The organism is Mycobacterium sp. TH-M11 (assembly GCF_057473725.1).
The window spans coordinates 1-41,866 of the sequence record NZ_JBYCLD010000291.1 but is presented as its reverse complement, the minus strand read 5'-3'; the positions used below and the strand labels follow the sequence as shown (position 1 = coordinate 41,866).

Genomic DNA, 41,866 nt, shown 5'->3' with positions numbered 1-41,866 from the left:
CATCGCATCGGTGATGGCTTGTGAGCCGCCTTCGGCGACCGGCCAGCCGTGCCGGTGGCCGGCGGTGATGATGCCCATCCCGATCGCCGATGTCATTGGATAGTGCAGGGGCCGAAACGCGTGCGCTGCAACGCCGCCGAACAAGGCCCGGCCCTGCGGGGTACCGAACAGCCGCGCGAATGTCGACGCCGGAAGCACGGTCGGAGCCCCGAACCGGGCCAGCATCAGCGGGTGGTGGGGAATCCGCAGCAGCGGCCCCATGATGTCCGCACTGAGCGCGTCGAATCGAGCCGCGGCGTAGCCGAACGCACGCCGCCATCGTGCGCCATCGCGACCGAGACCGGCAGCGGTCCGCTCCACCGAGCGGTGCAGCACGCCCGCACTGCCGTCCTCGAGTGGGTGAACGCAGTCGATTTCGGGCCAGCGCCAGGTCAGCCCGTAGCGGTCCAGGTTGAACCTGCTCACGAACTGCGAGCCGACGGCCATCGGGTGGATTGCCGAGCAGTGGTCGTGCAGCAGGCCGGGCAGGATCGCCGCGCTGCTGCGGGCGCCGCCGCCGACCTCATCGGCGGCTTCGAGGACGGTGACCGCGACCCCCTCGGCCGCCAGGGTCACAGCGGCGGCCAGGCCGTTGGGCCCACCGCCCACCACCACCGCGGTCGTCATGTCATGCCACGGTAGTCGGGATCCGGCGGGCGGGAAGCCCCGGTTGTTCGGCGACCCGAAAGACGCAACGCCGCATCAGGATGAGCAGCTCTCAGGCCTGAATCTGCGCGGTCACTGCGCCGGTAAGCCGGATCAGGTCGTCGGGCGCCACCGCGACGTCCCAGCCGCGCCGACCCGCGCTGACGTACATTCGCTCCCATCGGAGCGCACCCGCGTCGACGACCGTCGGTAACGCCGTGCGCTGCCCGAGGGGAGAGATCGCGCCGAGCACGTAGCCCGTCGCCCGCTCTGCGGCCTTCTGGTCGGCCATGGTGGCCTTCGCCGCCCGCAATGCCGCGGCGGCGGCCTTGAACGACAGCTTCGCCAGCGCCGGCACGATCGCCACCGCCAACCCGTCGGGAAGCGCGATGACCAGCGTTTTGTAGATCTGGCCAGGTTCGACGGAGTCGCTCAGCGCACGAACCGCCTCGCCGCCGAACGAGCGTTCGCGCGGGTCGTGGTCGAACTTCACCACCTCGTGGGGCACGCCGGCGTCGCTCAGTACCGCCAGCGCCCGCGTCGCCGCTTTAGGGACCGGAGTACCCCGGCGGGTTCACGCCGTCGACCCAGAAGTCGACGCCGAGGGTGCCGCCCGGCACGCAGTTGTAGACCGACAGGTCTGTGACGCCGGAGTCCAGCAGCACGTCTTCGCAGAGCAGGGTGTTGCCGGTGTACTCCTTCGACGGCTTGTTGAGGATGACGTAGGCAGCGTCGGAGTAGATCTCGGGCTTACGTGCGCGGCCCATCGCCTCGTCGCCGCCCAGCAGGTTCTGTACCGCGGCGGTGGCCACCAACGTGCGCGGCCACAAGGTGTTCGAGGCGATGCCCTGGTCGCGCAGCTCCTCGGCAATCCCCAACGCGCACAGCGTCATACCGAACTTGGCCATCATGTACGCCGTCGGCTTCAGCCATTCTTTCCCGAGCAGCACCGGCGGGGACAGGGTCAGGATGTGCGGGTTCTCCCGACCCTTCATGTGCGGGATGCAGGCCTGGGACACGGCGTAGGTGCCGCGTACCTGGATGCCGTTCATCAGGTCGAAACGCTTCATCGGCACCTCGGTGATGGAGCCCAGGTTGATCGCCGACGCGTTGTTCACCACGATGTCGATCCCACCGAACTGTTCGACGGCCTTGGCCACGGCGGACTGCACCGACTCCGGGTCGCGGACGTCGCCGACGATCGGCAGCGCCTGCCCGCCCGCCTCCTCGAGCTCCTTGGCCGCGGTGTACACCGTGCCCTCGAGCTTGGGGTGCGGCTCGGCCGTCTTGGCGATCAGCGCGATGTTGGCGCCGTCCTGCGCGGCCCGCTTCGCGATCGCCAGCCCGATTCCGCGGCTGGCACCCGAGATGAACATGGTCTTTGCTTTCAGCGACATGAGCGTCACAGTAACGCCGCTCACAAGTGCCCCGCGTCAGTGGTGCGGAAATACCGGGGCGATCCTGGCTGTTACGCCAGGCGAAGCAGACAGTGTCAGGGGCAGGCTCTAGATTGGGAAAGGGGTAATCGCGTGTCAACGGCGACAAGCCTCACGGGCGAACAGCAGTTGGCCGGGTACCAGACGGGTCCGGTGTTGATGGACCTGTTCACCGGTATCGCGACAGAAGGGACTGCGTTACTCACTATGGCTGATACCGATGGCGCGACTGAGCCGGAGATCGCGGTCGATGCCGACGATTCCGGCGGCCGGGCGCGCACCCGATCCGACGAAACCGATGCCGAGCTCACCGCGCGATTCGAGCGCGACGCGATCCCGCTGCTGGACCAGCTCTACGGCGGCGCAATGCGGATGACCCGTAATCCGGCCGACGCCGAAGACTTGCTGCAAGAGACGATGATCAAGGCCTATGCGGGCTTTCGGTCGTTCACAGAGGGCACCAACCTCAAGGCTTGGCTCTACCGCATTCTGACCAACACCTATATCAACGGCTATCGCAAGAAGCAGCGTCAGCCCGCGCAGTATCCGACCGACGAGATCACCGACTGGCAGTTGGCGGCGACGGCCCAGCACACCTCCACCGGGCTGCGATCGGCGGAGGTCGAGGCGCTCGAGGCGCTGCCCGACACCGAGATCAAAGAAGCCCTCCAGGCCTTGCCAGAGGAGTTTCGGATGGCGGTCTACTACGCCGACGTCGAAGGTTTTCCCTACAAAGAGATCGCGGAGATCATGGACACTCCGATCGGGACAGTGATGTCGCGACTGCATCGCGGTCGGCGTCAGCTGCGGGAACTGCTCGCCGACGTCGCCAAGGACCGGGGTTTCATCCGCGGCGACCACGCACCCGAGCAGGTGTCGTCATGAGCGGGCACTCGCCCGAGCCGCCCATCAAGGACGAATGCGCAGAGGTCCTCGCCGAGGTGTGGACGTTGCTCGACGGCGAGTGCAGTCCCGAGGCGCAGGCCAAACTCAGACAACATCTCGAGGACTGCCCGCCCTGTTTCCAGTACTACGGCCTCGAGGAGCGGCTGAAGTTGCTGATCTCGACCAAGTGCCGGGGCGATCGGGCCCCGGACGGCCTGCGCGAGCGGTTGCGGTTGGAAATCAGCCGGACCACGATCATCCGCGGTAGCTGACACACAACCACGCCGAAACAAAGGCGCGGGCCGCCTGTCGGACGGTCCGCGCCTTTGTTGATTCGATCGGTTGGTTAAGCGTTGGGCCGCTTGCCGTGGTTGGCCTTGCTGTGCTTGCGGTCGCGCTTCTTCCGGCCTCGCTTGGCCATGATTGATCCTCCTCGCAGTTCTTGCTCGTCGATCAGTCTGTCATGCCGCCACCGGTCTGGACTAATTGCTAGACGACCGGCACGTGCGCCAGCGTGCTGCCAGTTGCGCTCGCCGAGGAGACCGGGCCCTGCTGGCCGGCAAGCGGGGCTTGGCCCGGCATTGCGGGACTCTGCCCAGGCATGAGCGGGGCGGGGCCGCCGGGCAGTCCGCCGGGGTAACCCGGTCCTTGACCAGGCAGGCCGCCGAGGCCGGGGGTCTGGCCGGGCAGCGTCTGGCCCGGAAGGCCGCCGAGGCCGGGGGTCTGGCCGGGCAGCGTCTGGCCCGGAAGGCCGCCGAGGCTGGGGGTCTGGCCGGGCAGCGTCTGGCCCGGAAGGCCGCCGGGCAGTCCGCCGGGAAGGCCGGCACCGCCGCCGAGACCGCCGAGGCCGCCGGGCAGGCCGCCCGGAAGGCCGCCGCCGCCGCCGAGCGCTCCGGTGGCGGGCATCAGCAGGTCGCCGGCGCCGGGAATGACGTTGTTCATCAGCCCGCTCAGTGAGCCGAACAGCGAGTTGGCGATGTTCACCGCGCTGCCGGCCCCCGACATCCCAGGGAACGGGTCATCGGCGGCGAATGGCTGCTGGGGAGCGGCTGCGGCCGCCCCGGCACCGAGCCCGACCAAGGCGTATGCCGCCATTGCCATCCCGAAACCGGTGGCCACTCGTCGTAGTAGTGATCCGCGGGTGGTCGTACACGCAAACATGTTGTCGGACAACGGAATACTCCTCAATTCGACTGTTTAACTCCAGGAGCTTCAGGCACTCCCATCACTTTGGACACTCTGCTTGCCCCATGTCACAGTTCGAGCACGACACTGTCACAGAAGCGGCTCTATAGGTTCTCTTAGTGATCTTGGAGTTTGCTTATCGATATATCCCCGGCACGAATCGTGACCTTTTGGCCGCACATATCGGCCGCTACCAGGCCCCGACGCCGCAGTCGGACGCTCGGAGTGCGACTGAGGAAATCGACTGTGGTTCGATAAAGTAGCGCAATTGCCGAAAACGGCGGGCTGACGAACGGGGTGCTGATGGCCGAGGACGTGCGGGCAGAGATCGTGGCCAGCGTGCTCGAGGTCGTGGTCCACGAAGGCGACCAGATCCGCGAGGGCGATACCCTGGTACTGCTGGAATCGATGAAGATGGAGATCCCGGTGCTGGCCGAGGTCGCCGGCACGATCAGCAAGGTGAGTGTGTCGGTCGGCGACGTGATCCAGGCCGGCGACCTCATCGCCGTGATCAGCTAGCCGCCTGAACATCACAACGGAGATCGCCGATGTCCACCCTCGGTGACTTGCTCGCCGAGCACACCGTCTTACCGGGCAGTGCTGTCGATCATCTGCATGCGGTGGTCGGAGAGTGGCAGCTGCTCGCCGACCTGTCGTTCGCCGACTATCTGATGTGGGTTCGCCGCGAAGACGATTCGCTGGTGTCCGTTGCGCAGTGCCGACCAAACACCGCGCCCACCGTTCTGCTGCGCGATGCGGTCGGGACCGTCGTCGACGCCGACCGGATGCCGCTGATCTCGGCGGCTTTTGATTCCGGTGCCATTCGCCTGGAAAGCAATGCAGGACAACAGTATTCGTGGCAGCAAACCGGAGTCAACATCGAGGCGGTGCCGGTTCGCTATGGCGACGCGGTGGTTGCGGTGCTGACGCACCAGACCGCCGTTGCCGGCACTCCCAAGTCAAGTCAGCTCGAGACCGCCTATCTCGATTGCGCCGCCGACCTGGTCCACATGCTCTCGCAGGGCACCTTTCCCAACGTGGGCGACCTGGCGATGTCGCGGTCCAGCCCACGGGTGGGTGACGGATTCATCCGCCTCGACGTCGACGGTGTGGTGTCCTACGCCAGCCCTAACGCGCTATCGGCCTATCACCGGATGGGTCTGACGTCAGAGTTGGAGGGGCACAACCTGATAGCTATCACCCGCCCGCTGATCTCGGACCCGTTCGAGGCCCACGAGCTCGCCGAGCACGTGCTGAATTCGCTGCGGGGCGGGGCGAGTATGCGCATCGAGGTCGACGCCGGCGGCGCCGCGGTGTTGCTACGGACGCTGCCGCTGGTGCTCAACTCCTCGCCGGCCGGTGCCGCGGTGCTGATCCGCGACGTCACCGAGATCAAACGTCGTGACCGCGCGCTGATGTCCAAGGACGCCACGATCCGTGAGATCCACCACCGGGTGAAGAACAACCTTCAGACCGTCGCGGCGCTACTGCGCCTGCAGGCTCGGCGGACCACCAACCCCGAGGGGCGCGAGGCGTTGATCGAATCGGTGCGACGGGTTTCGTCGATCGCACTGGTGCACGACGCGTTGTCGATGTCGGTCGACGAGGAGGTCAACCTCGATCAGGTGATCGACCGAATTCTGCCCATCATGAACGACGTGGCGACGGTTGATACGCCGATCCGGATCAACCGGGCCGGCATGCTCGGCGTCTTGGACTCCGACCGGGCGACGGCGCTGATCATGGTGATGACCGAACTCGTCCAGAACGCCATAGAGCACGCCTTCGATCCGGCCACCTGCGAGTCCGCCGTGGGCGGTGGGTCGGTGACGATCCGTGCCGAGCGCTCCGCGCGCTGGCTTGACGTCGTCGTGCACGACAACGGCCGCGGGCTCCCCGAGGGATTCACCATCGAGCAGTCCGATCGGCTCGGTCTCCAGATCGTTCGGACACTCGTATCGGCCGAACTCGACGGCTCCTTGACCATGCAGGACGCCCCTGAGGGCGGTACGGACGTCGTGTTGCGGGTCCCGATCGGGCGCCGCGCGCGAGCCGCGCACTAGGTGCACACACAACTGTGCGGCCCCGGACATCTTCGGGGCCGCACCGTTGGAAGGTGACCTGGGTCAGACTCCGGTACGGGTCTTCGTCCGAGCGTTGCGACGCTTGAGCGCACGTCGTTCGTCTTCGCTCATCCCACCCCATACGCCCGAGTCTTGCCCGGTGTTGAGCGCCCAGGACAGGCACTCGGTGATCACCGGGCAGCGGTTACACACCAGTTTCGCGTCGGCAATCTGCGCGAGAGCCGGACCACTGTTCCCGACAGGGAAGAACAGTTCCGGGTCTTCGTCGCGACAGACCGCTGTGTGGCGCCAATCCATTAGTCGTTACTCCTCACTATGTGCGCAGCAATGCGCACGAATGATTTTCTTCGGCTGTTAACGCAGGCACAAGAAATGTTTCCGTACCGTTGCATGCGGTTGTTCGATCGTTTCACAGGCTCAACAGATGTCAATAGCGGCTCGTTGGTCCGTGGGCTATCTCACTTCAAGGAGGTGTTTCCAAATCCCTTAACCGTTTGTACTACACTACGCCGGAATCTGGCCAGAGCGTTTGCTCACATTTCGCCAGGATGCAGTTCAAGGCATCTTTTTGGCCGGTGGGGCGACCACATCCAGGGCGTCGGGCACCGCGCGAAATGTCATGGTCTCGCGCAGTCCCAAGTAATCGCCGTCGATCTGGCTCGCCATCGGCGGATCGGCACAGGTAACTCGCACGCAACCCGCGTTGTCGTCGCGAACAACCTGATCACCGGCAACGTTGGGCTCTTTGGCGAACATTTGTGCGACCAGCTTGAGGCTCGGAACGATCTTCAGCCGGGTTACGCCGAAGACGCCGAGTCCGGATTCGAAGCTGGTGGTGGGGTTGGTACACATTGCGCGGCTGTCGGCATAGGTCCATGGGCTCGAGTTGGACACGAAGACGAAGTAGGTGCCCGTCACCGGCTCGCGGCCGGGCATCTCCACGGTCAGCCGCGGCGCCTTGCGAGAGTAGGCGAGCGTGGCCCGCGTCGCAGCAAGGATGTAGCGGGTTGGGGTGACCTTGCGGCCCTTTTCCCGCTGCGCCTCTACCTTGGCGACCGCCTCGGCGTCGACTCCCATTCCCGCGTTCAGAACGGCCCACTGCTCACCGCAGTCGATCAGCCCGATCCGGCGCCACTGTTTTTCCGTGCCGTATTTGTCGAGCAGCCAGATCAGCTGGTTAGTGGCGTCGATGGGGCCGGGCAGAATGCCCAGCGAGCGTGCCATCACATTGGCTGACCCGCCAGGGACGATAGCCAGCGCCGGGACGGGTCCGGTCGGCAGCCCGCGTCCCGGTTTCCCGAGCAGGCCGTTGACGACGTTGCTCACTGTGCCGTCGCCGCCGTGGACGACGACCAGATCGACCCCGTCCCGGGCTGCGGCCTGGGCAAGTTCGCGGCCGTGGCCGCGGTGGCGGGTGTGCTCGACGGTCAAGTCAAGCCGACTTTTGAGAGCGTGCGTGAGCAGATCGCGGCCGCCCGTTGTCGTCGAGGTCGCGGTCGGGTTGACGATCAGCACGGCGCGCATGAGGTCAGAGCCTACGTGAGCGGCGACGATGGGGGCCGCGGTGCGGCCCGTGGAGGAGCGCGACGTTGGGGTGAGCGGCGACGATGGGGGCCGCGGTGCTGCCCGCGGAGGAGCGCGACGTTGGGATGAGCGGCGGTGGCTACGCTGAGGCGGTGATCAGGCGTCCTCCGGCCAGCGTGCGCGCCGCGGGTTTCGTCGTCGCTGCTCAAGGTGGCGCGGGGGTGGTCGCCGCCGCTGTCCTGCTCATCCGGGCGATCGGTGGTGCGGGTCAGCGCGGGAACAACGTTTTCGGGACGTCGGCATGGTTCGCCATGACCGGGGCTGCTGTGTTGGCGGCCGGCTGGGCGCTGCTCACCGGACGGCGCTGGGGCCGCGGGCTGGCGGTGTTCGCCGAGTTATTGCTGCTGGGCGTGGCGTACTACCTGACGACGGGGTCGCAGCGGGCGCTGGTCGGGATCCCGCTCGCCGCGCTGTCTGTGACCGTCTTGGTGCTGTTGTTCAGCCCCGCCGCGTTGCGCTGGGTCGCGAACGAGTCGTGACGCAGTTGACCGCCGCCGACGGACGGTCACGATCCGGCCAGCGCGGCCAATTCCCGACCCGACACCCGATAGGTCGTCCATTCGCTCTGCGGCTGACCGCCGACAGCGTCGTAGAGCGTGATCGCGTCGGTGTTCCAGTTCAACACCGACCAGGCCAGTCGCGTGTAGTCGTTGTCCACGCATTCCTTGGCCAGCGCAGCCAACAGGGCGCGCGCCAGCCCGCGGCGGCGAAATTGGGCCCGTACGAACAGGTCTTCCAGATAGATTCCCTCGGCGCCATCCCAGGTCGAGAAATTCAGGAACCACAGCGCCATCGCCGCGACTTCGCCATCGACCTCGGCGACGTGTGCCTTCAGCGTCGTGTATTGGCCGAATAGCGCTGAGCTGATTTGAGATTCGATCACCGTGCACTGCTCAGAGGCGCGCTCGAAATGAGCGAGGTCGTGGATCATCGCGGTGATTGCCGCGGCGTCGGCGGGTTGGGCGCGGCGGACACGCTTCATGGTTCAATCCCCAGCGCTGTCAGAATTGTCTTGAATTTCGTTGTAGTTTCTGCGACTTCGCCATCGGGATCGGATTCGGCGACGATGCCGCCGCCGGCGTGAGCCAGCGCGGACAGGCGATCGGCGGCCAGTTGCGCGCCGCGAATGCTCACCACCCAGCGCCCGTCGCCACTCGCATCGCACCAGCCCACCGCGCCGGCGTAGAACCCGCGCTCGCCCTCCAATTCGCCGATCAGCCGAGTGGCGGCATCGGTGGGTACTCCGCCGCCGCCGGAGTGGGATGCAGAGCAAGCGCCAAATCGATTGCAGTTGTTGAGGTATCGCGCAGCAATCCGGTGATCGGTGTGCGTAGATGCCACAGTGCTGTGGTACCGCTCAGGGTTGGCTCGGCCGGGAACGTCAACTCGCGGCACAGTGGGCTCAATGCCTCAGTCATGGTTTCGATCACCAACTGATGCTCGTGGCGATCCTTGGCCGACTCGGCGAGCGCCGCGCCGGCGGCAGCATCGAGGTCGGCATCGGCGACCCGTGGCGCTGAGCCGGCGAACGGCTGGCAGGTCACTCGATCACCGTCACGGGCCACCAGCAGTTCGGGGCTGGCGCCGATCAGCACCGTGCCGTTGTAACCGCCGCCGGCCGCTGACAGGTCGACGAGGTAGCCGTAGGCGGCCGGGTCGCTCTCGACCAAGCGGCGCAGGAGGATTCGGGCGTCCAGTGGTGCGTCGGCCACCATGCGCAGCGCGCGGGCCAGCACTACTTTTTGCAGCGCGCCGCCGGCCGCGGTGAGTTCGTCGCAGGCCCGCCGGATTCGGGCACGGTGCTCGTCGAGCGTCGGAATCGCGTCGACCACGCGGACGTGAGGCATCGGCCCGGTCGGCCAATCGGGTAGCCCCGCCACGCGTTGAACCGAACGGGGTGCCATTAACGCCGCCGGCGCGTCGACATCAAATGCCAAAGCTCCCAGAACTATTGGTGTCGAACCTGAGCCCAATGCCGCCTGCGCGCTGGCCACGTCGTGATAGCAGGCCTGCACGCCGTCGGCGATCACCGCTGCGGACGGCGCGCACAGCACAAACGGCGGCTCAGCCGTCATTGGGATGGGGCAGGCCCAGTGCACTCACTTGCCGGATGCCGTGTTCGAAGCCGCCGAGCGCGATCGAGCCGGTGGACATACCGAATCGGCTCCCCTCGGCCAGCGGTAATTGCACCCATCGGGTGATGATGGCGCGACAGAAGTGGCCGTGGCTGACGAAGATGACGTCATTGGCAGCCATCAGATCCAGCGCCAGCGCAACGACCCGGTCGGCCCGTTCGGAGACCTCTGCAACGGATTCACCGCCCGGGCAGCCGTGCGTCCAGATCAGCCAGTCCGGGTCGATCTCGTGGATCTCCTCGCTCGTCACGCCTTCGTAAGATCCGTAGTCCCACTCGGAGAGCAGTTCAGATTCCTTGTCGACAGTCAGGCCGGCCAACTCGGCGGTCTGCATGGTGCGCCGGCGGGGACTGCTGATCACCTTTGGGTCGTTGAGGCGCAGGTCGGCCAGCGCCTGTCCGGCGGTGCCCGCTTGGGCTCGCCCGTTGTCGGTGAGGTCGATTTCAGTGTGCCCGGTGTGCTGACCGGACAGCGACCACTCGGTCTCGCCATGCCGAAGCAGCACTAGCCGATGACTTTGGACGCTCATGTTTACCGATTGTGCCTGACACATAAGGCCGTCGGTGCGCGGGCATGATGGTGTCAATGCCAGGATGGCAGGTGTTGACCGCCGGTGACGATGCAGAGCGTAGCGATGCTGAGGAGCGGCGTGAGATGACCGCCGGTGACGATGCAGAGCGTAGCGATGCTGAGGAGCGGCGTGAGATGACCGCCGGCAAGAAACAAAGGGGAGCGTCGTTGCGATGAAGGGGACCCGAGTACTGGCGGTGGCCAACCAAAAAGGTGGGGTGGCCAAGACGACCACGGTGGCGTCGCTGGGTGCGGCGATGGCCGACGCAGGCCGGCGGGTGCTGCTGATTGATCTGGATCCGCAGGGCTGTCTCACCTTTTCGCTCGGCCAGGATCCGGACAAGTTGGCGGTGTCGGTGCACGAGGTGCTGCTCGGCGACGTCGAGCCCAGTGCCGCGTTGGTGGAGACGGCCGAGGGGATGACGCTGCTGCCGGCGAACATCGACCTGGCCGGCGCCGAGGCGATGCTGTTGATGCGGGCGGGCCGTGAGTACGCGCTCAAAAGGGCGCTGGACAAACTCGACGGCGCGTTCGACGTCGTGATCATCGACTGTCCGCCGTCGCTCGGCGTGCTGACCCTGAACGGGCTTACCGCTGCCGACGAGGTCATCGTGCCGCTGCAATGCGAGACGCTGGCCCACCGCGGCGTCGGGCAGTTCCTGCGGACCGTCGATGACGTCCAGCAGATCACCAACCCGGGCCTGAAGTTACTGGGTGCGTTGCCGACGCTGTACGACCCGCGCACCACCCACACCCGCGACGTGCTGCAAGATGTCGCCGACCGCTACGACCTGCCGGTGCTGGCGCCGCCCATCCCGCGCACTGTGCGATTCGCCGAAGCCAGTGCGTCCGGCTCGTCGGTGTTGGCCGCGCGCAAGAACAAGGGCGCTTCTGCCTACCAGGAGCTGGCGCAGGCACTGCTCAAACACTGGAAATCCGGCAAGGCGCTGCCCACGTTCGCAGTCGACGGCTGACTAACCCAGCGCGACCAAAGTGTTAGCGCGTTGTTCCAGCAGTTGGGAGCCCGACGCGAGCGGGATCACCGGCGCCTCCGACGGTTCGCGGCGTAGCGGCAGGAAGTCCTCGCCGACTCCAGTGACCGGATCGCAGACGGCAATGCCCTCGGTGACCGGGACCAGCAGCTTGCCGGCCATCAGCGTGGCCGGACCCACCGGAGCCGACGAGCCCGCCGGCCCCACGGAATACCGGTAGGTCAGGTTCGCCGCGTCGAACACCATCACCCGGTGGCCGGTCCACCAGCTGATCAGGTTGCTGGACCGGGTCACCACATTGGATGTCAGCGACGGCTCAGGCAGCAGCGTGCTTGCGATGGTGGTGCCCGTTTCGTCGATGACGTCCACCCTGGGTTGGGGCGCGGGCAGGTAGATCGCGGTCCTGGTCTCCGACACGGTCAGCACTTTGGCGCCGGAGTCGGCGCCGATGCCCGGTTCGGCGACATTGTGCTGATCGGGTTCGTCTTCTTCCTTGGCCGGCCGCAGCAGTGCAAGTCGCAGATCGGCCTGTTGGCCGCACGCCTCGAACACCGACACCGCCGACGAGCTGGCGGCGGCCGACGTCAGGCGGCAGCCGGTGTGCAGCCCCTTCGACCCGACCGCTGAAGGCTTTACCGGCGCGTCGATCTCGCCGTACGACAGCATCCGAACCATGTCCGAGCGCCACAGCTCGAGCCGGGTATCGCCGGCGGACAACACCGTCGTTCCGTCCGAGGACAGCTCCACCCGGCGGTTGCTGTAACTGCTGCGGGCCGGGCCGCGCTGCCCGGTGGACGCGTCGATGGTGCTGACCTGGCCGCAGCCCCGGTCGTCGCGATACACCGCGACCGCGTAGCGGTACACCCAGGACACTCCGCACAAGTCGGCGTCGCGCGAATAGCTCCATCGCACGGCGCCGGTGGCGGGGTCACGGCCCTCGACGAGCCGACCGTCGCCGGTGACGACGGATCCGCCGACGGCGACCGGTTGCCCGGTGGCCGGGCTGTTGGCCCTCCAGAGCTCGCGCAGCGACGACGGCACCGCGTGCGCGGGCGTCGGATTGGGCGCGGGCACAGCCGCCGGGCGGCTGATAGTGGCCCGGGCGTCGCTGGTCCACCACATCAACGCCGCAGCCAAGGCCACCACCGTGACGATCGCTGCCGCCGCCAACAGATCGGCCTTGGTGCGGCGTTCCGGCTTGACCATCGGGCGACAGCGTCGCCGAATCAGGTGGCGGTGGCGGTGGCGCCGGCTGACTTGCGGGGGCGGCGACGGCGACGACGAGCGCGGGTGCCGTCGCCGGATTCGGAGTCGGAATTGCCTGCGGCCGTTACCGATCCGTCTGACTCGCCTGCACCGGGGTGTCCGGTCGCGGCCTGCCCGCCGCGGGTGCGGCGGCGCTGGCGGGTGCTGTTGCGCGGCGCCGCGGGCGCGTCCCCGCTGCGTGCACCAGTCGATGCGCTCCGTTTGACCGGTGATTTCTTCGGCGCGCCGACAGCGCCCTTGGTCTCGGTCGGAATGTCCAGCTCGACGTAGATGTGCGGCGAGTTCGAGTACGTCTCGGCCGGATCGGGGCAGTTCAGGCTGAGCGCCTTGTCGATCAGCGTCCAGCGGGGTAGCTCGTCCCAGTCGACCAGCGTGACCGCGATACCGGTCTTGCCGGCCCTTCCGGTGCGGCCGATGCGGTGCACGTAGGTGTTCTCGTCGTCCGGGCACTGGTAGTTGATGACGTGCGTGATGTCGTCGATGTCGATGCCGCGGGCGGCCACGTCGGTGGCTACCAGCACGTCGATGTCGCCGTTGCGGAACTGCTTGAGTGCTTTCTCGCGGGCGATCTGACCCAGGTCGCCGTGTACGGCGCCGACGGCGAAGCCGCGCTCGGCGAGTTCGTCGGCGACTTTCTGGGCGGTGCGCTTGGTACGGGTGAAGATCATCGTGGCGCCGCGTCCGCGTGCCTGCAGCATCCGGCTGACCAATTCCACCTTGTCCATCGCATGCGCACGGTAGGCGTACTGCTTGGTGAGGTCGTGCACCGCCGAGGAGTGCGGCGCCTCGGCCCGGATGTGGGTGGGCTGGTTCATGAAGGTGCGGGCCAGCGTGATGATCGGGTCCGGCATGGTCGCCGAGAACAACATCGACTGCCGCTCGTCGGGGATCTGCCGCAGGATCCGCTCGATGTCGGGCAGGAAGCCCAAATCGAGCATCTCGTCGGCCTCGTCGAGCACCAACACCGCCAGGCCGCCGAGTTGCAGGTGACCCTGCTGGGCCAGGTCGAGCAGCCGGCCGGGCGTGCCGACCACCACGTCTGCGCCGGCGCGCAGCGCCTCGATCTGCGGCTCGTAGGGTCGACCGCCGTAGATGGACACCACCGACAGTTTGCGGTCGCCATCGTCGGTATTCAGGTACTTCGCCGCGGCGGACAGGTCACCGTAGACCTGCAAACAGAGTTCGCGGGTGGGCACCACGATCAGGGCCCGCGGGATGCCGGACAGCGGCCGATCGGCGCCCAGGGTGGTGATCCGCTGTAACAGCGGGACGCCGAAAGCAAAGGTCTTCCCCATGCCGGTGCGGGCTTGCCCGATCAGGTCGTCGCCGGTGAGTGCCAGCGGAAGCGTGAGCTCCTGGATGGCAAACGGATGCTCGATGCCTTGCTCTTTGAGTGCCTGCACGATTTCGTCGCGAACACCAAGGTCGGCAAAGGTCATTTCGGGTGCGGCTTGGCTGGGTGTGATGAGTGGAGTCATGCGTGAAGAGGTGCCTTTCGGGCTCGTATTCGATTGGTCAATCGTTGCGGTCACGCGCGCACCAGTTGACGGTCGAATACGTTGCCGATTCGCGGGCCCTGCACTGATGAGAGGCGGGCCAACTGCATGCACGCACATTGCATAGGCAGAGGTGGCACTGTGATCTGCCACCGTTACCTGTGCCCATTGTAGCTGGTGGGGCCGTCCGACCCCGCTTTGCATCAACGGCGAGCGTGGCGGGCGGTCTGATGCGGCGCACGGCGGGCCCACGTCGACGGCACATAGAGTGGTGTTTATGACTTCGCTTCCGCAGGGTGGCCAGCTGGCCGATTCGCCTCCGTCACGGCTGCCCGCGGACCATCCGGGGATCGACGAACTCTTCGCGCTGCTGGCCTACGGCGAGGTCGCGGCGTTCTACCGGCTCACTGACGAAGCCCGGATGGCGCCAGATCTGCGCGGCCGAATCTCGATGGCCAGTATGGCCGCGGCGGAGATGGCGCACTATGAGCTGCTGTGCGATGCATTGGAGAAGCGTGGCGTCGACGTGCTTCCAGCGATCTCGAAGTACGCCTCCGCGCTTGAGGGCTACCACCGCCTGACCACCCCGAGTACCTGGCTGGAGGCCTTGGTCAAGACGTACATCGGTGATGCGTTGGCGGCCGACTTCTACCTCCAGATTGCCGATGCGCTACCCGAAGAGGTGGCCGACGTAGTGCGCTCGACGATGTCGCAGACCGAGCACTCGCAGTTCGTGGTGGCAGAGGTGCGCGCCGCGGTGACCAAGAGCAACAAGCAGCGCAGCCGATTGGCGTTGTGGTCCCGCCGTCTGCTCGGCGAGGCGATCACCCAGGCACAGTATGTGCTGGCCGAGCATGACGAGCTGGTCGAGTTGGTGGTGACGAGGGCCGAAGGACTGGCGCAGCTCAGCGGGTTCTTCGATCGACTGCAGCGCACCCACGACGAGCGGACCCGCGAGCTGGGCCTGACCTAGCGCCGGGCCTAGCGCGACGACGATGCGCGTCGCGCAGCGGCGCGAGGAGGAGTCGGCCAGGCAGGCTTAGCGGCTGCAGGCCGCGATCATCGTGCTGCTGGTCGAGATCGCGACATTTTGACCCACACCGTCGGCGATCGAGCAGTTCAGCCGAGCCGTCAGGCTGGTCGCCACGACCGATCGCGTACTCACCCCGGGGTCGAGCACGACGGTCCGAGACCATGGCAGTGACACGTTGAAGTCGGTTTGCGGCGCCCCCGACGCGTCGGTGTAGACCACGGTCACCAGATCGAGTAGGCCTTTGGTGCCGGTCACCCGGTAGACGAACGTGCGGGCGGCCACATCCGGCGCCACCGTCGGCGCGGCCGCCGGCGGCGGGATCACCGTCGGCGCGGTGCTGGTGGCGGTCGGGCTGGGCGGACGCGACGTCGGCGTCACGGTGGTCACCGTTTCCGGCGGCAGGGCCGGCACCAGCCGCGGCGTCGTGGTGTGACTCGGCGGCACCACGACGGTGGCCGAGGTCGAGGCGTCATCGCCGCCGTTGACGATGACGAGGGTGGCGATGACGGCGAGTACGAAGACGATCGCGGCGATGGCTGCGATCGGGCGCCAGCGCTCAGTGCCAGACGAGTAGTCGCCGTCGGCGTAGATATCGTCGACGGTCCCGTCGTCTGAGTCGTCCTGGAGCTCGTAGTCCAGGTAGTCCGTGGTACTGATGGTGCCGATGGTAGTGATGTGGCGAGTTGGCGCCCGGGTGGAAGCGGGGCGTGTCAGGTCACGATTTGCCAACGAGGCCCGTCATCGCGGGTGCCGAGGAATTCCCGGTGCGGGACCGGCTTTCGGCACTCCGCACCGGCGTCCACTAGCCTTCAAGACGCAAGCACGTTTACGTCAGGAACGGGAAGGGGCCGCGTGGAGGTCAAGATCGGTATCACGGACAGCCCGCGTGAGTTGGTCTTCACCAGCACGCAAACGCCGAGCGAAGTCGAGGCATTGGTCTCCGCAGCACTGGCAAAGGACGCGGACGTCCTGGGCCTCACCGACGAAAAAGGCCGTCGCTTCCTCGTCAACTCCACCAAGATCGCCTACGTCGAGATCGGCGCCGCGGACTCGCGCCGCGTCGGCTTCGGGATCGGTAGCGGCGCCGCTAAGAGCGGGTGAGCGGCACGTGGGACAGCCCGCCCCAGGCGAACAGCACAGTGCCGTCGACGGCGTCGTCCTTGCTGATCGGGCGATCGGAGTCCAGCCAGTAGCGGGCGCAGTCGACGCTCAGCGCGACCAAGGCCACCGCGATCATTCGGGCGCGGTGCGGGTCTAAGCCGGAGTCGGCGCTGATCAGGTCGAATACCGCGTCGATACACGATTCGGTGGCCACCCGAACCTGCACGGCGACCTGGGGTTCGGTGATGTAATCGTTGTCGAAGATCAACCGGTAGCCCTGGCTGTCGTGCTCGATGAAATCGAAGAAAGCCTGCACGGCGGAGCGCAGCCGTTGTCGGTTGTCGGTGGTGGTGCGCAGCGCCTGGCGCACGCCCGACACCAAATTGTCGACATGGCGCTGCAGCACCGCCAGGTATAACTCCAGCTTGCTGGAAAAATGTTGGTAGAGAACGGGTTTGCTGACCCCTGCGCGCTCGGCGATCTCGTCCATGCCGGCAGCGTGATAGCCGCGGTCGACGAAAATATCGCTTGCCGCGATGAGTAACTGACCTCGACGCTCGTCCCGAGGCAGCCGGTTTCCGCGCCGGGCGGAGCTGCCGGGTTTCACCCCGCTCCGACCGGCGGCGTTGGCGAGATCGCTCATCCATTCCTCAATCTGTCTTCGCGCTGGTATGACGAGTGCGCGGTCAATCGCACCGACACTACTACTCAGCGGGTTGTTCAACTGTTCCCCAAGCTCTGTACGCCGGCCTGACGACGTGTTGCAGGCGGCTTTTGGCGCGCCAAGAGTCCCAGCTAGCAGGTGTTGTGTCATTCTGGGAAAGTGACCTTCGACCCCGAGTGGCGTGGGGCCAACCGGGCGCCGGTCCTTCGCGACGATTGGCGTGAGCCGCTGCGAGCCCAGCGTGACCCGCTGGCGTGGGGCGGCGCCGGGCGGGTCCGGTCGAACCGTGACAGCGGCCGCTGGCGCAAACAGAGCTGGCTGGGGCGTTTCGTGTCCACCTACGGCTGGCGGGCCTACGCGCTGCCGGCGCTGGTGGCCGTCACCGGCGTCGTGCTCTACCAAACCGTCACCGGCACGAGTGCCTCTGCGCCGGCATCCGATCACCCGTCGCAGGGCCCGCCGAAGATCGGCGCGGTGGGCACGGTGATCGTCGACGCCCCGCCGCGTGGTCTGACCCAGTTCGACGCCAGCCTGCCTACTGGCATGCTGCCCAACGGCGGGCCGTTCACCGAGGCCGGTGCCAAGTCCTGGCGCATTGTCCCGGGGATCACGCCGCAGGTCGGCCAGGGCACGGTCAAGGTATTCAAATACACCGTCGAGACGGAAAACGGCATGGACCCCACGGCTTTCGGCGGCGACGATGCCTTTGCCTCGATGGTCGATCAAACGCTGGGCAACCCCAAAAGCTGGACTCACGACGCGCAGTTCGCGTTCGTCCGGCTCGATGCCAATAGCCGGGCCAAGCCCGACATCCGGATCTCGCTGAGCACGCCGTTGACCGTCCGCGAGGGCTGCGGATACGAGTTCCCGCTCGAAACGTCCTGCTATAACCCGTCTTACGGGTCTGGCGTGGAACCTCGTGTCTTCATCAACGAGGCCCGCTGGGTGCGCGGCGCGCTGTCCTTCGAGGGCGACATCGGTTCCTACCGGCAATACCTGATCAACCACGAGGTCGGCCACGCTATCGGCTACCTGCGCCACGAGTCCTGCGACAAGCAGGGCGGTCTTGCGCCGATCATGATGCAGCAGACGTTCTCCACGTCCGACGACGAAGACTCCAAGTTCGATCCGGAATACGTCAGGCCCGACGGCAAGACCTGCCGGTTCAATCCCTGGCCATACCCGATCGCCTAGCCGGGCGTGTTCATCTAGCCTCGGTGTGATGTTGCCGCCGCTAGTCGAACCGGCCGCCGAGTTGACCCGCGACGAGGTGGCCCGCTACTCCCGTCATCTCGTCATCCCCGATCTGGGCGTCGACGGACAGAAGCGGCTCAAGAACGCCCGGGTGCTGGTGATCGGGGCGGGAGGTCTCGGCGCGCCGGCTCTGCTCTACCTTGCGGCAGCCGGTGTCGGCACGATCGGCATCGTCGACGACGATGTTGTCGAGGAGTCGAATCTGCAGCGCCAGATCATCCACGGCGTCGCCGATGTCGGCCGCTCCAAGGCGCAGTCCGCACGCGACTCGATCGCCGCGATCAACCCGCTGGTGCAGGTGCGTCTGCACGAAGCACGGCTCGATCGGCGCAACGCCGTCGACCTGTTCACGCAGTACGACCTGATCCTGGACGGCACGGACAATTTCGCCACCCGCTATCTGATCAACGACGCGGCGGTGCTGGCGCACAAGCCCTACGTGTGGGGATCGATCTACCGGTTCGAGGGCCAGGTGTCGGTGTTCTGGGCGGACGCGCCGGCTGATGAGGCCGGCAACGAGCGGGGTCTGAACTACCGCGACCTGTACCCGGACGCCCCGCCGCCAGGCCTGGTGCCGTCCTGCGCCGAAGGCGGCGTGTTGGGCGTGCTGTGCGGGTCGATCGCGTCGGTGATGGGTACCGAGGCGATCAAGCTGATCACCGGTCTCGGCGAGCCGCTGCTGGGCCGGCTGATGATCTACGACGCGCTGGCGATGAGCTTTCGGACGATCGCGATCGGCAAGGATCCGGCCGCGCCCCCGATCACCGAACTGGTCGACTACGACGCGTTGTGCGGCGTCGTCCCCGATGCGCGCCCAGAATCCGCCATCACCCCCCGTGAGCTGCGTGATCTGCTCGATACCGGTGACCGGATCACGCTGATCGACGTTCGCGAGCCGGCCGAGTGGGAGATCAATCACATCGATGGGGCGCGACTCATCCCAAGTTCGTCGATCGCTTCTGGTGAAGGCCTGGCCGGGCTGCCCCGCGATTGCCGGCCGGTGCTGTATTGCAAGACCGGAATGCGCTCAGCCGAGGCGTTGACGGTCGTCCGCAGTGCCGGGTTTGCCAACGCCGTGCATTTGCAGGGCGGCATTGTGGCCTGGGCGCAGCAGATGCAGCCCGACATGCCGATGTATTGACGCGAACTTGAAATTGCGAGTTCGTGTCTAGTTCCGGGACCTCGCTGAGCGACGTTTAGGCTGTTCGGGTGAGTGTCGAGCCGCCGCCTGAGCATGTGCTGTCGGCCTTCGGTTTGACCGGCGTCCAGCCGGTAGCACTGGGGGCCGGCTGGGAGGGCGGCTGGCGATGCGGCGAAGTGGTGCTGTCGATGGTCGCCGAGAACGCCCGGGCCGCGTGGTCGGCGCGGGTGCGCGAAACGTTGTTCATCGACGGTGTGCGGCTGGCCCGGCCGGTCCGCTCGACCGACGGGCGCTATGTGGTTTCCGGTTGGCGCGCGGACACCTTTGTCGCCGGCCAACCCGAGCCCCGGCACGACGAGGTGGTGTCGGCGGCGGTGCGGCTACACGAGGCCACCGGCAAGCTCGAACGACCACGTTTTCTCACCCAGGGGCCGACGGCCCCGTGGGCCGATGTCGACGTATTCATCGCCGCCGACCGGGCCGCGTGGGAAGAACGCCCGCTGCAATCGGTGCCGGCGGCAGCCCGCGCGGCGTCTCCCACCGCGGACGCACAGCGCTCGGTCGAGCTGATCAATCAGCTTGCCGGACTGCGCCGCCCGACCAAGAGTCCCAACCAGCTGGTCGACGGCGACCTGTACGGCACGGTGCTGTTCGCGGGTGCCGCCGCCCCGGGGATCACCGACATCACGCCCTATTGGCGGCCCGCGTCGTGGGCGGCCGGTGTAGTCGTCGTCGATGCGTTGTCCTGGGGTGAGGCCGACGAGGGTCTCATCGACCGCTGGAACGCGCTACCGGAATGGCCGCAGATGTTGTTGCGCGCGTTGATGTTCCGGCTTGCAGTGCACGCGTTGCATCCAAGGTCGACGGCCGAGGCGTTCCCGGGCCTGGCTCGGACCGCTGCGCTGGTGCGATTGATGCTCTAACCGGGGCTCATGATCTAGCTGGGAAAGGCGTAGCGCACCTCGTCGAGCGGGATCTTGCCGTCGCTCGACAGAACCCCTTCTGCCCGAAGCAATTCCAATTGTCGTGTGGTCAGCTGCTTTGCGGGGCGGCCCGATGCGGTGATCACCCGGTGCCAGGGTAGGTCCAGTGAGTCGATGCGCATGATGTATCCGACGATGCGAGGGCTGGAAAGCCCAGCGATAGCAGCGATATCGCCATAGGTCGCGACACGGCCCACGGGTATCGCGGCCACCAGCGCGCGCACCCGCTCGACCTGGTCGTCGGTGATGGGCGCCATGGTCAGGTCATCCGTTCGCGGATAAGGGCGGCAACCTCAGCTGGTTTGGTCTCGGCCACCATGTGATCGCACTCGAACGTCAGATGGCGGAAATCGGAGCCCAACCGCGCACGCAGCTCGTTGACGAGCCGGTCGGTGACATATGCCGGTGAGGTCCAGGCCGCCTGCACCAATGTTGTGTCAATCCCTTGAGCAGGCAACACGATATCGCGGGCCAGCTCGCTCCAGTAGGACATCATCGCCGGTAGGCTGAGCCGCCAGGTGCATCGTCCGTTCGGCAGCATCACGAGGTGCTCGCGGAGTTCGGCGTCCACCACCGCCGCGTCCACGCCCGCCCAGGATCCGTTGGTTTTCGCCGCGCGGGCTTCGGCGGCATTGCGGTAGTCGGGGGAGGCCAGCATGGCATCGGCGATCTCGCGCATCCAGCCGCCGTCCAGTCCGACGGCAGGGTCGAGCAGCACGAGCCCGCAGACCCGGTCCGGATGCGCGGCCGCCAGGTTCATCGCGACCGCGCCGCCGAAGGAATGCGCCAGGACGATCACCGGTCCATCGGTCTCGTTGTCGAGGAGTTCGGCCAGCGCTGCCACATTTGCCTCGATAGTCCACGGCGCGTCCCACGACGAGTGGCCGTGTCCGATCAGATCCGGTCCGGCAACAGCGATCTCGGGCAGATGCCGGTTGGCCAGATGTCCCCAACGCCGGCCGTGACCGGTCAGACCGTGCAGCGCCAGCAGCCGAACCGGACCGGCCGGCCCGAAGCGGTGCACGTGCAATCCGGTCACGCGTCGATCGTGCCAGTAGGGCGAGCGGCCCAACTTGTCGGACCCCTGTGGTGTCATTCCTGCCATGTCCTACCGCTGGGGCCCGCAGGCCCGCATGTTGTTCGATCCCGGTCTGCGCGGGACGGTGCGGGTGCTCGGTGGGCCGGGCACCGGAAAGAGCTCCCTGCTGATCGACGTGGCGGCCACTCGCATCGGCGCGGGCACCGACCCGGAATCGGTTCTACTGCTGACGGGTTCGGGCGTACTCGGAGCGCAGGTGCGAAGCGCGCTGACGATGCGTTTGCTGAGCGCCCGAGACGTCGGTACCCGGCCCGCGGTCATCCGGGAACCGCTGGTGCGCAGCGTGCACAGCTACGCGTTCGCGGTGTTGCGGCTGGCGGCCCAGCGTGCCGGCGGCCCACCGCCCAGGCTCGTCACCAGCGCAGAACAGGACGCGATCATTGCCGAGTTGCTCGCCGGCGAGATCGCCGATGGTGCCGTTGCGTGGCCGGCAGAATTGCGCGGGGCGCTGGGCACCGCGGGTTTCGCCGCTGAGCTGCGTGAGCTGCTGACCCGCTGTGCCGAGCGAGGAGTCGACCCGCAGCAACTCGAGCGGGTGGGCCGGATCTCGGCGCACCCGGAATGGTCGGCCGCGGGCCGCTTTGCGCGCGGCTACGAGCAGGTGATGCTGCTGCGTGCTGCGGTGGGAACGGCCGCCCCGCAGGCGACCACGCCGGCGGTCGGGGCGGCCGAGCTGGTCGGTGCCGCTTTGGAAGCATTCGCTGTCGATCCCGAGCTACTGGCCGGCCAGCGGGCCAAGATCAGCGTGCTGCTCGTCGACGACGCTCAGCAACTGGACCCGCAGGCCGCCCTGCTGGTGAGGGTGCTGGCCAGCGGCGCCGACGTAACGCTGCTGGCCGGCGATCCGGACCAGGCGGTGTTCGGCTTCCGCGGTGCCGAGCCGGCAGAGCTCCTGGGCGACGAGTCGCCGTCGGTCACGCTGACCATGTCACATCGCTGTGCGCCGGCGGTGGCGCGGGCTGTCTCGGGCATCGCGGGCCGACTCGCGGGTGGCGGCGAAATGACCGGCAGCGGCGACGATGCCGGGTCGGTGCTGGTCAGGCTGGCCGGCTCCACCGGCGCGGAGGCCACGATGATCGCCGACTATTTACGGCGGGCGCACCTGGTGGACGGGGTGCCGTGGTCGCAGATGGCTGTCGTCGTCAGGTCGGTGCGGCGGGCGGCCGGGTTGCCACACGCGCTGGCGCGCGCCGGCGTGCCGGTGGCGCCGGCCGCACTCACCGGGCCGCTAGCCGCCCAGCCGGCCGCGCAGGCGCTGCTGACGGTGCTGGCCGCGACCGCCGACGGGTTGACGGGCGCGCAGGCGCTGACGCTGCTGACCGGCCCCATTGGTCGGGTCGACCCGGTGTCGCTTCGCCAATTGCGGCGCACGCTTCGGCGGGCCGACATTGGCTGTCCGGCAAGGGAATTCTTCGACGTGCTGGTCGAGGCGCTGGGCGACGCATCGTCGGTTCGGCTGAATGCGGCCCAGGCCAGGCCGCTGCAACGGGTGCGCGCGGTGCTGGAAGCGGCGGCCGGCTCGCACCGTCGGGGGGAGGATCCGCGTGCCACGCTGTGGGCGGCGTGGCAACGATCCGGTCTGCAACGTCGCTGGCTGACGGCGTGTGAGCGGGGTGGCCCCGTCGGGGTTCAGGCCGGCCGCGATCTCGACGCAGTGACGGCATTGTTCGACGCTTGCGACACGTACCTGTCGCGGACCGCCGGGGCATCCCTGGGTGGCCTGATCGATCATCTGATGACCGAGCAACTGTGGACGGCCGGTGCCCAACCGCCCGCGGCTGAGCAGGTCGCGGTGCTCAGCGCACACGCGGCACTGGGCCGCGAGTGGGACCTGGTCGTGATCGCGGGCCTGCAGGAAGGATTGTGGCCCAACACGATTCCGCGTGGCGGGGTGCTGGGCACCCAGAAGCTGCTCGATGTGCTCGACGGGATTGCCGAGAATGCGTCGATGCGGGCGCCGCTGCTGGCCGAGGAACGGCGACTGCTGGTTGCCGCGATGGGCCGGGCGCGAACGCGGTTGCTGGTGACAGCGGTCGACGGAGAAACCAGTGGCGTCGACGAGGCCAGCATGCCCTCGCCGTTCTTCGGCGAGATCGCTCAGTGGTCCACCGGGGACGCCGACGCCGCTTCACCCGATGGCGGCGACCCGCTGCAGCCGGTCGTCGCGCCCCGCGTGTTGTCGGCCAGTGCGGTGGTGGGCCGGCTGCGCGGCGTGGTGTGCGCGCCCCAGGGAGCGGTCAGCGACACGATGCGCGACTGTGCCGCAGCGCAATTGGCGCGCCTGGCTGCGGTGGGGGTGCCGGGCGCGGATCCGGCCGACTGGTACGGTTTAGCGCCGGTCAGCACCACCGAACCGATGTGGGCTGGGGACGACCATCCAGATCACGTGGTCGTCCTGACGCCGTCGAGCCTGCAGATGTTGATCGACTGTCCGCTGCGCTGGATGGCCGAACGCCACGGCGGGACGGATCCGCGGGATCTCACCTCGACGGTCGGTTCGGTGCTGCACGCGTTGATTGCCGGGCCGGGCAGCGGCGAGACCGAACTACTCGCCGCGCTGGAGCGGGCTTGGCAACATCTGCCGTTCGAATCACGTTGGTACGCAGACAACGAACTCGCCCGACACCGGGCCATGGTCCAGACGTTTCTCACCTGGCGGGCGCAGACCCGCGGCGAGCTGACCGAGGTCGGCGTCGAAGTCGAGGTCGACGGCGTTCTGGACGACGGTAATGTCCGGCTACGTGGCCGGGTCGATCGCGTCGAACGCGATGCGGCCGGGCGGTTGGTGATCGTCGACGTCAAGACCGGCAAGACGCCGGTCACCAAGGACGCCGCGCAGCGACACGCTCAGCTGGCGGCCTACCAGCTCGCGGTGGCCGACGGTCTGGTCGATCACGGCGACGAGCCCGGTGGCGGTCGGCTGGTCTACCTCGGTAAGACGGGATCGGGTGGTGCCACCGAGCGTGCCCAGGATCCGCTGACCCCCGACGCTCTTGACCAGTGGCACAGGCGGGTCCGCGACGCGGCTGGGGCCACCGCCGGTCCGCAGTTCATCGCCCGGGTCAACGACGGCTGTGCACACTGCCCGCTACGGCCCAGCTGTCCGGCGCACACCGGGCTCGACGGAACGGAGTCGGAATGACGGTCCTGGCGGCACCGCGCTATAGCCCGGCCGAATTGGCCAGCGCATTAGGACTTTTCGAGCCGACCGAGGAACAGGCGGCGGTGATCGCCGCTCCACCTGGGCCGCTGGTCGTGATCGCGGGAGCCGGTGCCGGCAAGACCGAGACGATGGCGGCCCGGGTGGTCTGGCTGGTCGCCAACGGCTACGCCGACCCTGGCCAGGTGCTGGGACTGACCTTCACTCGCAAGGCGGCCGGGCAGCTGCTGCGGCGGGTCCGGTCGCGGCTGGCCCGGCTCGGCGGCACCGGGTTGGCCTTCGGCGAGCAGCCCCGCGCGCCGATCGGTGAGCCCGCCGGGACGCCGGTGGTCAGCACCTATCACGCCTTCGCCGGCCAACTGCTGCGCGAATACGGCCTGCTGTCGACTCCGGCGTACGCGCATCCCGTCGAACCCGACACCCGGCTGCTCAGTGAGACCGAGCTCTGGCAGCTGGCCTTCGACGTCGTCAACACCTACCCGGGTGCGCTGCAGACCGAGAAGAATCCGGCCGCGGTCACCGCGATGGTGCTGAAGTTGTCGGGCCAGCTTGCCGAGCACCTGGTCGAGACGAGCCAGGTCTGTGACACTCACGTCGAGCTCGAACGACTGGTACACACCCTGCCCGCGGGCCGATATCAGCGCGACCGCGGACCCAGCCAGTGGCTGCTGCGGATGCTGGCCACTCAAGCCGAACGGACCGAGCTGGTGCCACTGATCGACGCCTTGCACCGGCGGATGCGCGCGGAGAAATCGATCGATTTCGGCAGCCAAATGGCTTGTGCGGCAAGGCTGGCCATGGCTGTCCCACGGGTTGGCGAGCAGCTGCGCGGCCGCTACCGGGTTGTCCTGCTCGATGAATACCAGGACACCGGCTACGCGCAGCGCATGTTGTTGTCGGCGCTGTTCGGCGGCGGGGCCGACGAGCGACTGGCGTTGACGGCCGTTGGTGACCCGATCCAGTCCATCTACGGCTGGCGCGGCGCGTCGGCAACCAACCTGCCGCGCTTCACCACCGACTTTCCGATGTCCGACGGCAGCCCGGCGCCGGTGCTGGAATTGAGCACCAGCTGGCGTAACCCGCCGACCACCCTGCACGTCGCCAATGCCGTGTCGGCCGATGCGCGAGGGCGCTCGGTCGCGGTGCACGCGCTGCGCTCGCGACCTGATGCCGCGCCCGGCACGGTGCGCTGCGCGCTGCTGCCCGACGTCCTCGCCGAACGCGACTGGCTAGCAGACCATCTGCAGCAGAGCTATCAGCGGGCCGCCGCCGACGGTGTCGCGCCGCCGACCGCTGCAGTTCTCGTGCGCCGCAACGTCGACGCCGCACCGATCGCCGCCGCGCTGCGTGCCCGCGGAGTCCCCGTCGAAGTGGTGGGGCTGGCCGGTCTGCTCTCGGTTCCCGAGGTTGCCGACGTGGTCGCGATGCTTCGCCTGGTCGCCGACCCCACCGCCGGCGCAGCCGCGATGCGAGTGCTGACCGGTCCCCGGTGGCGACTCGGGGCCCGCGACGTCGCGGCGCTGTGGCAGCGCGCGCTCGCCCTCGACGGCCCCCGGGCGGTGCCGTCGGATGTAACGGCGGAGCAGATCGCCGAGTCGGCCGGCTCGCAGGCCGACGCCGCGGGCTTGGCCGACGCGATCGCCGATCCCGGTCCGGCCCAGAGCTATTCAGCCGAGGGGTTTCGTCGCATCGTAAAGCTCGCCGGCGAGCTGAGCACGCTGCGCAGTCACCTGGGCCATCCGCTGCCCGATCTGGTCGCAGAGGTCCGACGGCTGCTCGGCGTCGACTGCGAGGTGCGCGCGGCAGCGCCCGGCTCCGGCTGGGCCGGCACCGAACAGCTTGACGCCTTCGCCGACGTGGTCAACGGCTATGCCGACCGCAGCGCCGGCGACGACTCCTTCGCCTCAGTCGTTGGGCTGCTGGCCTACCTGGACGCGGCCGAGGTCGTCGAGAACGGTCTGGCACCGGCCCAGGTGGTCGTCGCCCAGAACCGGGTGCAGGTGTTGACTGTGCACGCCGCAAAGGGTTTGGAATGGCAGGTGGTCGCCGTACCGCATCTGTCGGGCGGGTTGTTCCCGTCGACTGCGCAAACCCGCACCTGGCTCACCGACGCCGCTGACCTTCCGCCGCTGCTGCGCGGTGACCGCTCCGCGAAGGGTGTGCACGGCATACCGGTCCTGGACACCTCGGACGTAACCGATCGAAAGCAGTTGTCGGACAAGATTTCTAGCCATCGCGCTCAGCTCGAGCAGCGCCGCGTCGACGAGGAACGCCGGCTGCTCTACGTCGCCATCACCCGGTCAGAGGACACGCTGCTGCTGTCCGGTCATCACTGGGCGGCCACCGGCGTCAAACCGCGCGGGCCATCAGCTTTCCTGTCCGAGCTCAAGGACATCATCGAGCGGTCCGCCGACGCCGGCCAGCCCTGCGGCATTGTCGAGCACTGGGCGCCCGCACCGGCCGATGGCGAACCAAACCCGTTGTGCAACGGTATTGTCGAGGCGATCTGGCCGGTAGACCCGCTGGCCGGCCGCCGCGCCGACGTGCAGCGCGGCGCCGAACGGGTCGCCGCAGCGATGGCGGCAGACACATCCACCCCGACACACGACGTCGAGGGCTGGACCGCCGACGTCGACGCGCTGCTGCGGGAGCGGGTCCAGGTCGCGGAACCGCCCGCATTCGCGCTGCCCAACGGACTGTCCGTCAGCAGCCTCGTCGACCTGGCCCGCGACCCGGATCACGCCGCGCAGCGCTTGGCCCGTCGACTACCGACACGGCCGGAGCCGCACGCATTGCTGGGCAATGCCTTTCACGACTGGGTGGAGCGGTTCTACGGTGCCGAGCGATTGTTCGATCTCGCAGACCTGCCCGGCGCGGCCGACGGTGACGCGGCCCAGCGTGACGCCGACGAACTCGCCGTGCTGCAGGAGGCATTCCTGGCCTCGCCGTGGGCCGCGCGCACACCAATCGCCGTCGAGGTGCCGTTCGAGATGGCCATTGGCGGCAGTGTGGTTCGCGGCCGCATCGACGCGGTCTTCGCCGACGCCGACGGCGGCGCGACCGTCGTCGACTGGAAGACCGGCGAGCCACCGCACGGCTCCGCTGCGGCCCGGCATGCCGCCCTCCAGCTCGGCGTCTACCGGATCGCCTGGGCCGCACTCAGCGATTGCCAGGAATCGTTGGTGCGTACTGCTTTTCACTATGTTCGGACCGGGCGCACCGTGGTGCCGGATGCGCTGCCGGAATCCGCTGAGCTGGCCGACCTGCTCGCCCGTTAGGAGTTGCGGGCGACCTTGAGTGCGGTGGTGATCATCGGAATCTGCAGCGGCAGCCGGGCCAGGGCGAAGATCCGCATCGGCAACGGCTTATCCCACCACAACCGGACCATGTTCAGGTTGCCCGGGAACACGGCGAGAAACAACGCGGCGGCGGACAGCGCAGCCAACCTGCGGGTACGCAGCGGCAGCAGCAGAGCTCCGATGACGATCTCGGCGACGCCGGATGCATAGGTGTAGAACCGTGGGCTGCCGGGCAGTTCAACGGGGATGATGCCGTCGAACGGCTTCGGGGCCACAAAGTGAAGGGTGCCGACGCCGAGCAACAGCGTCGCGATGCGGTAGGCGGACGTGCGGTCGGCGTCCCGGTGAGCACTCGTTGTGATGGCAGTCATGGTTACATTGTGTCGTGCGTCCGGACGAGCCGATGAGCTGTGGTCAAAATTAGCCGTCGGCGACGCGATCTCGACGAGACGTTGACCGGGAAACCCAGCTATGCGCTGGTCGACGTTGTGCGTGTCCCGGAGCGGCATGTCAGTCCAATCCGGGCTATCGGGCGCCGAGTCGTGATAGCGCTTCTCGGGTTGTTTGTCGCTGTAATCATCGTTTATGCCGATCGTGACGGTTACGCCGACGTGCGGCACACTCGGTTGTCGTTCCTTGACTGCGCCTACTACGCAACGGTGTCGTTGACGACCACGGGGTACGGCGATATCACGCCGTACACCGAATCGGCGCGCTTGGTCAACATCCTGATCGTCATGCCGCTCCGGATCATGTTCCTGATTGTTCTGGTGGGTACGACGTTTCAAGTCCTCACCGAGCGGTCTCGACAAGCCTGGAAAATCCAGCATTGGAGGACCAAAATGCGCGGCCATACTGTCGTCATCGGGTACGGCACCAAAGGTAAGACTGCGACCGCTTCGATGATCGAGGACGGAGTGAAGGCGGGCGCGATCGTCGTGGTCGACACCGATCAGGTGCCGCTTCACCACGCCACGGCCGCCGGCTTGGTCACGGTCCACGGCGACGCCACGAAGTCCGACGTGCTTCGTCTGGCCAGGGCTGAGCATGCTGCGGCGATTGTGGTCGCCACCAACCGCGATGACGCGGCAGTACTGGTGACTCTTACGGCTCGAGAGATCGCCCCCAACGCCAAGATCATCGCCGCGATTCGAGAGGCGGAAAACCAACACCTTCTGCAGCAGTCGGGCGCGGATACGGTAGTGGTCTCGTCGGCGACAGCCGGCCGATTGCTGGGCATTGCCACCACGACCCCCAGCGTCGTCGAGATGATCGACGACCTGCTGACGCCCTCGCATGGATTCGCCATCGCTGAGCGTGAGGTTGAGCAGATCGAGATCGGGGGCTCGCCGCGGCATCTTTCCGACATCGTGCTCGGCGTGGTCCGCGACGGTCAGCTACTTCGGATCGATGCTCCCGAGGTCGACGCTATCGAGACCGGCGACCGGCTGCTCTATGTCCGTAGTGCGGGGAAGCGGGGTTGAATATGGAATTTCACTTGAACAGCGTGCCGCTGCTGTCGCGCATCGGCGCCGATCGGGCCGACCAGGTGCGCACCGACACCGAGGCCGCAGTTGCCGGATGGTCCGACGCGGCCCTGCTCCGGCTCGATTCGCGCAACCAGGTGATGGTCGCCGAAGGCAAGGTTCTGCTCGGTAAGGCCACTGACCTGGCCGATAGGCCGCCGGCGGACGCGGTGTTCCTGGGCCGCTTCGACGACGGCCGACATGTGTGGGCGGTGCACGGCCCGCTGGAAGCACCCGAGGATCCGGCTGTGAGAGCAGAAGTTGCCGACCTGAGACGGGCCGGTCAACTGTTCGATCATGTTGGCGCACAGCTTGTTTCGACTGCGGCGGCACTGTTGAACTGGCATGCGAGCTCGCGATTCAGCTCCATCGACGGCTCGCCCACCAAACCGATTCGGGCCGGATGGGCGCGGGTCAACCCTGTCACCGGTCAGGAGGAATTTCCGCGCATCGACCCCGCGATCATCTGCTTGGTGCACGACGGCGGCGACCGTGCAGTGCTGGCCCGCCAGACGCTGTGGCCCGATCGGATGTTCTCGCTGCTGGCCGGTTTCGTCGAGGCGGGGGAGTCCTTTGAAACCTGTGTGGCGCGCGAGATTCGCGAAGAGATCGGGCTGACCGTCGATGGCATCCGCTATCTGGGCAGCCAGCCGTGGCCGTTTCCCCGGTCGTTGATGATCGGCTTCCACGCGGTCGCCGATCCCGCTGAGCCGTTCGCCTTCAACGACGGCGAGATCGCCGAGGCCGACTGGTTCACCCGCGACGAGATTCGCGCGGCGCTCGAGCTCGGCGACTGGAGCAGCGATTCGGAATCCAGGCTGCTGCTGCCCGGTTCGGTGTCGATCGCGCGGGTGATCGTGGAGTCCTGGGCTTACGCCCGGTGACGATGCCGGCCGGGGCGGACGGGGAGGAGCCGGGCAGTTCGGTCGGGCCCGGTGACGATGCCGGCCGGGGCGGACGGGGGGCTATCGGGCAGCCAGCTCGGCCAGCTTCGCCTTGACCTCGTTGGTGCTGGGGTTGGTCAGCGTCGAGTCGTCGGCGAACTTCAGCGTCGGCACGACGTGATTGCCGCCGTTGACCGAGCCGACGAAATCGGCGGCTGCCAAATCCTGCTCGATGTCGACTTCGTCGTAGGCGATTCCCGCGGACTTGAGCGCGGTCTTCAGTCGATGGCAGAAGCCGCACCAGCTCGTGCTGTACATGGTGATGGAAGCGTTGCTCATAGTCTCGCCAGGATAGTTGTCCTTGGCGGTGTGCCGCTGCCAGACGCTTGTCGGCGATCACTGCCAAGATGGACACCATGCCGGCGATCGCGGATTCCCTGACTGTCGATCTCGACGACGAGCAACGCGAGGCCGTGCTGGCTCCCCGCGGCCCGGTCTGCGTGCTGGCTGGGGCGGGAACAGGCAAGACTCGCACAATCACGCATCGCATCGCCCAACTCGTCGCGGCCGGACACGTCGCGCCAAGTCAGGTGCTGGCGGTGACGTTCACTCAGCGCGCTGCCGGCGAGATGCGGACGCGACTGCGCGCACTGGGGGCCGCAGCGCAGACCGGCGTCGGGGGAGTGCAGGCGATGACGTTTCACGCCGCCGCGCACCGGCAGTTGCGATACTTCTGGCCGCGGGTGATCGGCGACACCGGCTGGCAATTGCTCGACACCAAGTTCGCGGTCGTTGCGCGCGGGGCGACCAGCGCCGGTCTCAAGCTGAGCACTGACGACGTCCGGGACGTGGCCGGCGAGATCGAGTGGGCCAAGGCGTCGCTGATCTCTCCGGAGCAGTACCCCGAAGCGGTGGCCGCGGCATCCCGCGATGTTCCGCTGGACGCCGCCAAGGTCGCTGCGGTCTACACCGCCTACGAATCGCTCAAAGCCCGCGGGGACGGCGTCACGCTGCTCGACTTCGACGACCTGTTGTTGCACACTGCCGCGGCCATCGAGAACGACGCCGCGGTCGCCGAGGAGTTTCGAAACCGCTACCGATGCTTTGTCGTTGACGAATATCAGGACGTCACACCGCTGCAGCAGCGGGTGCTGTCGGCGTGGCTCGGCGACCGCGACGACCTCACTGTCGTCGGTGATGCCAACCAGACCATCTACTCGTTCACCGGGGCCTCGCCTCGCTACCTGCTGGACTTCTCCCGGCGTTTCCCGGACGCGACGGTGGTGCGCCTGGAGCGTGACTACCGATCCACACCCCAGGTGGTGTCGCTGGCCAACCGGGTCATCGCCGCCGCTCGCGGCCGGGTGGCCGGCAGCAAGCTGCACCTGGTGGGTCAGCGCGATCCGGGGCCCGAGCCCACGTTTGGCGACTATCCCGACGAGGTCGCCGAGGCGGCCGCGGTGGCCAAGTCGATCTCGCGGTTGGTCGACGCCGGCACGCCGCCCTCGGAGATTGCCGTGCTCTATCGCATCAACGCACAGTCCGAGGTCTACGAGGAGGCGCTGACCGAAGCGGGCATCGCCTATCAGGTGCGCGGCGGCGAGGGCTTTTTCAGCCGTCAGGAAGTCCGGCAGGCCCTGCTGGCGCTGCAACGGGCGGCCAACCGCGATACCGGCGATGTAGAGTTGCCCGACCTGGTCCGAGGCCTGCTCGAACCACTGGGCCTGACCACCGAACCGCCGTCCGGCACCCGCGCCCGGGAGCGCTGGGAAGCGCTGGCGGCACTGGCCGAACTGGTCGACGAAGAAGTCGCACTCCGCCCGTCGCTGGATCTGGCTGGGCTGGTGACTGAGTTGCGGAACCGCGCCGACTCACGCCACCCACCCGTCGTGCAGGGTGTCACGCTGGCCTCGCTGCACGCCGCCAAAGGCCTCGAGTGGGACGCGGTGTTCCTGGTCGGACTGACCGACGGCACGCTGCCCATCTCACACGCGTTGGCGCACGGTGGCGAGAGCGAAGCCGTCGAAGAGGAGCGTCGGCTGTTCTATGTCGGAATCACCCGGGCCCGAGTGCATTTGGCGATAAGCTGGGCGCTGTCGCGCAACCCGGGCGGACGTCAGAGCCGTAAGTCGTCCCGCTTCCTCAACGGTCTGTTGCCCCAGACGCAAGTCGAGCCCACGCAGAGCCGTTCGCGACGGAAAAGTGGACCCGCGTCGCGCTGCCGGATCTGCAACAACCAGTTGACCACCCCGGCAGCGATCATGCTTCGCCGCTGCGAGACGTGCGCCGCCGACATCGACGACGAGCTGCTGCTCGCGCTCAAGGACTGGCGGCTGCGCACCGCCAAGGAGATGAATGTGCCGGCCTACGTCGTGTTCACCGACAACACGTTGATCGCGATCGCCGAGCTGCTCCCTATCGACGCCGCCGCACTGGTCGCCATCCCCGGAATCGGTGCCCGCAAGCTAGAGCAGTTCGGACCCGACGTCTTGGAATTGGTTCGCAGCCGATGCTAAACCCGCAGGTCAGAAAATCGCTTGCGGCTCCACGCTGATAGCATTTAGCCTCAAACCGCGGTTCTCGTATGCCTAGACGAAAGGGGGGAGCCCTCATGATCCTGATCAATGCGTTCGACGTACGCCCAGCCGGCGCCGGCTCCCGCCATGCCGCCGCCGCCTTGGCGGCTGCGCACAAGCGTATTGCCGCCGCCAAGACCCCGCGTCCGTGGATCGGGGCTCCACCCAGGTAGGAAGCCCACAATCTCGCCAGAAGGCCACGGACCCGAAGTCACCAGGATCCGTGGCCAATTTTTTTCCGCACTACCCGCCACTGGTCCGTAACCCCCGACATGCCCGCCAGACCAGGAAGCAGGTAGCACGACATGACCACGGAACGTGATCCCGATGATCAACAGACCGAGTTGCCTTGTCACGCTAGCGATCCCGATCTTTGGTTCGCTGACAGCCCGTCCGATTTGGAACGCGCCAAGCAGTTGTGCGCCGAATGCCCGGTTCGGCGGGCCTGCCTGGCTGCCGCGCTGGACCGCGCCGAACCGTGGGGAGTGTGGGGCGGCGAGATCCTCGATGGGGGTTGTGTGGTGAGCCGGAAACGTCCGCGGGGCCGCCCCCGTAAGGTCGCTGCGTAGCAGCAAAAGACGTTATACCGCAGCGGCATCCGGCTCAGCGAAGCCGGGGACCAGCTCCGCGGACAGCTGCTGGGTTGGCACATGCGCGTCCAACTGGCACAGAATCGCCATCGACGTCGCGAGCACCCGCATCGGGATCGCCAGCTTGGGCGGTAAATTCATCTGTCGTGCCGTTTTGATTTGCGAGACGCCCTGATTAAGTTGACGATTGGCCATGCGCTGCAACCATTTACGGGTGTAATGGAAGACCTCGACCTCGACCGGTTCGACGTACTGGCGCAGCATCTCGTCGATGTCGCGGACCGACACCTGCTCGCCCTTCTGAATGAAGCCGACCTTCTCCATCGTCGGCAGCACCATCTCGTAGTTCTTGTCGCGGGCATAGCGGATCGTCGCCCCCAGCTCAACCGGGAAACCGCCGGGAAGCGGTGCGACAGCACCGAAGTCGATCACGCCCATTTTTCCATCGGGCATCAGCATGAAGTTGCCCGGATGGGCGTCACCGTGAATCATCTCGATGCGGCGTGGTGAGTCGAAGATGAACGCGGCCAACCGAGTTCCCAGCAGGTCACGCTGCTCGACGGTGCCGTCGCGGATGATGTCGGCCATCGGAATGCCTTCGATCCACTCCTGGATCACGACTTTGGGGGCGCTGGCCACCACATGCGGGATCAGGTAGTGCGGATCGCCCTCGTAGGCCTTGGCGAAGGCGCGCTGATGCTCCGCTTCGAGCCGGTAGTCGAGCTCCATCTCGGTACGCTCGATCAGCTCGTCGACGACGCCTTCGACGTCCACCCCCGGGGCAAGCTGCTTGACCACACTGATCATGCGACGAAGCGTCTTCAGGTCGGCTCGTAGCGCTTCGTCGGCGCCGGGGTATTGGATCTTGACGGCGACTTCACGGCCGTCGGCCCATACGCCTTTGTGCACCTGTCCGATGCTGGCTGATGCCACGGCGGTGTCGTTGAACTCGGAGAACCGTTGACGCCATTTGGTGCCCAGCTGGGCGTCCAGTACCCGGTGCACTTTGTCGGCGGGCAGCGGCGGCGCATCTTTCTGCAGCTTGGTCAGCGCTTCGCGGTAGGGCTCGCCGAACTCCTCGGGGATCGCGGCCTCCATCACCGACAAGGCCTGTCCGACCTTCATCGCCCCACCCTTGAGCTCGCCCAGCACGGTGAAGAGTTGCTTGGCGGCTTTCTCCATCAGCTCGGCGTTGACCTCGTCCTGCGATTTGCCGGCCAGCCGCTTGCCGAACCCGAGAGCCGTACGACCGGCGATGCCGCCCGCCAAACCCGCCAGCTTCGCGTTGCGCGCCGCACCACCGCGTTTGATGTCTGCCACGTCGTACCTCACATTTCCCGAAACACATTAAAGTGCCCGATACGCTCAAGTGTGCCTCACAATGCGTACTCGCCTTCATCCGTCTCAGCCAGGCGACCGAGGAATCGACCTTGCTCGAACGCCAGCGCGACGTGATCAAGCAGTGGTCAGCAGCCAGCGGCAACGAGGTTGTGGCTTGGGCTGAGGATCGATACGTACGACCCGTGCGATGCTCCTGCCCTTGGGCCCTGGCGCGCTCCTGAGCGAGTGGGGGTTGTCCAGGCGTCGTCAGCACGAACACAGCGGATGCTTCGGCCATTGCCGCGCCACTATCCCGCCGGCATGAACGTCGAACTCGAGCGTGGCGCCCAACGATGCGGGTGGTTCGGGGTCGGTCCCGCGGATCGCCCCGATCACCCGGTTGACCTGGGTGAGCGCCAGTGCCGCGGTGGCCAGCAGCGTTGCGCGATCGGCCACGCCGACGGTGTCGCGTAACTGCGCCGCGACCGCCGGCCACGCCGCATCGCGATCCCGGCGGTGTAGGTCGGCGCAGTCCAGGCAGCTGGTCTCCCCGGGCACGACCAGGGGGCCGACCAGTCCGGTGCCGTCACGCACCCGCACCGCGAGGTGCGCGACGCGGTGGGCGTGCAGTTCGCGCAGCATGCGCGGGTCGGCACCGAGGTTGTCGGATAACACCACCAGGTCGGTCTCGGCGGAGGTCACCGCGGCATGTGGCTGGTTGCTCTGCGTGATCCGAGCTCCCGAGCACCGCAGTCCCTCGGCCAGCAGCTCGGACAGCGGGCCGCGGCCGTGTACCCGTATCGACGCAGAGCGCGTCGGCCGCTGGGGGGTCCCGCGGGTGGCGACGCCGGCCGTCACCAATTGCGCAACCAGATCGCCCAACTCGCGGTCGCTCAGCCCGCTGGATTGGCGTTGCAGCTCGTCGATCGGCACCGGCGAGTGCATCGCCCGCAGCACAGCGGCCAACCCGGTCGTGCTCACGCCGCGCGGAGGCCGGATCAGCAAGGCGCGGCGCGGGCTCCAGCCGACTTGTACGGCACCGTCGGGGCGAAGCAGCACCGGCAGCGCCGGGTCCAGTGCATACAGCTCCCCAACTTGAGCCATCGTGGCACTGTGCCACCGACGAGCGGGCAGCGGAATTCAGCTATCCCCAGAGCCGTCGTCGTCGCGTGAGCGCCGCTCGAATTCGGCGATGGCTTCGTCGATACCACTAGTGTCGCCACCGAGCGCGCGGTCGATGAAACCGGCCGGGTCATCGAGATCATCGGAACCGGGCAACAGGTCGGGGTGCTGCCACACCGCATCGCGAGCGTCGACGCCGACGGCCTGAGTCAGCCGCTCCCACAGCGCCGCGGCCTCCCGCAGCTTGCGCGGCCGCAATTCGAGTCCCACCAGCGTGGCGAAGGTCTGCTCGGCCGGCCCGCCAGTCGCGCGGCGGCGGCGCAGCGTCTCGCCGAGCGCGGCCGCGCCGGGGATGCGGTCACCCAACGCGGCGTTCACCACCGTCTGCACCCAGCCCTCGATCAACGCCAGCAGCGTCTCGAGCCGTTCCAGCGCATGGGTCTGCTCCGGCGTGGCCTTGGGTTCGAACACTCCTTGTTCCAGCAGTTGCTCCATGGCAGCGGGGTCGCTCAGCGAGGCTGGGTTGAAATCGCGTGCCAGCTCCTCGAGCCCGTGCATGTCGACCTTCATGCCCTTGGCGTACGCCTCGACCGCGCCGAGCAACTGGCTCGACAGCCACGGCACGTGACTGAACAAACGATGATGGGCGGCCTCGCGGGCCGCGAGGAACGTGACGATCTCGCTGCGTGGCTGCTCGAGCCCGTCGGCAAACGACTCGACCGCGTCGGGCAGTAGCGCCGCAATTCCCTTGGGGCCCAGCGGCAATCCGATGTCGGTGGATGTCAGTACTTCTTTGGACAATCGGGCCAACGCCTGGCCCAGCTGAGAGCCGAATGCCATCCCGCCCATTTGCGACATCATCGAGATCAGCGGGCCGGCCATGGCCTTGGCTTCCTCGGGCAACGCCGATGCCCATACCGTCGCGATCTGCTGGGCCATCGGATCGCAGAGCCGCTTCCAGGTTTCCAGAGTGTTGTCCACCCAATCGTTGGGCGTCCAGGCAATCGCCTTGGTGGTGCCGGCGGGCAGGACGGTCACGCCATCGAGCCAGGTCTCGGCGAGGTGCACGGCGTCGCCGATCGCCTCGCGGGTCGCAACCGGGATGGGTGCCACGAACCCGATCGAGCTGGCCGCCAGCTGGCGGGCCAGCTCGTAATTCACCGGGCCGGAGGACTGCCCGCCCATCGACCCGGCGCCACTGAACATCTGACCCAGTCGGGTGAACATCTGGCCGAGGTCGGCGACGTTGAATTGGCCACCGAGACCGCCCAATCCGAATGGGTCAGCAGACCCCGAGCCGGACTCGGGATCGTTTTCGCGGCGCTTGTCGCGGTCCGGGTCGTCTCCCGCGGAAAACCCGAAAGGCAGGTCAGCCATGTCCACAACGGTACTCACCGGCTGCCCGCGACGTGCACACTGGCGTCACGCTCTGAGTGAACCCGCCACCCGATGCAGACCGGGACGGTCTGGAAAAAGGAGCCGGGCCGGTGAACCGGGCAGGTCCTGGCTCTGCGTCTAGTGTTAGCGACGTGAACAGGCGGATTCTGACGCTGATGGTGGCTCTGGTCCCGATCGTGGTCTTCGGTGTGCTGCTCGCCGCGGTGACGGTGCCTTACGTGTCGCTGGGGCCGGGTCCGGCGTTCGACACCCTGGGCGAGGTGGACGGCAAACAGGTCGTCGAGATCAAGGGCACCCAAACACACCCGACGACCGGCCACCTGGACATGACGACGGTCTCCCAGCGCGACGAGCTCAGCCTGGCCGAGGCGCTGACGCTGTGGCTGTCCGGGCAGGAGCAGCTGATGCCGCGCGATCTGGTCTACCCGCCCGGCCAGTCGCGCGACGAAGTCGACAAGGCCAACGACGCCGATTTCAAGGAGTCGGAGCACAACGCCGAATTCGCGGCCCTGGGTTACCTGAAATACCCGGACGCCGTCACGATCGTGACGCTGACAGATCCCGGGCCGTCGGTGGGCAAGCTACAGGCCGGCGACGCGGTCCAGGCGGTCAACGGCAAGCCGGTAGCGAACGTGGAGCAGTTCACGTCGTTTCTGAAGACCACCAAACCCGGACAACACATCACGGTCGATTTCCGCCGCAAGAACGCGCAGCCCGGGTCGACCCAGATCACCTTGGGTCATCACCCCAAGGGCGACTACGGCTTCCTCGGAGTCTCGGTGACGGATGCGCCGTGGGCGCCGTTTGCGGTCGACTTCAACCTGGCCAACGTGGGTGGACCGTCGGCCGGGTTGATGTTCAGTCTCGCCGTCATCGACAAGCTGACAACCGGAGATCTGGCCGGCGCCAAGTTCGTGGCGGGCACCGGCACGATCAGGCCGGACGGCGAAGTCGGCAAGATCGGCGGCATCGGACACAAGATGAGCGCTGCCCGCGACGCGGGTGCGACGGTGTTCCTGGTGCCGGCCGGGAACTGCTACGAAGCCACCGCCGAAAAGGTGCCCGGCCTTCAGATGGTCAAGGTCGAGACCCTCAGCGGAGCGGTGGACGCGCTGCACGCTGTGACCTCGGGCGGGAAGCCGCCGAGTTGTTAGCCCGTGCGGATTGTGACCGGGCCGGTCCGCAGGTCATGCGTACAGTCGACGGCACAACCACTGTTGAAACCGAGCAGGGAGCGTAGCTAGTGGGGATGCGGCCCGCCGCCAGAATGCCAAAGCTGACTCGACGCAGCCGGACACTCATCGCGATCGCGTTGGCCGTGATCGGTCTGCTGCTGATCGGGCCCCGCTTGATCGACGCCTACGTCGACTGGCTCTGGTTCGGCGAACTGGGCTATCGATCGGTTTTCACCACAGTCTTGATGACCCGGCTGATTTTGTTCGTTGTCATCGGGTTGCTGGTTGGCGGAATCATGTTCGCCGCTATGGCGCTGGCGTACCGGACCCGGCCGGTGTTCGTCCCCAGCAACGGCAGCGATCCGGTCGCGCGCTACCGCGCCGTGGTGATGTACCGGCTGCGGATCATCGGCGTCGGGGTACCGGTGACGATCGGGCTGCTCGCCGGTATTGTCGCGCAGACCTTCTGGGTCCGTATCCAACTTTTCCTGCACGGCGGCAGCTTTGGCCTCGGTGATCCGCAATTCGGTAAAGACCTCGGCTTCTACGCTTTCGAGCTGCCCTTATATCGGCTGGGGCTCAGCTTTCTCTTCGTGGCGGTATTCCTGGCTTTCGTCGCGAACCTGGTGGCGCACTACATCTTCGGCGGCATCCGACTGTCAGGGCGCACAGGCGCGCTGAGCCGCTCGGCGCGTATCCAGCTGATCAGCTTGGCGGGAACACTGGTGTTGCTCAAGGCGGTCGCCTACTGGCTGGATCGATACGAGTTGCTCTCGCATACCCGGGCGGGCAAGCCGTTCACCGGAGCCGGTTATACCGATATCAATGCGGTGTTGCCGGCCAAGCTGATCCTGTTGGCGATCGCGGTGATCTGCGCGGTGGCGGTGTTCTCTGCGATTGTGCTGCGCGACTTACGGATCCCCGCTATTGGTTTGGTGTTACTGCTGCTGTCGTCGATGGTGGTCGGTGCGGCGTGGCCGCTGATCATCGAGCAGTTCAGTGTCAAACCCAATGCGGCGCAGAAGGAACGCGAATACATCAGCCGAAGCATCACCGCGACCCGGCAGGCCTACGGATTGACCGAAGACGTGGTGACCTATCGGGATTACAGCGGCGACGGCAAGGCCACCGCGCAGCAGGTGGCATCGGACCGGGCCACCACCTCCAACATTCGGCTGCTTGACCCGACGATCATCAGCCCGGCGTTCACCCAGTTCGAGCAGGGCAAGAACTTCTACTACTTCCCCGACCAGCTGGCGATCGACCGCTACCGCGATCATGACGACCGCCTGCGCGACTACGTCGTCGCCGCCCGCGAACTCAATCCGGACCATCTGATCGACAACCAGCGGGACTGGATCAACAAGCACACGGTTTTCACGCACGGCAACGGCTTCATCGCCTCGCCGGCCAACACCGTGCGCGGTATCGCCAACGACCCCAACCAAAACGGCGGATACCCGGAGTTCCTGGCCAGCGTCGTCGGGGCCAACGGCAGTGTGTTGTCCCCCGGGCCGGCGCCGCTGGATCAGCCGCGCATCTACTACGGGCCGGTCATCGCCAGTGCGCCCGCCGATTACGCGATCGTCGGGCGCAACGGCGTCGACCGGGAATACGACTACGAGACCAACACCGAGACCAAGAATTACACCTACACCGGTAGCGGCGGCGTTCCGCTGAGCGGCTTGATTTCCCGGAGCGTCTTCGCCGCGAAATTCGCGGAGCGGAACTTCCTGTTCTCCAACGTGATTGGATCGAACAGCAAGATCCTGTTCAACCGCGACCCAGCTCAGCGCGTGCAGGCAGTGGCGCCGTGGTTGACCACTGACAGCAGCGTCTACCCCGCGATCGTGAACAAGCGGCTGGTATGGATTATCGACGGCTACACAACGCTGGACAACTATCCGTATTCCGAGCTCACCTCGCTGTCGTCGGCCACCGCCGACTCCAACGAAGTCGCCTTCAACCGGTTGGCGCCTGACAAACAGGTGTCCTACATCCGCAACTCGGTCAAGGCCACTGTCGACGCCTACGACGGATCCGTGACGCTGTATCAGCAGGACGAGCACGACCCGGTGCTGCAGGCGTGGATGAAAGTCTTTCCGGGAACGGTCAAACCCAAGAGCGACATCAGCAGCGAATTGGCCGCGCACCTGCGCTATCCCGAAGACCTGTTCAAGGTGCAGCGGATGCTGCTGGCCAAGTATCACGTCAACGACCCGGTGACGTTCTTCTCGACATCGGATTTCTGGGATGTGCCGCTGGACCCGAACCCGACGGCCAGCAGTTACCAGCCGCCTTACTACATCGTCGCGAAAAACATTGCCACGGGCGATAATTCGGCGTCATTCCAACTGACCAGCGCCATGAACCGGTTCAAGCGCGACTACCTGGCCGCCTACATCAGTGCCAGCTCCGATCCGGCGACCTACGGCAAGATCACCGTGCTGACCATCCCGGGGCAGGTCAACGGCCCCAAACTGGCGAACAACGCGATCACCACCGATACCGCGGTGTCGCAAGATCTCGGTGTCATCGGTCGCGACAACCAGAACCGCATCAAGTGGGGCAATCTGTTGACGCTGCCAGTGGCCCAGGGCGGGCTGCTGTACGTCGAGCCGGTCTACGCGTCACCCGGTTCGAGCGACGTCGCGTCCTCCTACCCCCGATTGATTCGGGTGGCGATGATGTACAACGACAAGATCGGCTACGGACCGACGGTCGGCGATGCGCTGAACGGGCTGTTCGGTGCGGGCGCCAGTGCGACTGCGGCCGGTCCCGCGCCCACCGAGACCGGGTCGGGTGCGCCCGCCAGTGCACCGCAGGGTGGGGAGCCGCCCGCAAACCCGCCACCGCCGGCCGGCGCCCTCGCGCCCCCGCCCAGCGCGGCGGTCAGCTTGTCGCCGGCGAAAGCGGCTGCGCTCAAGGACGTCGAGACGGCGATGGGGGCGGCACGCGACGCGCAGAAGTCCGGCGATTTCGGCGCCTACGGCTCGGCGCTGCAGCGGCTCGACGAGGCGATCACCAAGTACAACAACGTGAAGTAGCGCTGGTGAGCGCGCGATTTGGTGGCGTCGGGCGCGTTGGCGTAACCTCATATTCACCCGTCGCGGGGTGGAGCAGCTCGGTAGCTCGCTGGGCTCATAACCCAGAGGTCGCAGGTTCGAATCCTGTCCCCGCTACTAGTAGAAACGGCCCTCGGAGATCACTCCGGGGGCCGTTTT

40 protein-coding genes, 1 tRNA gene and 1 pseudogene are annotated in these 41,866 nt (G+C 66.9%); 21 read left to right on the top strand and 21 right to left on the bottom strand.

Going from position 1 to position 41,866, the window contains the following annotated elements; translation table 11 throughout:
- The 3 genes from AC2VOG_RS12150 to AC2VOG_RS12140 all read right to left on the bottom strand — a co-directional run.
- Positions 1 to 666, bottom strand: a 666-nt coding sequence (locus AC2VOG_RS12150) for a phytoene desaturase family protein (RefSeq protein ID WP_486940142.1), incomplete at its 3' end; no start/stop codon positions are given.
- 91 nt (positions 667 to 757) lie between these two features.
- On the bottom strand, positions 758 to 1,192 hold the full coding sequence (locus AC2VOG_RS12145) for a YbaK/EbsC family protein (RefSeq protein WP_486940141.1): 435 nt from the start codon (positions 1,190 to 1,192) through the stop codon (positions 758 to 760).
- Between the two features lie 40 nt (positions 1,193 to 1,232).
- On the bottom strand, positions 1,233 to 2,081 hold the full coding sequence (locus AC2VOG_RS12140; protein WP_486940140.1) for an SDR family oxidoreductase: 849 nt from the start codon (positions 2,079 to 2,081) through the stop codon (positions 1,233 to 1,235).
- Between the two features lie 246 nt (positions 2,082 to 2,327).
- Between AC2VOG_RS12140 and AC2VOG_RS12135 the strand changes: the two genes are divergently transcribed.
- On the top strand, positions 2,328 to 3,005 hold the full coding sequence (locus tag AC2VOG_RS12135) for a sigma-70 family RNA polymerase sigma factor (RefSeq protein ID WP_486940147.1): 678 nt from the start codon (positions 2,328 to 2,330) through the stop codon (positions 3,003 to 3,005).
- Positions 3,002 to 3,277 carry a mycothiol system anti-sigma-R factor gene (rsrA, locus tag AC2VOG_RS12130; protein ID WP_486940139.1) on the top strand — a complete coding sequence of 92 codons (276 nt, stop codon included), beginning with the start codon at positions 3,002 to 3,004 and terminating at the stop codon, positions 3,275 to 3,277. The genes AC2VOG_RS12135 and rsrA overlap by 4 nt, the downstream gene beginning before the upstream one ends.
- 74 nt (positions 3,278 to 3,351) lie before the next feature.
- On the opposite strand, the gene AC2VOG_RS12125 is transcribed toward rsrA, so the two are convergent.
- Together AC2VOG_RS12125 and AC2VOG_RS12120 are read right to left on the bottom strand one after the other, a co-directional pair.
- Positions 3,352 to 3,426, bottom strand: a complete 75-nt coding sequence (locus tag AC2VOG_RS12125; RefSeq protein WP_011728008.1) for a 50S ribosomal protein bL37 — start codon at positions 3,424 to 3,426, stop codon at positions 3,352 to 3,354.
- Between the two features lie 68 nt (positions 3,427 to 3,494).
- The gene (locus tag AC2VOG_RS12120; protein WP_486940138.1) at positions 3,495 to 4,178 is read right to left on the bottom strand and encodes a hypothetical protein; all 684 of its coding nucleotides are present in this window, start codon (positions 4,176 to 4,178) and stop codon (positions 3,495 to 3,497) included.
- A 315-nt stretch (positions 4,179 to 4,493) separates the two neighbouring features.
- Between AC2VOG_RS12120 and AC2VOG_RS12115 the strand changes: the two genes are divergently transcribed.
- Together AC2VOG_RS12115 and AC2VOG_RS12110 are read left to right on the top strand one after the other, a co-directional pair.
- Complete coding sequence (locus AC2VOG_RS12115; RefSeq protein ID WP_486940137.1) at positions 4,494 to 4,709, top strand: biotin/lipoyl-binding carrier protein; 216 nt, start codon at positions 4,494 to 4,496, stop codon at positions 4,707 to 4,709.
- Between the two features lie 29 nt (positions 4,710 to 4,738).
- Positions 4,739 to 6,253, top strand: coding sequence for a sensor histidine kinase (locus AC2VOG_RS12110; RefSeq protein WP_486940136.1), 1,515 nt, complete (start codon positions 4,739 to 4,741; stop codon positions 6,251 to 6,253).
- Positions 6,254 to 6,316: 63 nt separating this feature from the next.
- On the opposite strand, the gene whiB1 is transcribed toward AC2VOG_RS12110, so the two are convergent.
- Positions 6,317 to 6,571, bottom strand: a complete 255-nt coding sequence (whiB1, locus tag AC2VOG_RS12105) for a transcriptional regulator WhiB1 (RefSeq protein WP_486940135.1) — start codon at positions 6,569 to 6,571, stop codon at positions 6,317 to 6,319.
- Between the two features lie 258 nt (positions 6,572 to 6,829).
- Positions 6,830 to 7,798 carry a diacylglycerol/lipid kinase family protein gene (locus AC2VOG_RS12100; RefSeq protein ID WP_486940134.1) on the bottom strand — a complete coding sequence of 323 codons (969 nt, stop codon included), beginning with the start codon at positions 7,796 to 7,798 and terminating at the stop codon, positions 6,830 to 6,832.
- 125 nt (positions 7,799 to 7,923) lie between these two features.
- On the opposite strand from AC2VOG_RS12100, the gene AC2VOG_RS12095 reads away from it, so the two are divergent.
- The gene (locus tag AC2VOG_RS12095; RefSeq protein ID WP_486940146.1) at positions 7,924 to 8,337 is read left to right on the top strand and encodes a hypothetical protein; all 414 of its coding nucleotides are present in this window, start codon (positions 7,924 to 7,926) and stop codon (positions 8,335 to 8,337) included.
- A gap of 26 nt (positions 8,338 to 8,363) precedes the next feature.
- On the opposite strand, the gene AC2VOG_RS12090 is transcribed toward AC2VOG_RS12095, so the two are convergent.
- The 3 genes and pseudogenes from AC2VOG_RS12090 to AC2VOG_RS12080 all read right to left on the bottom strand — a co-directional run bounded on the left by AC2VOG_RS12090 (position 8,364) and on the right by AC2VOG_RS12080 (position 10,522).
- On the bottom strand, positions 8,364 to 8,840 hold the full coding sequence (locus AC2VOG_RS12090; RefSeq protein ID WP_486940133.1) for a GNAT family N-acetyltransferase: 477 nt from the start codon (positions 8,838 to 8,840) through the stop codon (positions 8,364 to 8,366).
- Positions 8,837 to 9,705, bottom strand: a pseudogene (locus AC2VOG_RS12085) (isochorismate synthase). Before AC2VOG_RS12085 ends, AC2VOG_RS12090 begins: the two are co-directional and overlap by 4 nt.
- A 217-nt stretch (positions 9,706 to 9,922) precedes the next feature.
- Entirely contained in the window at positions 9,923 to 10,522 is a 600-nt protein-coding gene (locus tag AC2VOG_RS12080; RefSeq protein WP_486940132.1) for an acid phosphatase, read from the bottom strand.
- Positions 10,523 to 10,736: 214 nt separating this feature from the next.
- Between AC2VOG_RS12080 and AC2VOG_RS12075 the strand changes: the two genes are divergently transcribed.
- Positions 10,737 to 11,537 carry a ParA family protein gene (locus tag AC2VOG_RS12075; RefSeq protein ID WP_486940131.1) on the top strand — a complete coding sequence of 267 codons (801 nt, stop codon included), beginning with the start codon at positions 10,737 to 10,739 and terminating at the stop codon, positions 11,535 to 11,537.
- Here the strand turns inward: AC2VOG_RS12075 and AC2VOG_RS12070 are convergent, their stop codons facing one another.
- Positions 11,538 to 12,761: an Rv3212 family protein gene (locus AC2VOG_RS12070; protein WP_486940130.1), complete on the bottom strand. Its 1,224-nt coding sequence runs from the start codon at positions 12,759 to 12,761 to the stop codon at positions 11,538 to 11,540. It lies immediately after the preceding gene.
- A gap of 20 nt (positions 12,762 to 12,781) precedes the next feature.
- The gene (locus AC2VOG_RS12065) at positions 12,782 to 14,287 is read right to left on the bottom strand and encodes a DEAD/DEAH box helicase (protein WP_486940145.1); all 1,506 of its coding nucleotides are present in this window, start codon (positions 14,285 to 14,287) and stop codon (positions 12,782 to 12,784) included.
- Positions 14,288 to 14,594: 307 nt separating this feature from the next.
- Here AC2VOG_RS12065 and AC2VOG_RS12060 point away from each other — a divergent pair, with 307 nt between their 5' ends.
- Positions 14,595 to 15,290: a ferritin-like fold-containing protein gene (locus AC2VOG_RS12060; protein WP_486940129.1), complete on the top strand. Its 696-nt coding sequence runs from the start codon at positions 14,595 to 14,597 to the stop codon at positions 15,288 to 15,290.
- Positions 15,291 to 15,356: 66 nt separating this feature from the next.
- Here the strand turns inward: AC2VOG_RS12060 and AC2VOG_RS12055 are convergent, their stop codons facing one another.
- Positions 15,357 to 16,016: an MmpS family transport accessory protein gene (locus tag AC2VOG_RS12055; protein WP_486940144.1), complete on the bottom strand. Its 660-nt coding sequence runs from the start codon at positions 16,014 to 16,016 to the stop codon at positions 15,357 to 15,359.
- 186 nt (positions 16,017 to 16,202) lie between these two features.
- On the opposite strand from AC2VOG_RS12055, the gene AC2VOG_RS12050 reads away from it, so the two are divergent.
- Positions 16,203 to 16,451 carry a DUF3107 domain-containing protein gene (locus AC2VOG_RS12050; protein WP_486940128.1) on the top strand — a complete coding sequence of 83 codons (249 nt, stop codon included), beginning with the start codon at positions 16,203 to 16,205 and terminating at the stop codon, positions 16,449 to 16,451.
- On the opposite strand, the gene fasR is transcribed toward AC2VOG_RS12050, so the two are convergent.
- Complete coding sequence (gene fasR, locus AC2VOG_RS12045; RefSeq protein ID WP_486940127.1) at positions 16,438 to 17,094, bottom strand: HTH-type transcriptional activator FasR; 657 nt, start codon at positions 17,092 to 17,094, stop codon at positions 16,438 to 16,440. The two genes, AC2VOG_RS12050 and fasR, sit on opposite strands and share 14 nt — an antisense overlap.
- Positions 17,095 to 17,253: 159 nt before the next feature.
- Here fasR and AC2VOG_RS12040 point away from each other — a divergent pair, with 159 nt between their 5' ends.
- The 3 genes from AC2VOG_RS12040 (at position 17,254) to AC2VOG_RS12030 (ending at position 20,433) form a co-directional block, all read left to right on the top strand.
- The gene (locus AC2VOG_RS12040) at positions 17,254 to 18,309 is read left to right on the top strand and encodes a DUF3152 domain-containing protein (protein ID WP_486940126.1); all 1,056 of its coding nucleotides are present in this window, start codon (positions 17,254 to 17,256) and stop codon (positions 18,307 to 18,309) included.
- 28 nt (positions 18,310 to 18,337) lie between these two features.
- Complete coding sequence (gene moeZ, locus AC2VOG_RS12035; protein WP_486940125.1) at positions 18,338 to 19,510, top strand: adenylyltransferase/sulfurtransferase MoeZ; 1,173 nt, start codon at positions 18,338 to 18,340, stop codon at positions 19,508 to 19,510.
- A 68-nt stretch (positions 19,511 to 19,578) separates the two neighbouring features.
- Complete coding sequence (locus tag AC2VOG_RS12030) at positions 19,579 to 20,433, top strand: TIGR02569 family protein (protein ID WP_486940124.1); 855 nt, start codon at positions 19,579 to 19,581, stop codon at positions 20,431 to 20,433.
- Between the two features lie 14 nt (positions 20,434 to 20,447).
- On the opposite strand, the gene AC2VOG_RS12025 is transcribed toward AC2VOG_RS12030, so the two are convergent.
- Both AC2VOG_RS12025 and AC2VOG_RS12020 read right to left on the bottom strand, forming a co-directional pair.
- Positions 20,448 to 20,750, bottom strand: coding sequence for an MGMT family protein (locus AC2VOG_RS12025; protein WP_486940123.1), 303 nt, complete (start codon positions 20,748 to 20,750; stop codon positions 20,448 to 20,450).
- A gap of 2 nt (positions 20,751 to 20,752) precedes the next feature.
- Positions 20,753 to 21,532: an alpha/beta fold hydrolase gene (locus tag AC2VOG_RS12020; RefSeq protein ID WP_486940122.1), complete on the bottom strand. Its 780-nt coding sequence runs from the start codon at positions 21,530 to 21,532 to the stop codon at positions 20,753 to 20,755.
- A 64-nt stretch (positions 21,533 to 21,596) separates the two neighbouring features.
- On the opposite strand from AC2VOG_RS12020, the gene AC2VOG_RS12015 reads away from it, so the two are divergent.
- Both AC2VOG_RS12015 and AC2VOG_RS12010 read left to right on the top strand, forming a co-directional pair.
- The gene (locus AC2VOG_RS12015) at positions 21,597 to 24,734 is read left to right on the top strand and encodes an ATP-dependent helicase (protein WP_486940121.1); all 3,138 of its coding nucleotides are present in this window, start codon (positions 21,597 to 21,599) and stop codon (positions 24,732 to 24,734) included.
- A complete protein-coding gene (locus AC2VOG_RS12010) occupies positions 24,731 to 28,030 on the top strand; it encodes an ATP-dependent helicase (protein ID WP_486940120.1) in 3,300 nt (1,099 codons plus the stop codon). Before AC2VOG_RS12015 ends, AC2VOG_RS12010 begins: the two co-directional genes overlap by 4 nt.
- On the opposite strand, the gene AC2VOG_RS12005 is transcribed toward AC2VOG_RS12010, so the two are convergent.
- Positions 28,027 to 28,413: a DoxX family protein gene (locus AC2VOG_RS12005; RefSeq protein WP_486940143.1), complete on the bottom strand. Its 387-nt coding sequence runs from the start codon at positions 28,411 to 28,413 to the stop codon at positions 28,027 to 28,029. The two genes, AC2VOG_RS12010 and AC2VOG_RS12005, sit on opposite strands and share 4 nt — an antisense overlap.
- 48 nt (positions 28,414 to 28,461) lie before the next feature.
- Between AC2VOG_RS12005 and AC2VOG_RS12000 the strand changes: the two genes are divergently transcribed.
- Together AC2VOG_RS12000 and nudC are read left to right on the top strand one after the other, a co-directional pair.
- On the top strand, positions 28,462 to 29,535 hold the full coding sequence (locus AC2VOG_RS12000; RefSeq protein ID WP_486940119.1) for a potassium channel family protein: 1,074 nt from the start codon (positions 28,462 to 28,464) through the stop codon (positions 29,533 to 29,535).
- Between the two features lie 2 nt (positions 29,536 to 29,537).
- The gene (gene nudC, locus AC2VOG_RS11995) at positions 29,538 to 30,461 is read left to right on the top strand and encodes an NAD(+) diphosphatase (protein ID WP_486940118.1); all 924 of its coding nucleotides are present in this window, start codon (positions 29,538 to 29,540) and stop codon (positions 30,459 to 30,461) included.
- Between the two features lie 81 nt (positions 30,462 to 30,542).
- Here nudC and AC2VOG_RS11990 read toward each other — a convergent pair whose 3' ends face one another.
- Entirely contained in the window at positions 30,543 to 30,800 is a 258-nt protein-coding gene (locus AC2VOG_RS11990; RefSeq protein ID WP_486940117.1) for a mycoredoxin, read from the bottom strand.
- A gap of 77 nt (positions 30,801 to 30,877) precedes the next feature.
- On the opposite strand from AC2VOG_RS11990, the gene AC2VOG_RS11985 reads away from it, so the two are divergent.
- From AC2VOG_RS11985 to AC2VOG_RS11975, 3 genes are all read left to right on the top strand, one after another.
- Complete coding sequence (locus tag AC2VOG_RS11985; RefSeq protein ID WP_486940116.1) at positions 30,878 to 32,977, top strand: ATP-dependent DNA helicase UvrD2; 2,100 nt, start codon at positions 30,878 to 30,880, stop codon at positions 32,975 to 32,977.
- A gap of 95 nt (positions 32,978 to 33,072) precedes the next feature.
- Positions 33,073 to 33,210 (top strand): hypothetical protein, encoded by a 138-nt coding sequence (locus tag AC2VOG_RS11980; RefSeq protein ID WP_486940115.1) that lies wholly within the window; start codon positions 33,073 to 33,075, stop codon positions 33,208 to 33,210.
- 132 nt (positions 33,211 to 33,342) lie between these two features.
- Positions 33,343 to 33,606, top strand: a complete 264-nt coding sequence (locus AC2VOG_RS11975) for a WhiB family transcriptional regulator (RefSeq protein WP_486940114.1) — start codon at positions 33,343 to 33,345, stop codon at positions 33,604 to 33,606.
- Between the two features lie 12 nt (positions 33,607 to 33,618).
- Here AC2VOG_RS11975 and AC2VOG_RS11970 read toward each other — a convergent pair whose 3' ends face one another.
- The 3 genes from AC2VOG_RS11970 to AC2VOG_RS11960 form a co-directional block, all read right to left on the bottom strand.
- On the bottom strand, positions 33,619 to 34,959 hold the full coding sequence (locus AC2VOG_RS11970) for a macrolide-binding ATPase MABP-1 (protein WP_486940113.1): 1,341 nt from the start codon (positions 34,957 to 34,959) through the stop codon (positions 33,619 to 33,621).
- 255 nt (positions 34,960 to 35,214) lie between these two features.
- On the bottom strand, positions 35,215 to 36,051 hold the full coding sequence (locus AC2VOG_RS11965; protein ID WP_486940112.1) for a cyclodehydratase: 837 nt from the start codon (positions 36,049 to 36,051) through the stop codon (positions 35,215 to 35,217).
- A 36-nt stretch (positions 36,052 to 36,087) separates the two neighbouring features.
- Positions 36,088 to 37,464 carry a zinc-dependent metalloprotease gene (locus tag AC2VOG_RS11960; protein WP_486940111.1) on the bottom strand — a complete coding sequence of 459 codons (1,377 nt, stop codon included), beginning with the start codon at positions 37,462 to 37,464 and terminating at the stop codon, positions 36,088 to 36,090.
- Positions 37,465 to 37,598: 134 nt separating this feature from the next.
- On the opposite strand from AC2VOG_RS11960, the gene AC2VOG_RS11955 reads away from it, so the two are divergent.
- The 3 genes from AC2VOG_RS11955 (at position 37,599) to AC2VOG_RS11945 (ending at position 41,824) form a co-directional block, all read left to right on the top strand.
- On the top strand, positions 37,599 to 38,621 hold the full coding sequence (locus AC2VOG_RS11955; protein ID WP_486940110.1) for a YlbL family protein: 1,023 nt from the start codon (positions 37,599 to 37,601) through the stop codon (positions 38,619 to 38,621).
- A gap of 89 nt (positions 38,622 to 38,710) precedes the next feature.
- Positions 38,711 to 41,689, top strand: coding sequence for a UPF0182 family protein (locus tag AC2VOG_RS11950; protein ID WP_486940109.1), 2,979 nt, complete (start codon positions 38,711 to 38,713; stop codon positions 41,687 to 41,689).
- A gap of 61 nt (positions 41,690 to 41,750) precedes the next feature.
- Positions 41,751 to 41,824, top strand: a tRNA-Met gene (locus tag AC2VOG_RS11945).
- The last annotated feature ends 42 nt before the right edge of the window (positions 41,825 to 41,866 follow it).

What these genes read in the sequence shown, in the direction of transcription:
- AC2VOG_RS12140 (WP_486940140.1), bottom strand. Translation starts at nt 2,081, where the DNA reads ATGTCGCTGAAAGCAAAGACCATGTTCATCTCGGGTGCCAGCCGCGGA.
- AC2VOG_RS12135 (WP_486940147.1), top strand. Translation starts at nt 2,328, where the DNA reads ATGGCTGATACCGATGGCGCGACTGAGCCGGAGATCGCGGTCGATGCC.
- rsrA (WP_486940139.1), top strand. Translation starts at nt 3,002, where the DNA reads ATGAGCGGGCACTCGCCCGAGCCGCCCATCAAGGACGAATGCGCAGAG.
- AC2VOG_RS12115 (WP_486940137.1), top strand. Translation starts at nt 4,494, where the DNA reads ATGGCCGAGGACGTGCGGGCAGAGATCGTGGCCAGCGTGCTCGAGGTC.
- AC2VOG_RS12110 (WP_486940136.1), top strand. Translation starts at nt 4,739, where the DNA reads ATGTCCACCCTCGGTGACTTGCTCGCCGAGCACACCGTCTTACCGGGC.
- whiB1 (WP_486940135.1), bottom strand. Translation starts at nt 6,571, where the DNA reads ATGGATTGGCGCCACACAGCGGTCTGTCGCGACGAAGACCCGGAACTG.
- AC2VOG_RS12100 (WP_486940134.1), bottom strand. Translation starts at nt 7,798, where the DNA reads ATGCGCGCCGTGCTGATCGTCAACCCGACCGCGACCTCGACGACAACG.
- AC2VOG_RS12095 (WP_486940146.1), top strand. Translation starts at nt 7,924, where the DNA reads ATGAGCGGCGGTGGCTACGCTGAGGCGGTGATCAGGCGTCCTCCGGCC.
- AC2VOG_RS12090 (WP_486940133.1), bottom strand. Translation starts at nt 8,840, where the DNA reads ATGAAGCGTGTCCGCCGCGCCCAACCCGCCGACGCCGCGGCAATCACC.
- AC2VOG_RS12080 (WP_486940132.1), bottom strand. Translation starts at nt 10,522, where the DNA reads ATGAGCGTCCAAAGTCATCGGCTAGTGCTGCTTCGGCATGGCGAGACC.
- AC2VOG_RS12075 (WP_486940131.1), top strand. Translation starts at nt 10,737, where the DNA reads ATGAAGGGGACCCGAGTACTGGCGGTGGCCAACCAAAAAGGTGGGGTG.
- AC2VOG_RS12070 (WP_486940130.1), bottom strand. Translation starts at nt 12,761, where the DNA reads ATGGTCAAGCCGGAACGCCGCACCAAGGCCGATCTGTTGGCGGCGGCA.
- AC2VOG_RS12060 (WP_486940129.1), top strand. Translation starts at nt 14,595, where the DNA reads ATGACTTCGCTTCCGCAGGGTGGCCAGCTGGCCGATTCGCCTCCGTCA.
- fasR (WP_486940127.1), bottom strand. Translation starts at nt 17,094, where the DNA reads ATGAGCGATCTCGCCAACGCCGCCGGTCGGAGCGGGGTGAAACCCGGC.
- moeZ (WP_486940125.1), top strand. Translation starts at nt 18,338, where the DNA reads ATGTTGCCGCCGCTAGTCGAACCGGCCGCCGAGTTGACCCGCGACGAG.
- AC2VOG_RS12025 (WP_486940123.1), bottom strand. Translation starts at nt 20,750, where the DNA reads ATGGCGCCCATCACCGACGACCAGGTCGAGCGGGTGCGCGCGCTGGTG.
- AC2VOG_RS12015 (WP_486940121.1), top strand. Translation starts at nt 21,597, where the DNA reads ATGTCCTACCGCTGGGGCCCGCAGGCCCGCATGTTGTTCGATCCCGGT.
- AC2VOG_RS12010 (WP_486940120.1), top strand. Translation starts at nt 24,731, where the DNA reads ATGACGGTCCTGGCGGCACCGCGCTATAGCCCGGCCGAATTGGCCAGC.
- nudC (WP_486940118.1), top strand. Translation starts at nt 29,538, where the DNA reads ATGGAATTTCACTTGAACAGCGTGCCGCTGCTGTCGCGCATCGGCGCC.
- AC2VOG_RS11990 (WP_486940117.1), bottom strand. Translation starts at nt 30,800, where the DNA reads ATGAGCAACGCTTCCATCACCATGTACAGCACGAGCTGGTGCGGCTTC.
- AC2VOG_RS11985 (WP_486940116.1), top strand. Translation starts at nt 30,878, where the DNA reads ATGCCGGCGATCGCGGATTCCCTGACTGTCGATCTCGACGACGAGCAA.
- AC2VOG_RS11980 (WP_486940115.1), top strand. Translation starts at nt 33,073, where the DNA reads ATGATCCTGATCAATGCGTTCGACGTACGCCCAGCCGGCGCCGGCTCC.
- AC2VOG_RS11975 (WP_486940114.1), top strand. Translation starts at nt 33,343, where the DNA reads ATGACCACGGAACGTGATCCCGATGATCAACAGACCGAGTTGCCTTGT.
- AC2VOG_RS11965 (WP_486940112.1), bottom strand. Translation starts at nt 36,051, where the DNA reads ATGGCTCAAGTTGGGGAGCTGTATGCACTGGACCCGGCGCTGCCGGTG.